The 44,037-nt window shown below is 70.3% G+C and carries 14 protein-coding genes; 1 reads left to right on the forward strand and 13 read right to left on the reverse strand.

Going from position 1 to position 44,037, the window contains the following annotated elements; translation table 11 throughout:
* The 13 genes from D7Y11_RS15815 to D7Y11_RS15870 form a co-directional block, all read right to left on the reverse strand.
* Positions 1 to 426 (reverse strand): hypothetical protein (locus D7Y11_RS15815; protein WP_148139210.1); only part of this gene is annotated, 426 nt, incomplete at its 3' end.
* Positions 423 to 29,648 (reverse strand): non-ribosomal peptide synthetase, encoded by a 29,226-nt coding sequence (locus D7Y11_RS15820; RefSeq protein ID WP_126934119.1) that lies wholly within the window; start codon positions 29,646 to 29,648, stop codon positions 423 to 425. The genes D7Y11_RS15815 and D7Y11_RS15820, both read right to left, overlap by 4 nt.
* Positions 29,649 to 29,965: 317 nt before the next feature.
* A complete protein-coding gene (locus D7Y11_RS15825) occupies positions 29,966 to 30,910 on the reverse strand; it encodes a 5'-nucleotidase (RefSeq protein WP_199753738.1) in 945 nt (314 codons plus the stop codon).
* Positions 30,911 to 30,976: 66 nt separating this feature from the next.
* Complete coding sequence (locus D7Y11_RS44970) at positions 30,977 to 31,111, reverse strand: hypothetical protein (protein WP_255424564.1); 135 nt, start codon at positions 31,109 to 31,111, stop codon at positions 30,977 to 30,979.
* Entirely contained in the window at positions 31,111 to 31,986 is an 876-nt protein-coding gene (locus D7Y11_RS15830) for a tetratricopeptide repeat protein (protein WP_120576043.1), read from the reverse strand. Before D7Y11_RS15830 ends, D7Y11_RS44970 begins: the two co-directional genes overlap by 1 nt.
* Positions 31,987 to 32,061: 75 nt before the next feature.
* Positions 32,062 to 33,315: a protein-glutamate O-methyltransferase CheR gene (locus D7Y11_RS15835; RefSeq protein ID WP_120576042.1), complete on the reverse strand. Its 1,254-nt coding sequence runs from the start codon at positions 33,313 to 33,315 to the stop codon at positions 32,062 to 32,064.
* An 11-nt stretch (positions 33,316 to 33,326) separates the two neighbouring features.
* Positions 33,327 to 34,385, reverse strand: coding sequence for a chemotaxis-specific protein-glutamate methyltransferase CheB (gene cheB / locus D7Y11_RS15840; protein WP_120576041.1), 1,059 nt, complete (start codon positions 34,383 to 34,385; stop codon positions 33,327 to 33,329).
* A gap of 110 nt (positions 34,386 to 34,495) precedes the next feature.
* Complete coding sequence (locus D7Y11_RS15845; protein ID WP_120576040.1) at positions 34,496 to 37,423, reverse strand: response regulator; 2,928 nt, start codon at positions 37,421 to 37,423, stop codon at positions 34,496 to 34,498.
* Positions 37,420 to 39,303 (reverse strand): methyl-accepting chemotaxis protein, encoded by a 1,884-nt coding sequence (locus tag D7Y11_RS15850; RefSeq protein WP_233596788.1) that lies wholly within the window; start codon positions 39,301 to 39,303, stop codon positions 37,420 to 37,422. The genes D7Y11_RS15845 and D7Y11_RS15850 overlap by 4 nt, the downstream gene beginning before the upstream one ends.
* Positions 39,233 to 41,077 carry a methyl-accepting chemotaxis protein gene (locus D7Y11_RS15855; RefSeq protein WP_120576038.1) on the reverse strand — a complete coding sequence of 615 codons (1,845 nt, stop codon included), beginning with the start codon at positions 41,075 to 41,077 and terminating at the stop codon, positions 39,233 to 39,235. The genes D7Y11_RS15850 and D7Y11_RS15855 overlap by 71 nt, the downstream gene beginning before the upstream one ends.
* The gene (locus D7Y11_RS15860) at positions 41,074 to 41,442 is read right to left on the reverse strand and encodes a protein CrdC (RefSeq protein WP_120576037.1); all 369 of its coding nucleotides are present in this window, start codon (positions 41,440 to 41,442) and stop codon (positions 41,074 to 41,076) included. The genes D7Y11_RS15855 and D7Y11_RS15860 overlap by 4 nt, the downstream gene beginning before the upstream one ends.
* Positions 41,443 to 41,446: 4 nt before the next feature.
* Entirely contained in the window at positions 41,447 to 41,881 is a 435-nt protein-coding gene (locus D7Y11_RS15865; RefSeq protein ID WP_120576036.1) for a chemotaxis protein CheW, read from the reverse strand.
* A 23-nt stretch (positions 41,882 to 41,904) separates the two neighbouring features.
* Positions 41,905 to 42,654, reverse strand: coding sequence for an OmpA family protein (locus D7Y11_RS15870; RefSeq protein ID WP_120576045.1), 750 nt, complete (start codon positions 42,652 to 42,654; stop codon positions 41,905 to 41,907).
* A 176-nt stretch (positions 42,655 to 42,830) separates the two neighbouring features.
* On the opposite strand from D7Y11_RS15870, the gene D7Y11_RS15875 reads away from it, so the two are divergent.
* Positions 42,831 to 44,037 (forward strand): sigma-54 dependent transcriptional regulator (locus tag D7Y11_RS15875; RefSeq protein WP_148139211.1); only part of this gene is annotated, 1,207 nt, incomplete at its 3' end.

Consider the following 44,037-nt stretch of genomic DNA (forward strand, 5'->3'; position numbering starts at 1 on the left):
GGCCTTCGCCTCGGGGGCGGCCCGCCACAGGCGCCTGGCGGTCAGGGCCATGAACACGCCCATGGTGCCGTTGAGGTACAGCCACGCGACGTGGAGGTGCTGCTTCGCGGTCCAGAACCACACCATCAGGGCCAGGTTGAGGACGTAGACAAGCGCCACCACGCCCAGCGCGGAGAGGATGCCCGCCCGCCGCTTGAAGATGAGCAGCGCGATGGTGAGCGGGTTGAGGACCGTGAACAGCTCGTTCACGACGACGAACGGCATGGGCAGCGGATCCGCCGGATCATTCGCGAAGAGGCCGTACTTCGCCACGACGAGGATGTGGATCAGTGAGCCCACGGAGAAGCACACGAACCAGATGGCCAGGATGATGCGGTTGGGCCACGGTGAGCCCCCGCTGGATGTCGCGGATGTTTCAGTGGTCATGACTTGTCCTCCAGGGCCTCGCGCAACAGCGTGGCCACGTGCCGCACGTACGGCTCCTGCATGAGTTGATGGTGTCCCCCAGGGACGTCCTTCACGTCCAGTCCCCCCCGGACGAAGGGCTCCCAGCCGCGGTGGCGGGGCACCTCGGGGGTGGGGGTCCCTTCCGTGGCGGCGAGCAACAGCGCCGGTCCGTCGTAGGGGCCAGGCACGTAGCGGTCCATGGCGCGCAGGTTGGCCTGGTAGACGCGGAACAAGGCGCGCAATTGCTCGCGGCCCGTCGCTTCCTCCAGGAGTCCGGCCTGGACGCCCACGGCGAGGAGCGTCCCCAGCATGGCTTCGTCATCCATGCGCTCCAGGGCCTCGTTGGACACCGGCAGGGTCAGGGAGAAGGCCTGGGCCACCGTCAGGGCGAAGGCGACGCGTGTGCTGGCGTCGGGGTCTTTCCTGGGAGCGTCGCCGGGAGGCGCCCCGACGCCGGGGACGTAGGCGTCCAGCAGCGCCAGCAGCCCCACGGTCTGGCCTTGAGCGCGCAGCTGGCGGGCCATCTCGAAGGCGATGACGCCGCCGAGCGACCAGCCCGCGAGGCGGTACGGCCCTTCCGGCTGCTCCGAGCGAATGGCGGCCACATACAGGGTGGCCATCTCCTCCACGGTCTCCACCACGGCATGGCCGGCCTGGAGGCCGCGAGCCTGGAGGCCGAAGACAGGCTGCTGGGGCCCCAGGAGCCGCGCCAGCTCCGGGTAGGCGAGCACGTTGCCGCCACCCGGGTGGACGAGGAACAGGGGCCGGAGGCCCGCGTCGCCCTTCTCCAGCGGGACGAGCGGCGACCACGTCTCCGTCTCGGCGCGAAGCAGGTTGGCCAGGTCCTCCACGGTGGGGTGCTGGAAGAGCGCGGCCAGGGGGACATCGCGGCCCAGTTGTTCGCGCAGCGCGGCCATCAGGCGGACCGCGAGCAGCGAGTGGCCTCCCAGCGCGAAGAAGCTGGTGCGCACCCCGATGGGCTTCACGCCCAGGACCTCTTCCCACACCGCCACGAGCTGGGACTCCAGCGCGTCACGGGGTGCGACGAAGTTCTCGGCCTGGGACGTGGTGACGTCCAGGTCCGGCAGGGCCTTGCGGTCCACCTTGCCGTTGGAGTTGAGCGGCAGTGCCTCCAGCACCACCACCGCTCCGGGCACCATGTACTCCGGCAGCCGTTGGCGCAGGCTTGCCTTCAGGGCCTCCGCTTCCAGTGTCGCGTTGGCCTTCGGCGCCACGTACGCCACGAGCCGCTTCTCCGCGCCCTCCCCCTTCGCCACCACCACCGCGTCCTTCACCGTCTCCTGCTGGCGCAGTGCGGACTCCACTTCGCCCAGCTCGATGCGGAAGCCTCGCACCTTCACCTGGAAGTCCACCCGGCCCAGGTACTCCAGCACTCCATTCGCGCGGTACCGCACGCGGTCCCCCGTGCGGTACATCCGGCTGCCTTCGGGGCCGTAGACTTCCGGCAGGAACTTCTCCGCCGTCAGATCCGGCCTCAGCAGGTAGCCGCGTGCCTGGCCTTCGCCTGCCAGGAACAACTCTCCCGCGACGCCCACCGGCACTGGCTGGAGGTACTTGTCCAGCACGTACGCACGCGTGTTGGTCAGCGGCCGGCCGATGTTCGGCACCTCATTCCGCCCCACCAGCGACCACGTCGAGTACGTCGTGTCTTCCGACGGGCCATACAGGTTGTACAGCTTGCGCACCGTGGGGATGCCGTAGACGCCCTTCGCCAGTGTCTCCGGCAAGGCTTCACCGGCGAGGTTGATGACCTGCACCGACGGCGGCACTGCGTTCAGCCGCGCCAACTGCGCCATCGCAGACGGCACCGTGTTGATGAGCGTGACGTCCACCTCCGGCTTCTCCTCCACCAGGTGCAGGGCATTGCGCACCACCACCACGCTGCCGCCCCTCACCAGCGGCGCGAAGAGTTCGAAGACGGAGAGGTCGAAGTTCAGGCTCGTTGCCGCGAGCACTGCCTTCGTCTCTTCTTCGGTGAACGTCTCCGTTGCCCACGACAGGAAGGCCACCGCGTTCCGGTGCGTCACCGCGACGCCCTTCGGACGGCCCGTGCTTCCCGACGTGTAGATGAGGTACGCCACGTTCTCCGGGCGCAGATCTGCTTCCGGTGCCTCCTTGGGCTCCGTGGCCAACGTCGCGTCCGTGTCCAGGCAGACCGCCTGCGCCCTGAAAGCGGGCAACGACTCCAGCAGGTGCGAGTGCGCCACCAGTGCCGGACCCTGCGCGTCCTCCAGCAGCCAGCCCAGGCGCTCCTTCGGATAGCTCGGGTCCAACGGTACGTACGCGCCGCCGGCCTTGAGGATGCCCAGCGTCCCCACCACCACGTCCGCCGTACGCTCCACGCACAGGCCCACTCGGGACTCGGGACCCACGCCCAGCTTGCGCAGCCGGTGCGCCAGCTGGTTCGCCTTCGCCTCCACCTCCCGGTACGTCAGCCGCTGCTTGCCGCTCACCACCGCCACGGCATCCGGCGTGCGCTTCGCTTGTGCCTCGAAGAGCTGGGGAATCGTCGCGGCGCGGTCGTACTCCGACTGCTGCTGGTTCCACGTCACCAGCACCTGCTGGCGCTCCGCCGGAGTGAGTAGGGGCAACTGGCCCACCGCTGTTTCCGGCTTCGCCACCACGCCTTCCAGCAGCATGTGCAGGTGCTCCACCATCCGGCGCACCGTCGCTGCTTCGAACAGATCGGTGCTGTATTCCAGCGTTCCGCTCAGGCCCTCCGCGGTCTCCACGAAGAAGACGCTCAGGTCGAACTTCGACGTTCCGCCCGCGATCTCCACAGGCCTGAGCGTCATGCCGGGCAGCCGGGCTTCACCCACGGGCACGTTCTGGAGCGCCAGCAGTGTCTGGAACAGCGGCGTGTGGCTGCGGCTGCGCTCGGGCTGGAGCGCCTCCACCAGCTTCTCGAACGGCACCTCCTGGTGTTCCTGCGCCTCCAGAACCGTCTCACGCACCTGCTGGAGCAGGCCCCGGAAGCTGGGGTCTCCGGACAGGTCCGTGCGCAGCACCAGCGTGTTGACGAAGAAGCCGATGAGGCCCTCCACCTCCGCGCGTGTGCGGCCCGCGATGGGCGAACCCACGCTGATGTCCTGCTGGCCGCTGTAGCGCGACAGCAGGACCTGCCAACCCGCCAGCAGCACCATGTACAGCGAGGCCCCTTCACGCTGCGCGAGGCCACGGAGGCCCTGGGCCAGCGATTGCGGCCAGAGGAAGTTCTGGGTCGCTCCCGCGGTTCCTCGCACCGCGGGACGCGGACGGTCCGTGGGCAACTCCAGCACTGGCGGCGCACCGGAGAGCTTCTGCTTCCAGTAGTCCACCTCCCGCTGGAGCGTCGCGCCCTGCAACCCGCCGCGCTGCCAGGCCGCGTAGTCCGCGTACTGCACGGGCAACTCCGGCAGCGGCGAGGGCTGGCCCTGCACGAACGCCGCGTAGAGCGCGCCGACCTCGCGGACCAACACGCCGAGCGACCATCCGTCCGACACGATGTGGTGCATCGTGACGACGAGCACGTGTTCGCGCGCGTCGAGCTTCAGCAGGAGCGCTCTGAGGAGCGGACCGTGTGCGAGCTCGAAGGGCCTCAGCACCTCTTGCTCCACACGCTTGCGAAGCGCGGCGGTGTTCGACGTCAGGCCATCCACCGCCAGCGTGAAGGCGCTATCGGACGTGGTCCGTTGCTCCGGCTCGGGGTTGCCCGCGACGAACGTTGTCCGCAGGGCCTCGTGACGGCGCACGACCTCACGCAGGGCCCGGTCCAGGACCTCCACGTTCAGGTCGCCTTCCAGCCGTACCGCGATGGGTACGTTGTAGAGCGCCGTGCCCGGCTCCAGCTGATCGATGAACCACAGGCGCTGCTGCGCGAACGACAGTGGCAGCGCTGCGTCTCGTGACACGGGCACGATGGCCGGTGCCTTCGCGCGTCCGGCCTTCTCCAGCCGCCGGGCGAGAGCTTCCACCGTGGGCGCTTCGAACAACGCGCGCAGCGGCAACTCCGATCCCGTCTCCGCGCGCACCCGCGACACCACCTGTGTCGCCAGCAGGGAGTGGCCACCCAGCGCGAAGAAGTCGTCCTTCACGCCGACCTGGGGGACTCGCAGCACCTCCGCCCAGATGGCAGCCAGCTTCGCTTCCACTTCCGTGCGGGGCGCTTCGTACGTGTTGCCGGACTTCTGGGCCTCTGGCTCCGGCAGGGCCTTGCGGTCCACCTTGCCGTTGGAGTTGAGCGGCAGTGCCTCCAGCACCACCACCGCTCCGGGCACCATGTACTCCGGCAACCGTTGGCGCAGACTTGCCTTCAGCGACTCCGCTTCCAACGTCGCGCCGGCCTTCGGCGCCACGTACGCCACGAGGCGCTTCTCCGCGCCCTCCCCCTTCGCCACCACCACCGCTTCCTTCACCGACTCCTGTTGACGCAGGGCTGCTTCGACTTCGCCCAGCTCGATACGGAAGCCTCGCACCTTCACCTGGAAGTCCACCCGGCCCAGGTACTCCAGCACTCCGTCCGCCCGGTACCGCACCCGGTCTCCCGTGCGGTACATCCGGCTGCCTTCCGGGCCGTAGACTTCCGGCAGGAACTTCTCCGCCGTCAGCTCCGGCCTCAGCAGGTAGCCGCGCGCCTGGCCTTCGCCCGCCAGGAACAGCTCGCCCGCGACGCCCACCGGCACCGGCTGCAGATACTTGTCCAGCACGTACGCCCGCGTGTTGGTCAGCGGCCGGCCGATGTTCGGCACCTCTGCGCGCCCCACCAGCGACCACGTCGAGTACGTCGTGTCTTCCGACGGCCCATACAGGTTGTAGAGCTTCCTCACCGTGGGGATGCCGTAGACCCCCTTCGCCAACGTCTCCGGCAACGCTTCACCGGCGAGGTTGATGACCTGCACTGACGGCGGCACTGCGTTCAGCCGCACCAACTGCGCCATCGCCGACGGCACCGTATTGATGAGCGTGACGTCCGCTTCTGGCTTCTCCTCCGCCAGGTGCAGGGCGTTGCGCACCACCACCACGCTGCCGCCTCGCACCAACGGCGCGAAGAGTTCGAAGACGGAGAGGTCGAAGTTCAGGCTCGTCGCCGCGAGCACCGCCTTCGTCTCCTCTTCCGTGAACGTCTCCGTTGCCCACGCGAGGAAGGCCGCCGCGTTCCGGTGCGTCACCGCCACGCCCTTCGGACGGCCCGTGCTTCCCGACGTGTAGATGAGGTACGCCACGTTCTCCGGGCGCAGTTCTGCTTCCGGTGCCTCCTTGGGCTCCGTCGCCAATGCCGCGTCCGTGTCCAGGCAGACCGCCTGCGCCCTGAAGGCGGGCAGCGACTCCAATAGGTGCGAGTGCGCGACCAACGCCGGGCCCTGCGCATCCTCCAGCAGCCAGCCCAGTCGCTCCTTCGGGTAGCTCGGATCCAACGGTACGTACGCGCCGCCGGCCTTGAGGATGCCCAGCGTGCCCACCACGACGTCCGCCGTACGCTCCACGCACAGGCCCACTCGGGACTCGGGGCCCACTCCCAGCTTGCGCAGCCGGTGCGCCAACTGGTTCGCCTTCGCCTCCACCTCCCGGTACGTCAGCCGCTGCTTGCCGCTCACCACCGCCACGGCATCCGGCGTGCGCTTCGCCTGCGCCTCGAAGAGCGCCGGAATCGTCGCGTCCCGGTCGTACTCCGCCTGCTGCTGGTTCCACGTCACCAGCACCTGCTGACGCTCCACGGGCGTGAGCAGGGACAGCCGTCCCACCGCTGCGTCCGGCTTTGACACCACGCCTTCCAGCAGCATGCGCAGGTGCTCCACCATCCGGCGCATCGTCGTCGCTTCGAACAGGTCGGTGCTGTACTCCACCGCTCCGGCCAGCCCGTCCGGCGTCTCCGTGAAGAAGAGGCTCAGGTCGAACTTCGACGTGCGGCCCTCGAGACTCATGGGCTTGAGCACCAGCCCTGGGAGATGAGACTCCTCGATGGGCACGTTCTGGAGCGACATCAACGTCTGGAACAGCGGCGTGTGGCTCAGGCTGCGCTCCGGATGCAGCGCTTCCACCAGCTTCTCGAACGGCACGTCCTGGTGCTCGTACGCCCCCAGCACCATCTCCCGCACCTGCGCGAGCAGCGCGCGGAAAGACACCTCTCCATCGACCTGGGTGCGCAGCACCAGCGTGTTGACGAAGAAGCCGATGAGGCCCTCCACCTCCGCGCGCGTTCGTCCCGCGATAGGGGAACCCACGCTGATGTCCGCCTGCCCCGAGTAGCGCGACAGCAGCACCTGCCACCCGGCCAGCAGCACCATGAACAGCGACGCGCCTTCACTTCGAGCCAGGGCGCCCAACCGCTGGGACAGCTCCAGCGGCAGCATGAAGCCCAGCGTCGAGCCGGCGTTCGTGCGCACCGCCGGACGCGGACGGTCCGTCGGCAACTCCAGCACCGGCGGTGCTCCCGTCAGCGACTGCTTCCAGTAGTCCACCTCGCGCGCCAGGGTTTCATCCCGCAGCCAGTCGCGCTGCCAGGCCGCGTAGTCCGCGTACTGCACCGGCAGCGGCGGCAGTGCCAACGCCAGGCCGTTCGCCCGCGCGGTGTACAGCGCCCCCAGCTCGCGGAGCAGAACGCCCACGGACCAGCCGTCCGACACGGCGTGGTGCATCGTGATCACGAGCAGGTGGTCGCGTGCATCCATCCGCACCATCAGCGCCCGCAGGAGCGGTCCACGCATCAGGTCGAAGGGCTTCGCCAACTCCTCCAGCACCCGCTGACGGGCCACGTCCTCCCGTTCAGGCCCGGAGCCCGTCAGGTCCATGATGTTCAACGGCACGTCCACGGACGCGTGGATGCGCTGAACGGGCTGGCCTGCCTCCTCTTCGAACGTCGTGCGCAGGGCTTCGTGCCGTTGCACGACCTCCCGCAGGGCCTGCTCCAGCGCAGCGGCGTCCAGGTCGCCCTCCAGCCGCACCACGGTGGGCACGTTGTAGAGCGGGCTGCCCGGCTCCAGCTGGTCGATGAACCACAACCGCTGCTGCGCGAAGGACAGCGGCAGCGACGCCGGACGCGCTCCGGCGCTCAGCGTGGGCACGCCGGAGCGTCCCAGTTGCTCGATCCGCTGCGCCAGCGCCTCCACCGTGGGCGCTTCGAACAGCAGGCGCAGCGGCATCTCCACGCCCAGCGACGTGCGGATGCGCGACACCACCTGCGTCGCCAGCAGCGAGTGTCCGCCCAGCGCGAAGAAGTTGTCCTTCACGCCCACGCGCTGCAGGCGCAGCACCTCCGCCCAGATGGACGCGAGCTTCGCCTCCGTCACGGTGCGCGGGGCCACGTAGGCGTCGCCCCCTCGGGCGGCCTCCGGCTCCGGTAGCGCCCTGCGGTCCACCTTGCCGTTCGCGTTGAGCGGCAGGGCGTCCAGCACCATCAGCGCCCCCGGTACCATGTACTCGGGCATCCCCTGGCGCAGGCCCGTGCGCAGCGTGTCCACGTCCAGCGCGTGGCCTTCCTTCGCCACGACGTAGCCCACCAGCCGCTTGTCGGCGCCGTCGCCCCGAACCAACACCACGGCCTCGCTCACGCCCGGCTGCCGCGCCAGCGCGGTTTCGACCTCGCCCAGTTCGATGCGGAAGCCGCGCACCTTCACCTGGGAGTCCAGGCGGCCGATGAAGTCCAGCTGTCCGTCCGCACGCCAGCGCACGACGTCGCCCGTCCGGTAGAGCCGGGCGCCCGCTTCACCCGAGAAGGCGTCCGGCACGAAGCGCTCGGCGGTGAGTCCCGGACGTCCCGCGTAGCCACGCGCCACGCCCACGCCGCCGATGTGCAACTCGCCGCGCACGCCCACGGGCACCGGCTGCCCGTGCGGGTCCAATACGTAGACGCGCACGTTCGCCAGCGGCATGCCGATGGACGGCACGTTTCCATCCGCCACCACCTCGCCCAGCGTGGCGATGACGGTGGCTTCCGTCGGGCCGTATGTATTGAGCAGGCGCCGACCCGGAGCCCACCGCGCAGCGACGTCCGCGGGCAGGGCCTCACCGCCGGAGATGACGGTGCGTACATTGGGGAGCCCCTCGGAGGAGGTGGCCGCCAACGCCGCGGGGGTGAGGCTGACGACGCTCAACTCCTGCTCACGCAGCAGCACGGGCAGCGGCGCGCCCGGCATCAACTTCTCCAGCGGGGCGAGCACCAGCGTGGCGCCGTTGCAGAGCGTGGTGAAGATCTCCTCCACCGACAGGTCGAAGCTGAGGCTGGCGAACTGAAGCACTCGGCTGCCAGGGCCGATGCCGTACGCCACCGCTTCGTGGGTGACCAGGTTGGCCACGCCGCGGTGCTCCACCGCCGTGCCCTTCGGCGTCCCCGTGCTGCCCGAGGTGTAGAGCAGGTACGCCATGTTCGCGGGCGTCACGCCCGTCACGGGCGCATTCGTCGGCTCCTCGGCCAGCGATTCGCGCTCGGTGTCCAAGCAGAGAGCGCGCGCATGCAGGGCCTCCGGGAAACGGGCCACCAGTGGCTGCTGGGTGACGAGCACCTGCGCCGCACTGTCCTCCAGCATGAACGCCAGGCGCTCCCGGGGCAGGAGCGGATCCACGGGCACCCAGGCGCCACCGGCCTTCAGGATGCCGAGCAGGCCCATGACGATGTCGAGGGAGCGCTCGACGCTGAGCGCGACGCGGACCTCCGGTCCCACGCCACGACGGCGCAGGGCATGGGCGAGCTGATTGGCGTGCGCGTCGAGCTGCGCGTACGTCAGTTGCGTTCCCTCGAAGACAGCAGCCACGGCATCTGGCGCGCGACGGACCTGCGCCTCGAAGAGCGCATGCAGGCTGGACTCGGGGAAGGGCGCGCGCGTGGCGTTCCACTCCACCAGCATTTCGCGGCGCTCGGCGCCGGTCAGCAGGGGCAGTCGGGCCACTCTCGTGTCCGGGCGCGCGACCGCGCCTTCGAGCAGCATGAGCAGGTGCGTGACCATCCGCTGGACGGTGCCCGCGTCGAACAGCTCCGTGCTGTACTCCATCGTGCCGGAGAGGCCCTGAGGCAGCTCCATGAACGACACGCTCAGGTCGAACTGCGCGATGGGGCTCTCCACGTTCACCGGCTGGAGCACCACGTCCGGCAGCCGCAGCTCGCCCATCGGCATGTTCTGGAGGGCGAGCATCGTCTGGAACAGCGGCGTGTGGCTGCGGCTGCGCTCGGGCTGGAGGACCTCCACCAGCTTCTCGAACGGGACCTCCTGGTGCTCGTACGCATCCAGCACCGTTTCACGCACCTGGGAGAGCAACTGCCGGAAGGACAGGGCGCCGTCCACGTTCGCGCGCAGCACGAGCGTGTTGACGAAGAAGCCGATGAGCCCCTCCAGCTCCGCGCGCATGCGGCCCGCGATGGGTGAACCCACGCTGATGTCCTGCTGGCCGCTGTAGCGAGCCATCAGCACCTGCCACCCCGACAGCAGCACCATGTACAGAGAGGCCCCTTCCCGCTGGGCCAGCGCCTTGAGCGCTCCCGTCAACGACCGGGACAGGGTGAAGGCGTACTTCGCGCCCGCGATGCCCCGCTCGGGCGGACGCGGGCGGTCCGTGGGCAGCTCCAGCACCGGCGGCGCGCCGGCGAGCTTCCGCTTCCAGTAGTCCACCTGCCGCGCGAGGACTTCTCCCTGGAGCCGGCCGCGTTGCCAGGACGCGTAGCGCGCGTACTGCACGGGCAGCTCGGGCAGAGGGGACGGCTGCCCCGAGGAGAAGGCCGCGTAGAGCGCGCCCACCTCGCGGATCAACACGCCCAGCGACCAGCCGTCCGACACGATGTGGTGCATCGTCACCACGAGGACGCTCTCGCGCTCCCCGAGCGTGAACAGCCGGGTGCGGATCAACGGCCCACGGCCCAGGTCGAAGGGGCGGAGCATCTCCTGCTCCACCTGCCGGTGGGCCTCCGTCTCGCGGCGGGCTTCGTCGATGGACCGCAGGTCCTCCCGGCCCAGCTCCAGTGACAGGGTGGGCTGGATGACCTGGATGGCCTGACCGCCGCGCTCCTCGAAGGTGGTCCGCAGGGCTTCGTGACGGCGCACGACCTCGTTCAGGGCCCGCTCCAGGGCCGCGACATCCAGCGCGCCCATCAGCCGCACCGCCACGGGCAGGTTGTAGAGCGCCGTACCCGGCTCCAACTGGTCGATGAACCACAGGCGCTGCTGCGCGAACGACAGCGGCGGCGTCGTGCCCATCAACGAGTCGCCCGGCATCGAGCTCTGGCCGCGGCCCGCCGTCCCCATCCGTTGGGCCAGGGCCTCGAGCGTGGGAGCCTCGAACAACGCGCGCAGCGGCAACTCCACGCCGGTCTCCGTGCGGATGCGCGACACCACCTGCGTCACCAGCAGCGAGTGGCCTCCGAGCGCGAAGAAGTCGTCCTTCACGCCCACCTGGGGGACTCGCAGCACTTCCGCCCAGATGGCCGCCAGCTTCGCTTCCGTCTCCGTGCGCGGGGCCACGTACGTGCGGGTGGAGGTCGGTGCCTCCGGCTCCGGCAGGGCCTTGCGGTCCACCTTGCCGTTGGAGTTGAGCGGCAGTGCCTCCAGCACCACCACCGCCCCAGGCACCATGTACTCCGGCAGCCGCTGACGCAGGCTTGCCTTCAGCGACTCCGCTTCCAACGTCGCGCCGGCCTTCGGCGCCACGTACGCCACGAGGCGCTTCTCCGCGCCCTCCCCCTTCGCCACCACCACTGCTTCCTTCACTGCCTCTTGCTGGCGCAGCGCAGACTCCACTTCGCCCAGCTCGATGCGGAAGCCTCGCACCTTCACCTGGAAGTCCACTCGGCCCAGGTACTCCAGCACTCCGTCCGCCCGGTACCGCACCCGGTCCCCCGTGCGGTACATCCGGCTGCCTTCCGGGCCGTAGACTTCCGGCAGGAACTTCTCCGCCGTCAGCTCCGGCCTCAGCAGGTAGCCGCGCGCCTGGCCTTCGCCCGCCAGGAACAGCTCGCCCGCGACGCCCACCGGCACCGGCTGCAGGTGCTTGTCCAGCACGTAGGCCCGCGTGTTGGTCAGCGGCCGGCCGATGTTCGGCACCTCTGCGCGCCCCACCAGCGACCACGTCGAGTACGTCGTGTCTTCCGACGGGCCGTACAGGTTGTAGAGCTTCCTCACCGTGGGGATGCCGTAGACCCCCTTCGCCAACGTCTCCGGCAACGCTTCACCGGCGAGATTGATGACCTGCACTGACGGCGGCACTGCGTTCAGCCGCACCAACTGCGCCATCGCAGACGGCACCGTGTTGATGAGGGTGACGTCCGCCTCCGGCTTCTCCTCCGCCAGGTGCAGGGCATTGCGCACCACCACCACGCTGCCGCCTCGCACCAGCGGCGCGAAGAGTTCGAACACCGAGAGGTCGAAGTTCAGGCTCGTCGCCGCGAGTACCGCCTTCGTCTCCTCCTCCGTGAACGTCTCCGTTGCCCACGCGAGGAAGGCCACCGCGTTCCGGTGCGTCACCGCCACGCCCTTCGGACGGCCCGTGCTTCCCGACGTGTAGATGAGGTACGCCACGTTCTCCGGGCGCAGTTCTGCTTCCGGTGCCTCCTTGGGCTCCGTCGCCAATGCCGCGTCCGTGTCCAGGCAGACCGCCTGCGCCCTGAAGGCGGGCAGCGACTCCAATAGGTGCGAGTGCGCGACCAACGCCGGGCCTTGCGCATCCTCCAGCAGCCAGCCCAGACGTTCCTTCGGGTAGCTCGGATCCAACGGCACGTACGCGCCGCCGGCCTTGAGGATGCCCAGCGTCCCCACCACCACGTCCGCCGTGCGCTCCACGCACAGGCCCACTCGCGACTCCGGACCCACGCCCAGCTTGCGCAGCCGGTGTGCCAGCTGGTTCGCCTTCGCCTCCACCTCCCGGTACGTCAGTTGCTGCTTGCCGCTCACCACGGCCACGGCATCCGGCGTGCGCTTCGCCTGCGCCTCGAAGAGCGCCGGAATCGTCGCGTTCCGGTCGTACTCCGCCTGCTGCTGGTTCCACGTCACCAACACCTGCTGGCGCTCCGCTTCAGTCAGCATGGGCAGCTGGCCCACCGCTGCGTCCGGCTTCGCCACCATGCCTTCCAGCAGCATGCGCAGGTGATCCACCATCCGGCGCACCGTCGCTGCTTCGAACAGGTCAGTGCTGTACTCCACCGCTCCGGCCAGCCCGTCCGGTGTCTCCGTGAAGAAGAGGCTCAGGTCGAACTTCGACGTGCGGCCTTCGTAGGGCACAGGCTTGAGAACCAGGCCGGGGAGTCTGGACTCCTCGATGGGCACGTTCTGGAGCGACATCGACGTCTGGAACAGCGGCGTGTGGCTCAGGCTGCGCTCGGGCTGCAGCGCCTCCACCAGCTTTTCGAAGGGCACGTCCTGGTGCTCGTACGCGCCCAGGACCGTTCCCCTCACCTGCTTCAGCAGCTCACGGAAGGACGCCTCTCCGTCGACCTGGGTGCGCAGCACCAGCGTGTTGACGAAGAAGCCGATGAGCCCTTCGACCTCCGCGCGCGTCCGGCCCGCGATGGGCGAACCCACGCTGATGTCCGTCTGCCCCGAGTAGCGCGACAGCAGCACCTGCCACCCGGCCAGCAGCGCCATGAACAGCGAGGCGCCCTCCTGCAGGGCCAGCGCGCTCAACCGCTGGGACAGATCCAGCGGCAGCATGAAGCCCAGCGTCGTGCCGACGTTGGTGCGCACCGCCGGACGCGGACGGTCCGTCGGCAGCTCCAGCACCGGCGGCGCCCCCATCAACGACTGCTTCCAGTAGTCCACCTCGCGCGCCAGGGCCTCGTCCCGCAGCCAGTCACGCTGCCAGGCCGCGTAGTCCCCGTACTGCACGGGCAGCTCTGGCAAGGGTGACGGCTGCCCCGAGGAGAAGGCCGCGTACAGCGCGCCCACTTCGCGGATCAACACGCCCAGCGACCAGCCGTCCGACACGATGTGGTGCATCGAGACGACCAGCGCGTGCTCCCGATTGCCCAACTTCAGCAGGAGCGCTCGAAGCAGCGGACCGCGCGACAGGTCGAACGGCTTCAACATCTCCTGTTCAATCCGCTGCCGTGCAGCTGACTCGGACACCTCCACCCGCTCCAGGTGCAGTGCCAGGTCCGAATGGATGACCTGGAGGGGCTGACCGTCCTGCACCTCGAAGGTCGTGCGCAGGGCCTCGTGACGGTTCACGACCTCACGCAGGGCGCGCTCCAGGACGCCCACGTCCAGGTCACCTTCCAGCCGCAGTGCCACGGGCATGTTGTAGAGCGCGGTGCCCGGCTCCATCTGGTCGATGAACCACAACCGCTGCTGCGCGAACGACAGCGGTCGGGCGGCGGCCCCCAGCCTGCGCTTCATCGCCGTCTTGCTCGAGGACGCGGCTTTCTCCAGCTGATGGGCGAGCGACTCCACCGTGCGCGATTCGAACAGCGCGCGCAGCGGCAGCTCCGCGCCCATCTCCGCGCGCACTCGCGACACCACCTGCGTCGCCAGCAGGGAGTGGCCACCCAGCGCGAAGAAATCGTCCTTCACGCCCACCTGAGGCACCCGCAGCACCTCCGCCCAGATGGCCGCGAGCCTTGCTTCCGCATCCGTGCGCGGAGCCTCGTAGGTACTTCCGGCCTTTTGAGCATCCGGCTCCGGCAGGGCCTTGCGGTCCACCTTGCCGTTGGAATTGAGCGGCAGTGCGTCCAGCACCACCACTGCTCCGGGCACCATGTACTCCGGCAAGCGCTGACGCAGGCTCGCCTTCAGCGACTCCGCTTCCAGCGTCGCGCCGGCCTTCGGGGCCACGTACGCCACGAGGCGCTTCTCCGCCCCCTCCCCCTTCGCCACCACCACTGCGTCCTTCACCGTCTCCTGCTGGCGCAGCGCGGACTCCACTTCGCCCAGCTCGATGCGGAAGCCTCGCACCTTCACCTGGAAGTCCACCCGGCCCAGGTACTCCAGCACTCCGTCCGCGCGGTACCGCACCCGGTCTCCCGTGCGGTACATGCGGCTGCCTTCCGGGCCGTACACCTCCGGCAGGAACTTCTCCGCCGTCAGCTCCGGCCTCAGCAGGTAGCCGCGCGCCTGGCCTTCTCCCGCCAGGAACAGCTCTCCCGCCACGCCCACCGGCACCGGCTGCAGGTACTTGTCCAGCACGTATGCCCGCGTGTTGGTGAGCGGCCGGCCGATGTTCGGCACTTCATTCCGCCCCACCAGCGACCACGTCGAGTACGTCGTGTCTTCCGACGGGCCGTACAGGTTGTACAGCTTCTGCACCGTGGGGATGCCGTAGACGCCCTTCGCCAGCGTCTCGGGCAGTGCCTCGCCAGCGAGATTCACTACGCGCACCGACGGCGGCACGGCGTTCAGCCGCACCAACTGCGCCATCGCCGACGGCACCGTGTTGATGAGCGTGACGTCCGCCTCCGGCTTCTCCTCCGCCAGGTGCAGAGCATTGCGCACCACCACCACGCTGCCGCCTCGCACCAGCGGCGTGAACAGCTCGAACACCGAGAGGTCGAAGTTCAGGCTCGTTGCCGCGAGCACCGCCTTCGTCTCCTCCTCCGTGAACGTCTCCGTTGCCCACGCGAGGAAAGCCACCGCGTTCCGGTGCGTCACCGCGACGCCCTTCGGACGGCCCGTGCTTCCCGACGTGTAGATGAGGTACGCCACATTCTCCGGGCGCACCTCCGGCGTCAGCGGGCAGCAGGACTCTTCCGCCCACTCCTCTTCACGGTCCAGGCACACCGCCTGAGCGCTGAAGGCAGGCAGTGACTCCAAGAGGTGCGAGTGCGCCACCAGCGCCGGGCCCTGCGCATCCTCCAGCAGCCAGCCCAAGCGCTCCTTCGGGTAGCTCGGATCCAACGGCACGTAGGCGCCGCCCGCCTTCAGGATGCCCAGCGTGCCCACCACCACGTCGGCTGTGCGCTCCACGCACAGGCCCACTCGCGACTCCGGGCCCACTCCCAGCCTGCGCAGCCGGTGCGCCAGCTGGTTCGCCTTCGCCTCCACCTCCCGGTACGTCAGCCGCTGCTTGCCGCTCACCACGGCCACCGCATCCGACGTGCGCTTCGCTTGTGCCTCGAAGAGCTGGGGAATCGTCGCGTCGCGCGCGTACTCCGCCTGCTGCTGGTTCCACGTCACCAGCACCTGCTGGCGCTCCGCTTCCATCAGCATGGGCAACTGGCCCACCGCTGCGTCCGGCTTCGCCACCATGCCTTCCAGCAGCACCCGCAGGTGCTCCACCATCCGGCGCACCGTCGCTGCTTCGAACAGGTCGGTGCTGTACTCCACCGCGCCCGTCAGCCCGTCTGGCGTCTCCATGAAGAAGAGGCTCAGGTCGAACTTCGACGTCCGGCCTTCGTAGGCCACGGGCTTGAGCGTCAAGCCCGGCAGTCGCGTTTCGCTCTCAGGCAGGTTCTGGAGCGCCAGGAACACCTGGAACAACGGCGTGTGACGCCGGTCGCGCTCGGGCTGGAGCGCCTCCACCAGCTTCTCGAAGGGCACGTCCTGGTGCTCGTACGCGCCCAGCACCGTCTCCCGCACCTGCGTGAGCAGCGCCCGGAAGGACTGGCCTCCATCCACCTGGGCGCGCAGCACCAGCGTGTTGACGAAGAAGCCGATGAGGCCCTCCACCTCCGCGCGCGTGCGGCCCGCGATGGGCGAACCCACGCTGATGTCGTCCTGCCCCGAGTACCTCGACAGCAGGACCTGCCAACCCGCAAGCAGCGCCATGTACAGCGACGCACCTTCCCGCTGGGCCAGCGCCTTGAGGTCCCCCGTCAGCGACCGGGACAAGGGGAAGGAGTACGTCGCTCCCGCGCTGCCACGCACCGGCGGACGGGGATGGTCCGTGGGCAACTCCAGCACCGGCGGCGCGCCAACGAGCTTCCGCTTCCAGTAGTCCACCTCCCGCTGGAGCGTCGCGCCCTGCAACCCGTCGCGCTGCCAGGCCGCGTAGTCCGCGTACTGCACAGGGAGCTCTGGCAGCGGCGACGGACGGCCTTCCGCGAAGGCCGCGTACAGCGCGCCCACCTCCCGGATCAGCACGCCCAGCGACCAGCCGTCCGACACGATGTGATGCATCGTGACGACCAACACGTGCTCCGCGCCTCCCAGCGTCAGCAGGAGTGCCCGGATCAGCGGACCGCGCGACAGGTCGAACGGCTTCAACATCTCCTGCTCAATCCGCTGCCGCGCATCCCCCGAGGACACCTCCACCCGCTCCAGATGCAGGGTCATGTCCGAGTGGATGACCTGGAGGGACTGACCATCCTTCTCCGCGAACGTCGTCCGCAGCGCTTCATGGCGCCGCACCACTTCGCGCAGCCCCCGTTCCAGGACGTCCTGGCGCAGCGCCCCCTCCAGCCGCACCGCGACGGGCACGTTGTAGAGCGCCGTCCCCGGCTCCAGCTGGTCGATGAACCACAACCGCTGCTGCGCGAACGACAGCGGCCGGGCGGCATCCCCCAGCCTGCGCTCCATCGTGTTCTTGCCAGAGAACGCGGTCTGCCCCAGCTGACGAGCGAGCGACTCCACCGTTCGCGCTTCGAACAGCGCACGCAGCGGCAGCTCCGCGCCCGTCTCCGCGCGAACTCGCGACACGACTTGTGTCGCGAGCAGCGAGTGTCCGCCCAGCGCGAAGAAGTCGTCCTTCACGCCCACCCGAGGGACGCGCAGCACTTCCGCCCAGATGGCCGCCAGCTTCGCTTCCGTCTCCGTGCGCGGGGCTGCGTAGGTGATGATGGCTGCCGGCGCCTCCGGATCCGGCAGGGCTTTGCGGTCCACCTTGCCGTTGGAGTTGAGCGGCAGTGCCTCCAACACCACCACCGCTCCGGGCACCATGTACTCCGGCAACCGTTGGCGCAGACTTGCCTTCAGCGACTCCGCTTCCAACGTCGCGCCGGCCTTCGGCGCCACGTACGCCACGAGCCGCTTCTCCGCGCCCTCCCCCTTCGCCACCACCACCGCTTCCTTCACGGACTCCTGTTGACGCAGGGCTGCTTCGACTTCGCCCAGCTCGATGCGGAAGCCTCGCACCTTCACCTGGAAGTCCACTCGGCCCAGGTACTCCAGCACTCCGTCCGCGCGGTACCGCACCCGGTCTCCCGTGCGGTACATGCGGCTGCCTTCGGGGCCGTACACCTCCGGCAGGAACTTCTCCGCCGTCAGCTCCGGCCTCAGCAGGTAGCCGCGCGCCTGGCCTTCGCCTGCCAGGAACAACTCTCCCGCTACGCCCGCCGGTACCGGCTGCAGGTACTTGTCCAGCACGTACGCCCGCGTGTTGGTGAGCGGCCGGCCGATGTTCGGCACCTCTGCGCGCCCCACCAGTGACCACGTCGAGTACGTCGTGTCTTCCGACGGGCCGTACAAGTTGTAGAGCTTCTGAACCGTTGGCACCGCGTACACGGCCCTTGCCAGCGTCTCGGGCAGCGCTTCGCCAGCGAGATTCACTACGCGCACCGACGGCGGCACCGCTTTCAGCCGCACCAACTGCGCCATCGCCGATGGCACCGTGTTGATGAGCGTGACGTCCGCCTCCGGCTTCTCCTCCGCCAGGTGCAGGGCATTGCGCACCACCACCACGCTGCCGCCTCGCACCAGCGGCGCGAAGAGTTCGAACACCGAGAGGTCGAAATTCAGGCTCGTCGCCGCGAGTACCGCCTTCGTCTCTTCTTCGGTGAACGTCTCCGTTGCCCACGACAGGAAGGCCACTGCGTTCCGGTGCGTTACCGCCACGCCCTTCGGACGGCCTGTGCTTCCCGACGTGTAGATGAGGTACGCCACGTTCTCCGGGCGCACCTCCGGCGTCGGCGGGCAGCAGGACTCTTCCGCCCACTCATCCTCACGGTCCAGGCACACCGCCTTCGCGCTGACGGCGGGCAGCGACTCCAAGAGGTGCGAGTGCGCCACCAAAGCCGGGCCCTGCGCGTCCTCCAGCAGCCAGCCCAGTCGCTCCTTCGGGTAGCTCGGATCCAGCGGCACGTAGGCGCCGCCCGCCTTGAGGATGCCCAGCGTTCCCACCACCACGTCGGCGGTACGCTCCACGCACAGGCCTACGCGGGACTCGGGGCCCACGCCCAGCTTGCGCAAACGGTGCGCCAACTGGTTCGCCTTCGCCTCCAGTTCCCGGTACGTCAGCCGCTGCTTGCCGCTCACCACGGCTACAGCATTCGGGGTGCGCTTCGCTTGCGCCTCGAAGAGCTGGGGAATCGTCGCGTCGCGCGCGTACTCCGCCTGCTGCTGATTCCACGTCACCAGCACCTGCTGGCGCTCCGCCTCCGTCAGCATGGGCAGCCGGCCCACTGCCTCCTCCGGCTTCGCCACCACGCCTTCCAGCAGCACCCGCAGGTGCTCCACCATCCGGCGCACCGTCGCTGCTTCGAACAGGTCGGTGCTGTATTCCACCGCTCCGCTCAAGCCCTGCGGCGTCTCCGTGAAGAAGATGCTCACATCGAACTTCGACGTACGAAGCTCCAGCTCCAAGGGATTCATCGTCAGCCCGGGCAGCCGTGCCTCTCCCTCGGGCGTGTTCTGCAACGCGAGCAGTGACTGAAACAGCGGAGTGTGACTCAGGCTGCGCTCGGGCTGCAGCGCTTCCACCAGCTTCTCGAACGGCACGTCCTGGTGCTCGTACGCCTCCAGCACCGTGCCTTTCACCTGCGTCAGCAACTCACGGAAGGACTTCTCACTGTCGACCTGCGCGCGCAGCACCAGCGTGTTGACGAAGAAGCCAATGAGCCCTTCCAGCTCCGCTCTCGTCCGGCCCGCGATGGGCGAACCCACGCTGATGTCCGTCTGTCCGCTGTAGCGCGACAGCAGCATCTGCCACGCCGCCAGCAGCACCATGTACAGCGATGCACCCTCGCGCTGCGCCAGCGCCTTCAGTCCCTGCTCCAGCGATGACGGCAGAACGAATGAATGGATCGCACCCGCGTTGCCTCGCACCGCGGGGCGCGGATGGTCCGTGGGCAATTCCAGGACGGGCGGCGTCCCGGCGAGCTTCCCCCTCCAGAAGTCCACCTCCTTCTGGAGCGTCTCGCCCTGCAGCCAGCCACGCTGCCACACCGCATAGCCCGCGTACTGCAACGACAGCTCCGGCAGCGGCGACGGACGCCCTTCCGTGAAGGCCGCGTACAACGCGCCCACTTCGCGGATCAGCACGCCGAGCGACCAGCCGTCCGACACGATGTGGTGCATCGTGATGAACAGCACGTGCTCGGTGGCTCCCAGCTTCAGCAGGCTCGCCCGGATGAGCGGCCCCCTGTACAGGTCGAAGGGCTCCGCCAGCTCTGCTCCGAGCCGGCGCCGGACTTCCGCCTCCCGCTGCTCGCCGTCCAACGCCCCCAGGTCAATCTGCACCATGGAGAGGCGGACTTCGTCGGCATGGATGCGCTGGACGGGCTGCCCCTCGTGCAGCTCGAACGTCGTGCGGAGGGATTCGTGGCGCCGGACGATTTCACGCAGGGCCCAGTCCAGGGCTCCCACGTCCAGCTCGCCTTCCAGGCGCACCGCGACGGGCACGTTGTAGAGCGCCGAGCCCGGCTCCAACTGGTCGATGAACCACAGGCGCTGCTGCGCGAACGACAGCGGCGACGGCCCAGCGTTCGCGATCGACTCCAGCGCCACGGGCAGCGGACGCTCGGCCGTCTCCAGCCGTCGGGCCAGGGCTTCAAACGTCGGAGCCTCGAACAGAGTCCGCAGTGGCAGCTCCGCGCCCAGCTCCTTCCGGATCCGCGACACCACCTGGGTCGCCAGCAGCGAGTGCCCGCCCAGCGCGAAGAAGTTGTCCCTCACCCCGACCCGCGGGACGCGCAGCACTTCCGCCCAGATGGCCGCCAGCTTCTGCTCCGACTCCGTGCGAGGCGCTTCGTACTCGTGCTGCGAAGCAGTCGCTTCGATTTCAGGTAGCGCCTTGCGGTCCACCTTGCCGTTGGCCGTGAGCGGCAGCGCTTCCAACACGCCCATCGCCGACGGCACCATGTACTCCGGCAACCGCTGCCGCAGGCCCGCGTCCACTGCCTTCGGATCGATGTTCTGTCCCGGCTTCGCCACGAGCCACGCGACGAGCCGCTTGTCTCCGCCGACGTCGCGCACCACCGCCGCGGCTTCCGCCACGTCCGGATGCTGGAGCAGGGCCGCTTCCACTTCGCCCAGCTCGATTCGGAAGCCTCGCACCTTCACCTGGAAGTCGGTGCGCCCCAGGAACTCCAGCGTCCCGTCTTCCTTCCAGCGCGCCTTGTCTCCCGTGCGGTACAGCCGCGCGCCGGGTTCCGTGCTGAACGCGTTCGGAACGAAGCGCTCCGCCGTCAGGTCCGTACGGTTCAGGTAGCCCCACGCCAGGCCTTCGCCGCCGACGTACAGCTCTCCCGGCACGCCCACTCCGGCCACGCCGCCGTACCCGTCCAGCACGTACGCCGTCGAGTTTCCAATCGGCTTGCCGATGGGCACTGAAGCGGTGACGGCCGAGTCACGCGTGAGCGCGTGCGTCGCGGAGAACGTCGTGTTCTCCGTCGGACCGTATCCGTTCACCAGCACCGCGCCTTCCGGCAAGTGCTTCAAGTGCTCGCGCACTCGCTGGGCTGGCAACACGTCGCCGCCCGCGAGGACCTGCGACACTTCCGCCAGCGCATCCACCTGATGCAGCGCCATCTGTTCGTACAGCGCGGCGGTCAGCCACAGCGTGCTGATGCGCTCCTTGCGCAGCAGCGCGCCCAGCTCCTCCAGCGTCTGCGCGTGCGGCGGCGCCAGCACCAGCTTCGCCCCGTGCAGCAGCGCGCCCCAGAGTTCCAGCGTCGACGCGTCAAAGGCCACCGGCGCCAGTTGCAGCCCGACCTCCCCCGGCCCGAAGCGCAGGAAGTCGTTGCCCACCACCAGCCGCGTGATGCCCCGGTGCGGCACGCTCACGCCCTTCGGCCGGCCGGTGCTTCCCGACGTGAACATCACGTACGCCAGGTCGTCCGCGCTCACTTCTTCCTGCGGCGCCGAGGTCGGCAGGTGCGCGATCTCGCTCCATGCAGTGTCCAGAAGCAGCGGCGTTCCCGCGCTCGCCGGCAGCTTCTCCACCAGCGACCGCTGCGTCAGCGTCACGCCCACGCCCGCATCCCCCAGCAGCAGCGCGATGCGCTCCGCCGGGTAGTTGCGGTCCACCGGGACGTATACGCCCCCGGCCTTCAGGATGGCCAGCAGCCCCGCCACCATCTCCAGCGAGCGCTCCACGTACACGCCCACCCGCGTGCCGCGCTTCACTCCCTGGCTCCGCAGGTGGTGCGCCAGCTGGTTCGCCTTCGCGTCCAGCTCGCCGTAAGTCAGCGTGCCGCCCCCTTCCGCGAGCTTCAGCGCCACCGCGTCCGGCGTCTGCTTCGCCTGTGCCTCGAAGCGGGCGTGCACCGACATGTCACGGGAGGACTGCGTGGCCGTCGGGTTCCACGTCAGCAGCACCTGCTGGCGCTCCGCCTCCGTCAGCATGGGCAGCCGGCCCACTGCCTCCTCCGGCTTCGCCACCACGCCTTCCAGCAGCACCCGCAGGTGCTCCACCATCCGGCGCACCGTCGCTGCTTCGAACAACTCGGTGCTGTACTCCACCGCTCCACTCAAGCCCTGCGGCGTCTCCGTGAAGAAGATGCTCACGTCGAACTTCGACGTGCGGATCTCCAGCTCCAGCGGCTTCATCGTCAGCCCGGGCAGGCGCGCCTCTCCCTCGGGCGTGTTCTGCAACGCGAGCAGTGACTGAAACAGCGGCGTGTGACTCAGGCTGCGCTCGGGCTGCAGCGCCTCCACCAGCTTCTCGAACGGCACGTCCTGGTGCTCGTAGGCCTCCAGCACCGTGCCCCGCACCTGCGTCAGCAGCTCACGGAACGACTTCTCACCGTCCACCTGCGCATGCAGCACCAGCGTGTTGACGAAGAAGCCGATGAGCCCTTCCAGCTCCGCTCTCGTCCGCCCTGCGATGGGCGAACCCACGCTGATGTCCGCCTGTCCGCTGTAGCGCGACAGCAGCGCCTGCCACGCCGCCAGCAGCACCATGTACAGCGATGCGCCCTCGCGCTGCGCCAGCGCCTTCAGTCCCTGCTCCAGCGACGACGGCAGCACGAAGGAATGAACCGCTCCCGCGTTGCCTCGCACCGCGGGACGCGGATGGTCCGTGGGCAACTCCAGGACTGGCGGCATCCCGGCGAGCTTCCCCCTCCAGAAGTCCACCTCCTTCTGGAGCGTCTCTCCCTGCAACCAACCGCGCTGCCACGCCGCGTAGCCCGCGTACTGCAACGACAGCTCTGGCAGGGGCGACGGACGCCCTTCCGTGAAGGCCGCGTACAACGCCCCCACTTCACGGATCAGCACTCCCAGCGACCAGCCATCCGACACGATGTGGTGCATCGTGATGAACAGCACGTGCTCGGTGACGCCCAGCTTCAGCAGGCTCGCCCGGATGAGCGGCCCCCTGTACAGGTCGAAGGGCTCCGCCAACTCCACTCCGAGCCGGCGCCGGACCTCCGCCTCCCGCTGCTCGCTGTCGATTCCCTCCAGGTCGACGTCCGCTACCGGCAGGCGCGCGTGGGGATGGATGCGCTGCACGGGCTGGCCCTCGTGCAGCTCGAACGTCGTGCGGAGGGACTCGTGGCGCCGGACGATTTCGTCCAGGGCTCGCACGAGCGCACCCCGCTTCAAGGTGCCCCGCAGCCGGACCGCGACGGGCACGTTGTAGATCGCGCTTCCCGGTTCCATCTGGTCGATGAACCACAGGCGCTGCTGCGCGAACGACAGCGGCGGCGCTTCATCACTCGCGGCGGACTTCAGCGCCGTGGACTGGTGACTCGCGGCCGTTCCCAGCCGCTCGGCCAGGACTTCGAGCACGGGGGCCTCGAAGAGGACGCGCAACGAGATCTCCACTCCGAACTCCGAGCGGATCCGTGACACCACCTGCGTCGCCAGCAGCGAGTGGCCACCGAGCGAGAAGAAGTTGTCCCTCAGCCCCACCCAGGGCACCCGCAGGACCTCCGCCCAGATGGCCGCCAGCTTCTTCTCCACCTCCGTGCGGGGCGCTTCGAAGGCGGTGCCTGCCTCCTGCGCTTCCAGCGCCATGAGCGCCTTGCGGTCCACCTTGCCGTTGGCCGTGAGCGGCAGCGCTTCCAACACGCCCATCGCCGACGGCACCATGTACTCCGGCAACCGCTGCCGCAGCTCCGCTTCCACTGCCTTCGGATCGATGTTCTGTCCCGGCTTCGCCACGAGCCACGCGACGAGCCGCTTGTCTCCGCCGACGTCGCGCACCACCGCCGCGGCTTCCGCCACGCCCGGATGCTGGAGGAGGGCCGCTTCCACCTCGCCCAACTCGATTCGGAAGCCTCGCACCTTCACCTGGAAGTCGGTGCGCCCCAGGAACTCCAGCGTCCCGTCTTCCTTCCAGCGCGCCTTGTCTCCCGTCCGGTACAGCCGCGCGCCGGGCTCCGTGCTGAACGCGTTCGGAACGAAGCGCTCCGCCGTCAGGTCTGTACGGTTCAGGTAGCCCCACGCCAGACCTTCGCCACCCACGAACAGCTCACCCGGTACGCCTACTCCGGCCACGTCACCGTGCGGATCCAGCACGTACGCCGTCGAGTTTCCAATCGGCTTGCCGATGGGCACCGAAGCGGTGAGTTCCGTGTCGCGTGTGAGAGCGTGCGTCGCGGAGAACGTCGTGTTCTCCGTCGGGCCGTACCCGTTCACCAGCATCGCGCCTTGTGGCAGGCGCTTCAGGTGCTCGCGCACTCGCTGGGCCGGCAGCACGTCGCCGCCCGCCAGCACTCGCGAGACCTCGGCCAGAGCGTCCACCTGGTGCAGCGCCATCTGCTCGTACAGCGCGGCGGTCAGCCACAACGTGCTGATGCGCTCCTTGCGCAGCAGCGCGCTCAACTCCTCCAGTGCCAACGCGTGTGGCGGCGCCAGCACCAACTTCGCCCCGTGCAGCAGCGCGCCCCAGAGTTCCAGCGTCGAGGCGTCGAAGGCCACCGGCGCCAGCTGCAGCCAGACCTCCTCCGGTCCGAAGCGCAGGAAGTCGTTGCCCACCACCAGCCGCGTGATGCCCCGGTGCGGCACGCTCACGCCCTTTGGGCGGCCCGTGCTTCCCGACGTGAACATCACGTACGCCAGGTCTTCGGCGCTGACCTCCACCCGCGGCGCCGTCTCCGGATGCCGGGCCGCTTCGGCCCATACCGTGTCCAGCAGCAGCGGCGTGCCCGCGCTCGCTGGCAGCTTCTCCACCAGCGACCGCTGCGTCAGCGTCACGCCCACGCCCGCATCCCCCAGCAGCAGCGCGATGCGCTCCGCCGGGTAGTTGCGGTCCACCGGCACGTACGCGCCTCCCGCCTTCAGGATGGCCAGCAGCCCCGCCACCATCTCCAGAGAGCGCTCCACGTACACGCCCACCCGCGTGCCACGCTTCACGCCCTGGCTCCGCAGGTGATGCGCCAGCTGGTTCGCCTTCGCGTCCAGCTCGGCGTACGTCAACGTCCGCCCGTCATGCACCTGGATCGCTACCGCGTCCGGCGTCTTCCGGGCCTGTTCGGAGAACAGCGCGTGCACCGGCGTGGTGCCCACGGCCTCCGCCGCCATGCGGTTGCCACCGTCGAGGATCCGCTGCCGCTCTTCCGCGTCCACCATCGGCAGCCGGGACACAGCGGCCTCCGGACGCGCCATCGCAGCATCCAGCAGCACCCTCAGGTGCTCCACCATCCGGCGCACCGTCGCGGCGTCGTACAGCTCGGTGCTGTATTCGACCGAGCCCCTCAGCCCTTCGCCCTCTTCCACGAAGAAGACGCTCAGGTCGAACTTCGACGTGTGGCTCTCCATCATCAGCGGCTTGAGCGCCATGCCCGGCAGCCCCAGGTCGCCCTGCGGCACGTTCTGGAGCGCCAGCAGCGTCTGGAACAGCGGCGTGTGGCTCAGGCTGCGCTCCGGATGCAGCGCTTCCACCAGCTTCTCGAAGGGCACGTCCTGGTGCTCGTAGGCCTCCAGCACCGTGCCTCGCACCTGCTTCAGCAACTCACGGAAGGACGTCTCCCCATCCACCCGCGCGCGCATCACCAGCGTGTTGACGAAGAAGCCGATGAGCCCTTCCAGCTCCGCTCTCGTCCGGCCCGCGATGGGCGAACCCACGCTGATGTCCGTCTGTCCGCTGTAGCGCGACAGCAGCACCTGCCAGCCCGCCAGCAGCACCATGTACAGCGATGCACTCTCGCGCTGCGCCAGCGCCCGCAGGCGCTGTGTCAGCGAAGGGGGCCACTGGAAGAAGTGCATCGTGCCCGCGTTGCCCCGCACCGCCGGACGCGGACGGTCCGTGGGCAACTCCAGCGCGGCGGGTGCTCCCGCGAGCCGGCCCTTCCAGAAGGACACCTCGCGTTCGAGCACGTCTCCCTGAAGCCAGCCGCGCTGCCACGCCGCGTAGTCCGCGTACTGGAGCGGCACCTCCGGCAGCGAGGAGGGCTGGCCCTGCACGAACGCCGCGTACAGCGCGCCAATCTCCCGCACGAGCACGCCCAACGACCAACCATCCGAGATGGCGTGATGCATCGTGAGCGCGAGCAGGTGGTCGCGCTCCTCCAGCCGCACCAACTGTGCTCGGACCAGCGGCCCCCGCGACAGGTCGAAGGACCGCAGCCCCTGCGCCATCACCCGGCGGCGGGCCTCCTGCTCCCGCTCGCCCGCTTCGACGCCGCGCAGGTCCTCCACCTCCAGCGGCATCGCCGAGGGCGGATGCACCACCTGAACCGGCGTGCCTTCGTGCGACGTGAACGTCGTGCGGAGCGCTTCGTGACGGAGCACCAGTGCATCCAGCGCGCTCTGGAGCACCGCGACGTCCAGCGCGCCCTCCAGTCGGACCGCCAGCGGAACGTTGTAGACCGGGCTGCCCGGCTCCAGCTGGTCGATGAACCACAGGCGCTGCTGCGCGAACGACAACGGCAGGGGCTGCTCGCGCGAGACAGGCACCAGCGGCGGAGCGACGGAGCGGGTAGCACGCTCCAGGCGGAGCGCCAGGGCCTCCAGGGTGGCGGACTCGAACAGCTCCCTCAGCGGCAGCTCCACGCCGAATCCGGCGCGGATCCGCGAGGCCACCTGCGTCGCCAGCAGCGAGTGACCGCCCAGCTCGAAGAAGTTGTCCGTTACGCCCACCTGGGGCACTCGCAACACCTGCGCCCAGATGGCCGCCAGCTTCGCTTCGGTCTCCGTGCGGGGCGCCTCGAAGACCTTCTCCGAGCGCGTGGCTTCCGGCTCCGGCAGCGCCTTGCGATCCACCTTGCCGTTCGCGCTGAGAGGCAGCGCGTCCAGCGACATCAGGGCCGTGGGCACCATGTATTCCGGCAGCCGCTGCCGCAGGTGCGCCTTGAGCTCCGCCGCGTCGAGCGTCCGCTCCGGCTTCGCGACCGCGTACCCCACCAACTGCTTGTCCGCGCCCTGCCCCCGCGCCACCACCGAGGCCTCCGCCACGTCCGGATGCTGGAGGAGCGCGGCTTCGATTTCACCCAGCTCGATGCGGAAGCCACGCACCTTCACCTGGAAGTCGGTGCGCCCCAGGAACTCCAGCGTGCCGTCCTCCCTCCACCGGGCCTTGTCGCCCGTGCGGTACAGGCGCGCGCCAGCCTCCGTGCTGAAGGGATGAGGGACGAAGCGTTCGGCCGTCAGGTCCGCGCGGTTGAGGTAGCCCCACGCGAGGCCTTCGCCGCCCACGTGCAGCTCACCCGGGACGCCCACGCCCGCCACGTCTCCGTGCGCGTCCAGCACGTACGTCGTCGAGTTTCCAATCGGCTTGCCGATGGACACCGCCCCATCGAGCACCGTCCGACCCGTCATCGTGTGCGTGGTGGAGAACGTGGTGTTCTCCGTGGGGCCGTACGCATTCACCAGCACCGCGCCTTCCGGCAGCCGCGCCAGGTGCTCCCTTGCGCGCGGGAGCGGCATCACGTCACCGCCCGTCAGCACCTGCGACACGCCCGCCAGCGCGTCGCCCTGGTGAAGCGCCATCTGCTCGTACAGCGCCGTCGTCAGCCACAGGACGCTGACGCGCTCCTGCGTCACCAGCGCGCCCAGCTCCTCCAACGTCAACGCGTGCGGCGGCGCCAGCACCAGCTTCGCCCCGTGCAGCAGCGCGCCCCACAGCTCCAGCGTCGACGCGTCGAAGGCCACCGGCCCCGTCTGCGACCAGATGGCATCCGGCCCGAAGCGCATGAAGTCGTTGCCCAGCACCAGGCGGGTGATGCCCCGGTGGGGAACGCATACGCCCTTCGGACGGCCCGTGCTGCCCGACGTGAAGATGATGTACGCGAGGTCCTCGCCGCCCATCTCCACGTCCGGTGCCATCTCCGGTTCACGGCGGATGGACTCCCACGCCGCGTCCACGCAGAGCGGCGTGCCCGCTCTGGCCGGCAGCTTCTCCACCAGCGCCTGCTGCGTCAGCGTCACTTCGACGCCCGCGTCCTCCAGTAGCAGCGCGATGCGGTCCGCCGGGTAGTTGCGGTCCACCGGCACGTACGCGCCGCCCGCCTTCAGGATGCCGAGCAGCCCGACCACCATCTCCCACGAGCGCTCCACGTACACGCCCACCCGCGTGCCACGCTTCACTCCGAGCCCGCGCAGGTGGTGCGCCAGCTGGTTCGCCTTCGCGTCCAGTTCGCCGTACGTCAGCGTCCGGCCATCCACGCCCTGCACCACCGCCACCCGGTCCGGCGACTTGCGCGCCTGCTCCGCGAAGAGCGCGTGCACCGGCCGCTCCCGCGGATAGGCCGCCTGCGTCCGGTTCCAGTCCACGGCCAGCACGTGACGCTCGGCGGCCTTCACCATGGGCAGCCGGGCCACGGGCATCGCCGGGTGGGCCACGGCGGACTCCAGCAGGCCGCGCAGGTGCTCCACCATCCGCGCGACGGTGGCGGCGTGGAAGAGGTCGGTGTCGTACTCCACGTAGCCGCTCAGGTTCCCTTCCGCCTCCGTGAGCTGGAGGAGCAGGTCGAACTTGGCGGTCTGGGTGTCCACCTCCATCGCGTTCAGCTTCAGGCCCTGCACGGCGACCGGGCCTCGCGGCGCGTTCTGCAGCGCGAACATCGCCTGGAAAAACGGCGTGCGCCCCGAGTCACGCTCCGGCTGCAGCGCCTCCACCAGCTTCTCGAAGGGCACGTCCTGGTGGTCCGTCGCGCCCACCATCGTCTCGCGCAGCTGGCGCACCAGCCCCTGGAACGACAGCTCTGGCGTGAGGCGCGCGCGCAGCACCAGCGTGTTGACGAACATGCCGATGAGGCCTTCGAGCTCCGAGCGGGTCCGGCCCGCCATGGGAGAGCCCACGCTCACGTCGTCCTGCCCGGAGTAGCGCGACAGCAGCGACTGCCACCCGGCCAGGAGCACCATGAACAGCGTCGCGCCCTCCCGCTGCGCCAGCGCCCGGAGCGAGTCCGTCAACTCACGCGGCCACTGGATGGGCGTGCGCGCGCCCCGGAAGCCACGCGTCGCGGGCCGTGGCTTGTCCGTCGTCAGCTCCAGCGCGGGCGGTGCGCCCGACAACTGCTCACGCCAGTACGCCAGCTGCCGCTCCAACGCCGCGCCCTGCAACGTCTCCCGCTGCCAGGCCGCGTAGTCCGCGTACTGCACGGCCAGCTCCGGCAACGGCGACGGCTGGCCCTGCAGGAACATGGCGTACAGCACCGCCACCTCGCGCACGAGCACGCCCAGCGACCACCCGTCCGACACGATGTGGTGCATCGCCACCAGCATCAGGTGGTCCGCGTCCCCCAGCTTCACCAGCAGCGCGCGCATCAGCGGCCCCGTGGCGAGGTCGAACGGGCGCAGCGCCCCTTCCCGCACCCGGCGCCAGGCTTCGGCCTCGCGCGCTTCCGCCGAGAACGCGCTCACGTCCGTGCGCTCCAGCTCCAGCACGGGCGCATCCGCGAAGTGCTGCACCGGCCCGCTGTCTCCGCCCTGGAAGGTCGTGCGCAGCGACTCGTGACGCCGCACCACCTCGAGCAGCGAGCGCTCCAGCACGGGCACGTCCACCGCGCCCTCCAGCCGCACCGCCACGGGCACGTTGTAGAGCGGGCTTCCCGGCGCCAGCTGGTCCATGAACCACAGCCGCTGCTGCGCGAAGGACAGCTCCGCCGGCCGCGAGCGGTCCCTCAGCGGGAACGCCGCCCGCGCCGGAGTCCCCGCCGCCTGCTTCTGCGCGGCCATCTTCTTCAGCAGCTCCGCGCGCTTCTCCGGCGACAGATTCGCGATCCGCTTCGACAAATCACCGCTGCTGCTCATCGAAATGACTCCGAACTCTGGACGCGACACGGCCCGGAGGGACGCCCGGAAATCTGGACGCGGGGCCCTCGGGTCAGTGCCGGCAAATGTCGATCACGCGCGGCCTGCCACTCGTCGTGCGAGCAGCGTGGGGGAGGCCAGAAACCTGTTGATCACATTATTCGGTCGAAGAGTGACCTGCCACGCGTTCCACGCCCCCGGGCCCGCCTGCTCTCCAGCAGGGCTGGAACGGGCGTGACACATCCCGCGACAGGGGATGAAACAGGTGTTTCCGCCCCCGTCCCAGGATGGACGGGGTTGGCCGCGAGCGAGGAAGCTCAGTGACCCGCGGAGCCGGGCGGCTCGACGCGCTCCACCTGCTTCTGCACGGCGGCATCCGACGCCACGTCCGCACCCAGCTGCAGGTATGTCAGCAAGTACGTGCGCCCCGTCGCCGGGCCCTGCGCCGCCGCCGTGCGGGCCAGGGCGTCACGACGTGCTTCGAAGGAGGTCAGCGTCTCCTGGAGCGAGCGGCGCGCGTCCTCGTTCTTCTCCGCCTTCAGGCGCTCCTGCACCCGCGCGATGTTCGCCTCCACCATGCGCTGGCTCTCCCGGGCGCGGTTCGCCTCGGACAGGTCCGCGAAGGGACCGGTGCCCTCCACGGACAGCTCCAGCTTCGCGACCTGGCGGCCCCGCTCTCCGGGCGGCACCAGCGTGGACACGCCCTGGCGCTGCGCCATGCCCACGCCCCGGCCGTCGTGCGACTGCACCACGAAGTCCACGCCCTCGGCGCCCTGGGCCAGCTTCACGGCCTCCACGTAGGGCACCGCCGCGAGCAACACCACCAGCGACACCTGCTCCTTCTGGCGCAGGCGCTTCACCTCGGCGGTCACCGCCGGGCCCACCGGCAGGCCCCGGACACCCTCGGGCAGGAAGGCCGTGCCCTCGGAGCCGCCGGCCGGAGCCTTGGGGTCCGCGGACGCCGGGGACACGCCGATGATGCCCACCTTCAGCCCGCCCACCGTCGTCACCACCGACGCGGGGAAGAGCGGCTGCCCCTTCGCATCCACGAGGTTCGCGGACACGAGCTTCAGCTTCGCGCCCTTCGTCTTCTTCTTCAGGAAGTCCACGCCCAGCACGAGGTCGCGCTGGCCCACGGCCATGGCCGCGTAGCCCTGCGCGTCCAACTGCTCCAGGAGCAGCTCCGCGCGAAGCTTCGCCTCCTGGCCATCCGCCAGGGTCTTGAAGAGCGCGTTGCCCGCGTCCAGTGCGAGCACCGGCACGCCCTTCGCGCGCTCCTCGTTCAGGACCGTCTTTCGTCTGGCCAGACCGCCAGACGGGTTGTGTCGTCAACCACAGGGGGCGATTTCGCCCCCGTTGTCTCCGGTGAAGAGCAGCACGAGCTTCTTCGGCGCGGCCCCCGCCACCAGCGGCAGGAACAACAGGAGCGCCAGGGCTGCGAGCCGGGGAGCGCGGGGGCTCATCACTTCTTAGCCTTCTTGGGCGCGGGGGCAGGCGCGGGCGCGGGCTTCTTGTCCAGCTCCGCCAGCTTCGTCTTCGCCGTCTTGGCCGCGTCCGACTTGGGGTAGCTCTTCACCAGCTCCTCCAGCGCCAGCTTCGACTCCTCCTTCATCTTCAGCTTCAGGAAGCAGTCGGAGGAGCGCAGGTACGCGTCCGGCGCGGACGGCGTCTTCGTGTGGTCCTGCACCACCTTGCCGTACTCGAAGAGGGCCTCGCGGCACTTGGACTCGGTGAAGTACGTCTCACCCAGGCCGAAGTGGGCCTCGCCCACGAGCGCGTCCTTGGGCCACTTCTTCACGAACTCGTTGTAGAGCTGGCGCGCGATCAACGTGTCGCCGGCCTTCGCCTTGTCCTGCGCGAGCGCGATGAAGTCCTTCGCGGTCGTGGGGCGCTGGAGCTCCTCGGCCTTCCTCTTGGCCTCGGCCTCCTTCACCGCCTCCGTGCCCTGGAGCGCCAGCAGCCGCTGGTTGGTCTCCTCCGTGCTCTTGCCGAGCGCGGCCTCCAGCTCACCAATCTTGTAGAGGTACGTCTCCACCTGGCCGCGCAGCTGCGCCAGGTCCTCCACCGTCTTCTGGAACTGCACGCCGATGTCCGCGTCCTTGCGGCGCGCGGCGGTGTCCAGGCTCTGCAGGGCCTGCGTCACCTGGGCGATCTTCTCGTCGAGCTTCGGCTGGGTGACGGCGAGCTGGTCGCGCGCCTCCTTCAGCTCCGTGGCCAGCTTGGCGTTGTCCGCGCCCAGCCGGTCCACCTTGGCTTCCAGGGCACGGCCGCGGTCGGCGGGGTAGAAACAGCCGGGAACGGCGGCGGTCAACAAGGCGAAGAGCACGAGCCTGCGCATGGGCCGCGCATCCTAGGTCCAAAGTGCCCCGCGCGCCGCTTCTGTTTCCATCGCGCCTGGCCGCCCCCCTGCCCTTCAGCGCGCCCCTTCCGCCTCCAGCCGCTCCACCGCCCGGGCGCAGGCCACCCGGAGCCGGGGCAGGTTGAGGAAGAAGGGCACCGGCCGCGCCCGCCCGGACTCCACCGCCCGCAGGGCCCGGCGGTAGGCCTCCAGGGCGGCGCCGGGCTGGCCGCACTGCTCCAGCAGGAGACCCAGCAGGTAGCGGGCGGCGACGTGGTCCGGATCCAGGTCCAGGCACCGGCGCAGGTCGCGCTCGGACTTCTCGTCCGGGACGCCCGTGGAGGCCCCGTCCAGCACGCACGAGAAGAGCCAGTCCGCCTGGGCCATCGCGGCTTCGTCCGGAACCGAGGGCGGAACCGGGGGCGGAACCGCCGGAGCTTCCGGCTTCGGCGCGGCGGGCCCGGTGGCGATGCTCGGGAACCGGCCGGATTCCCGCTTGGGCCGGACAGGCTCCGCGGGCGCGGCGTCCTCGCGCACGTAGAAGAACGCGTGCTCACTGGGCAACAGCCGCAACTCCGGGGGCACCTGGAGCAGCGGCTCCGCGGCGGACAGCACCAGCACTCCGCCGGGCGCGAGCCGCTCGCTCAGGCTCCGCACCGTGCGCTGGAAGGCCTCCGGGGTGAAGTAGATGAGGACGTTGCGGCAGAAGATGATGTCGAACCCGCCGCCCCCGGGGGCCTCCGGATACGGGGCTTCCATCAGGTTGTGGCGCCGGAACTCCGCCTGCGTGCGCAGCGACGCCACCAGCGAGTGGCGCCGGCCCTTCGGCTCGAAGTAGCGGGAGCGCGAGGCTTCCGGCACGCGCCGGAGCGCATCCGCGAGGAAGCTCAATTCGCGCGCCCGGGTCAGCACCTGTTCGGAGATGTCCGTGCCCAGCACGCGGCTGGAGGGATCCGCGCCCTCCTGCGCCATCAGGAGGAGCAGCGTGGCGACCTCCTCGCCCGCCGCGCAGCCCGCGCTCCACACGTGCAGCGGCGTCTTGGAGCGCTGCACCCGGGGCGACAGCACGTGCTCGCGGAAGGCGGACAGCTGCACCTCGTCCCGGAACACCTCCGACGTGTGCACCGCCACCGCGTCCACCAACCGCGCCAGGTCCGCCGCTCCCGTGGGCGTGCGCAGGTGCGCCACCAGCCGCGTCGCGCTCTGCCCGTGTCCCAGGGCGTCCAGCCGCGCGTCCAGCCGCCGCTGCTGGGCCCCGCTCAGCGCCATGCCCGTGTGGGCCTGGAGCCAGGCGTGGACGGGAGTCCAGCGCTCGGGAGAGGACGTCATGGCGCGCGAGGTCAGCGGCTTGCGGCCAGCGACTCTCCGCGCGCCAGGCGCGCCAGGGTGGCCGCGACGTCATCGCCGTGGATGAGGTGGTCCACCGCCTTGCGCTCCACCGCCGCGCCCGGCATGCCGAACACCACGCAGGACTCCTCGTTCTGCGCCAGCGCCAGCCCACCGCCCTGCTTGATGGCCAGGAGCCCGTCCGCCCCGTCCGCGCCCATGCCGGTGAGCACCACGCCCACCGCGCGCCGGGCGTAGACCTTGGCCACGCTCTCCAGCAGCACGGTGCCGCTGGGCATGTGCCCGTCGCGCTCCACGCCGGGCTTGAGCGCCACGCGGCCTCGCACGGGCACCACCATGTGCTGATCCGGCGGCGCCACCAGCACCAGCCCCGGCTGCAGCGTGTCCCCGTCCACCGCCAGCCGGACCTTGAGCTTGCTCGCGTTGGCGAGCCAGCTGGCCAGCGACTCCGAGAAGGCGGCGTTGATGTGCTGGACGATGACGATGGGCGCCGGGAAGTCCGCCGGCAGCTCCGACAGCATCCGGTAGAGCACCTGCGGGCCGCCCGTGCTGGCGGCCACCGCGACGATGCCCATGGAGGCCGCGGGCAGCACCGCGACCGGGGTGTGGGGCGTCCCCGGCGGGCCGCGCTTCTGGCCGCGCACATGGCGGATGACGCGCACGGAGGAGATGAGCTTCACCTCCTTGGTGAGGTTCCACGCCTCCGGCCCCGCGTCGATGGAGGGCTTGATCTGCAGCGCCAGCGCGCCCAGCTCCAGCGCGCGGTACGTCAGCGCGGGGGCCTGCGAGCGCGGATCGCCCGTCAGCACCAGGATGGGCGTGGGGCACTCGGCCATGATGTGCTCCACGGCCGTGAGCCCGTCCATGACGGGCATGTCCACGTCCATGGTGATGACGTGGGGGCGCAGCTCCTTCGTGAGGGCAACGGCCTCCTGGCCGTTCGCGGCGGTGCCGACGACCAGGATGTCCGGGTCGTCGCTCAACGCCGCGCTGATGAGCTGACGGCAGATGACCGAGTCATCCACCACCAGCACCGTCACTTTCTTGCCCATGTCCGTTCAATACCCCGTACGCGCCGCGGGAGTATAGCAATGCGATGGGCCCCCAGGCGTCTCCCGGCGGCTCTCCGGCGGCGCCGAGCCTCTCGGAGCCTTCGGGGACTTCAGGCCAGGAGCCGCCCCACGACGTCCACCAGGTCCTGGCGGACGAGGTCGCCCTTGGTGATGTAGCCGTCCGCCCCGGCCGCCAACCCACGCGCCCGGTCCGCCTCCCCTCCCCGGGTGGTGAGGATGACGACGGGCAGCCCGCGCCGGGCCGGGTCCGCCTTCAGGCGCCGGGTGAGCTCCACGCCGTCCATCTCCGGCATCTCCAGGTCGGTGACGACCAGCTCCACCGGAGGCCCCTCCTGCCCCAGCTGCTCCAGCGCCGAGGGCCCGTCCGCTGCCCGGAGGGTGTCGTACCCCACCGCCTCCAGCAGGTTGGCCACCAGTTCCCGGGTGAGGGGCGAGTCGTCCACCACCAGGATGCGGCGGCGGCGAGGCGCGGGCGCGCGCACCGGGGGCCGGGCGAGCTTCAGGGGCGCGGTGCCATGCACGGCCGCCGCCAGCGCGGCCGCGGACAGCACCATGGCCAGCCGCCCGTCCGCGAGCGACGTGGCCCCGGTGAGGTGCGGGTAGCGCGCGAGGATGCCCTTCAAGGGGAGGATGGCCTGGACGCGCTCCTCCAGCACCCGGTCCACCGCCAGTGCGGCCTCCATGCCCTGGCCCTTCACCACCAGCACCAGCTCTCCCTCCCGGGCCGGGCGCTCGGTGGCCAGCCCCAGGAGCGACGCCAGCGAGGCGAAGGGCAGCACGCGTCCCTCCATCCGGAGGATGGGCCGGCCGGCGACCTCTCCCACCTCGGAGGCGTCCACCTTGAGGGCGCGGGAGACGTGGACGGCGCTCAGGGCGAGCGTCTCGTCGAAGACCTGGACGAAGAGCAGGGGCGCCACGGTGAGGGACACCGGGACGCGCAGGGTGAAGATGGTGCCCCAGCCGGGCGCGGACTCCACGCCCACGTCGCCGCCCAGGGCCTGGAGGGACGTACGCACGGCATCCAGCCCCACGCCCCGACCTGACAGGTCGGTGACCACCTCGCGCGAGGTGAAGCCGGGCAGGAAGACGAGCTCGCGCGCGGCGGCGTCGGAGAGGGCGTTGGCGGCGGGCTCGTCCAGCACGCCCCGGCGCACGGCCACGCGCCGCAGGAGCGCTGGATCCATGCCCGCGCCGTCGTCCTCCACGCGCAGGATGATGCGGCTGCCCTCGCGGGCGGCGCGCAGGGTGAGGCAGCCCCGGGGGTGCTTGCCGGAGGCGACGCGGTCCACGCGCGTCTCCAGGCCGTGGTCCAGCGCGTTGCGGACCAGGTGCATGAGCGGTTCGCGCAGGGCCTCCACGACGGAGCGGTCCGCGCGGGTGTCCTCGCCGTCCACGACGAGCTCCACCTCCTTGCCCAGCTCCCGCGCCAGGTCGCGGACCATGCGGGGATAGGGTTCGAAGAGGACGGAGAGGGGCAGCATGCGCAGGCCCTGGATCTCCTCCGACACCTGATCCAGGTCGCGCAGCTCCGCGTTGGCGAGCAGCTTGGCCTCGCGATGCAGGGTGGCGGCCAGCTCCTTGGCGCGGCCCAGGCGTTCCGCGAGCGCGATGCCCGCGGGACCCAGGTCCTCCGCGGACCGGGCCAGCTCGCTCAATTCGCGCACAAGCTCCAGGCGGCGAGCGGTGGCCAGTTCGCGGCGGCGGGCCACCTGGCCCAGGTTGGTGACCGCGCTGGTGAGCATGTCCAGGCTGGCCACGCCGATGCGCACGGCCGTGTCCATGCGGACGTCGCCGGTGCGCACCGTGGCGGTTCCGTGCTTCGACGCGGCGGGCGGGCGCGAGCGGGCGGTGTCGACCATCCGCGTGCCGGGCGACACGGCTGGATTCGAGGACGTGCCCGTCGCGGGGCCGACGAGGTGCGCGCTCCCTGAACCGCCGGCGGCGCCACCCAGGTGCGCCCCCGTGCTTCCAAGAGCGGGCGACACGAGGTGTGCGCTCCCCGGGCTTCCCGTCACTGGGGCCACGAGGAGTGCGCTCCCCGGGCTTCCCGTCACCGGAGCCACGAGGTGTGCGCTCCCCGGGCTTCCCGTCACCGGAGCCACGAGGTGTGCGCTCCCCGGGCTTGCCGTCACCGGGGCCACGAGGTGTGCGCTCCCCGGGCTTCCCGTCACCGGAGCCACGAGGTGTGCGCTCCCCGGGCTTCCCGTCACCGGAGCCACGAGGTGCGAATGGCCCGAGCCTCCCGGATGGAGACCGTGCGAGCCCGGTGCGGCGCCCGCGCTCTGGCCAGGTCCTGGACTTCCGTGCGCAGCGCCCGGTGCCGCTCCGTGACCTGGATGGACGAGGTGCGAGCCTGGGGATGCGCCAGCAGCAGCGCTCCCGAGCGCGGTGCCCGGTGCGCCCCCTGCGGCGGACGACGCCCCGTGCGTACCCGCCGGACTCCCGGAGGCTTCTGTCCGGAGGGCCGTGGCGAGGAACTGCGATGCGGCGGCGCCCACCGGTGCGTCCGGGCGTGACGCGGGCGTTCCCCAGTGCGAGGGCACGACCACGGCCCCGGACGGCTCCCGGCGGTCCGCCACGATGAGGTGCGACGCGCCCTCTGACTTCGAAGCCCGGCCACCCTCTGCCGGACGCGCGGACTCCACGATGACCCGCTGCTGCAGCGTCGCCACCAGCGTCTCCACCGCCAGCAGCGGCTCTCCCGCCTGGAGCGCCCCCGACAGCGCGAGCACCGTGTCCGCCGTGGCGAGCAGCGCGTCGGTGGACTCCGACGACAGCCGGTAGCGCTGCGGCTCCGCGCACCGGACCAACTCCTCCATCTCATGCGCGAGCGTGTTGATTTCGCCGAAGCCCATCATCCGGGCCTCGCCCTTGAGCCCGTGCAGTTCGCGCAGCACCCGCTGCCCGGCCTCCAGGTTGCCCCCGGACTCCAGCTCCATCAGGGAGCGGTTGATGCGCTCCAGGCGGACCGTGACCAGGTCGCGGAACTGCTTGAGGAGCCGTTCGCTGGGGTTCACCCGCCGCCCCCCTTGCGCAGGGTCGCCTGGTGGATCTGGAAGCGCTCCACCACGCCGCGCAGGTCCTGCGCCAGCCCCAGGAGGTCCCCGTTCGCCGCGCCCACCTGCTTCGTCGCGTTGAGGCTCTGCTGCGTGATGCGCAGGATGTCCGCCATCGTCTCCGCGAGCTGATCCGTGCCCGCCTGCTGCTGCTGCGTGGACCGGGAGATGATCCGCACCGAGTCCGACGTCCGCCCCGCCAGGTCGACAATCTGCCGAAGCGACTCGGACACCTGCTCCGCCAGCCCCGTCCCCGTCTCCACCGCGCGCACGCCGCCGCCCGTGACCGTCACCGCGGCGGCGGAGGCCTCGCGAACCTCCTCGATGAGTCCTTCAATCTCCTTCGTGGACTCCAGCACGTTCTCCGCCAGCCGGCGCATCTCCGCCGCCACCAGCGAGAAGCCCCGCCCCACCTCGCCCGCCTTGGTGCCCTCCAGCTCCGCGTTGAGCGCCAGCAGGTCCGACTTGTCCGCGACGCCGTTGATGAACTCGACGATCTTCCCGATCTGCTGCACGCGCTTGTCCAGCCGCCCCACCGCCGAGCCGATGGCGTGGTTGTCCTGGCGCATGCGCGACATGGCCCCCAGGAAGGACTCCGCGCTGCGCTGCCCGCCCTGGGCCGCCGCCAGCGTGCGCTGGGCGATCTCCGCCACCGAGCTCGCGTTGTCCGCGATCTGCTTCGCCGAGCGCGCCAGTTCCTCCGTGGTGGCGCTCGTCTCGTCCAGGCTGCTGGCCTGCTCCGCGGCGCCGGCCTCGTAGCGCCCGGAGGTGCTGAGAATCTCCTCCGTGGTGGCCGAAATCTGCGAGCCCGCGCGCTGAAGCTCCGCGAGCACGTCCGCCAGGTGCGTGCGCATCGTGGTGAAGGCCGCGGACACCGCCCACACCTCGTCCTCCGCGGGCACCAGCCGGGGACTGGCCAGGTCGCCCGCGGCGATGCGGCGCGCCTCGCCGGACAGCTCCCGCATGGGCCGCCCCAGCAGCGTTCCGCCCAGGTACGCCGTGGCCAGCGCCAGGCCGAACACCACCGCGCACAGGAGCGCGCTGGACGTGAACGCGTCCACCAGCACGCCCTGCGCGGCCGGGCTGCCCCCGTCCACCAGCCGGTTGAAGAGCCGGTCCGTCAGCGCCGTGACGACCTGCGCGCACATCACCGCGGGCGTCACCACGCAGATGGCGGTGAAGGCCACCAGCCGCGCGCGGATGCGCGAGCGCCGGGGCAGCGCGGCGATGACCTGCGCGTGCGTCAGCCCCTGCTCCGCCACCCACAGCACACCGCGCCGCGCCCTCAACGTGACGAGCCCATACACGAGCAGCGACGAGAGCGGGCCGAACAGCGCACCCAGCCCCGCGACCCGCAGGGTCACGTGCCCAGGCAGGTCCATGGCCGACCAGAGCGCCATCGCCACAACGCCGTTGGTCAGCGCCCACAACCCCAGCGAGCGGAAGAACGCCTCGCCCGGCGCGCGCGCCACCTCGCCCACCGCCGTCGCCAGGTGCTCCGGCGTGGGCGGCAGCACTCCGCGCTCCAGGGCCCGCAGCCGGGGGAAGCGGCGCAGGGACACGCCCACGCCCAGGAGCATGTGCAGCGCGCTCACGCCCACCACCAGGACGACGAGCGACCCCAGCTTCTGGGACAGCGGACTGCCCACCACGAGCGACGCGAAGTGCAGCCCCAGCGTGGAGCCGACCAGGTTCGCCAGCGGCACGGGGAACATCAGCTGCTGACTGAAGGCGGCCCGCCGGGAGTCCGAGCGCGAGGAGTGGTCCATGTCACCCACCTCCCGTCGCGACAGGAGCCCCGCCGGAAGCTCCGGTGGATTCGCCGCCAGTCGGCTCGACATGGAAGCGCCGCACCACGTGCTGGAGGTCCGCCGCCAGGGCGGACAGGTCCGCGTTGGCCGCAACCATCTGCTTGGTGGCCGCGGCGTTCTGCTCGGTGACGCGGAGGATGTCCCCCATGGCCGCCGCGAGCTGATCCGTGCCCGTCTGCTGCTGCAGCGTCGCCAGCGAGATGCTGCGCACCGCGTGCGACGTCTGCCGCGCCAGCTCCAGGATGAGGCTCAGGCTGTCGTCCACCTGCGCCGCCAGCAGCGTGCCCAGCTCCGTCGTCTTCAGCCCCGCCTCCGTGGCCATCACCGCGCCGTTCGTCGCGTCGCGGATCTCCCCGATGAGGCCTTCAATCTCCTTCGTGGAGCGGATGACGTTCTCCGCCAGCCGGCGCATCTCCGCCGCCACCAGCGAGAAGCCCCGCCCCACCTCGCCCGCCTTGGTGCCCTCCAGCTCCGCGTTGAGCGCCAGCAGGTCCGACTTGTCGGCGATCTCGTTGATGAACTCCACCACCTTGCCAATCTGCTGCACGCGCTTGTTGAGGCGAACGACCGCCTCCGCGATGGCCTCGTTGTCCTCCTTCATGCGCTGCATGGCGCCCAGGAAGGCGGTGGCGCCGCGCTGGCCGGACTGCGCCGCGCCGAAGGTCGTCTCCGCGATGGTGGACACGGACTCCGCGTTGTCGGCGATCTGCTGCGCGGACCGGGCCAGCTCCTCCGTGGTGGCGCTGGTGGCGTTGAGCGCCCCGGCCTGCTCGTCCGCGCCCACCTCCTGCTCCGTGCTGGTGGCCACCAGTTGCTCGGTGGTGGAGGAGATTTGAATGCCCGCCCGCTTGAGCTGCGACAGGGCCTGCACCAGCTGCACCTGCATCTGGGTGAAGGCCGCGGAGGTGGCCCACACCTCGTCCTCCGCGTGGATGACGCGCGGGGGCCGCACCTCGCCGCGCGCGATGCGCGTCGCGTCCTCGGTGATGGCGCGCAGGGGCTCCGACAGCGCCGTGCCCGCGAGCGCCGCGGTGCCCAGGATGAGCAGCGTGACGATCCCCGCGATGAGCCCCAGGGGCGGCCCGCCTCCTTCGCGCGCCCGCGCCATCACCTCCATGCGCGCCTCCGGCGTGGTGGCCTGGGTCCACGCGTCCACCACCGTCACCGTGCGCGTGAAGGCCACGTCCAGGATGAAGAGCGACGGGCTCAGGACCGCGATGGCGGTGAAGACCACCAGCCTGCGGCGGATGTGCATGCGCCGGGGCGGCAGCGCGGCCAGCACCTCCAGCGGCGCCAGCCCCAGCGACACCAGCCGGTCCAACGTGGCCCGCGCGCGGCGCACCACCATCAGGTAGGTGAGCATGGCGCTCAGGGGCCCGATGGACAGCCCCAGCACCATCACCCGCACGCCCTCCGTCCACGGCACGTCCGCCAGGGTGGGGAAGGCCAGGGCCACCGTCAGCGTGCCGCCCAGCCAGCCCTGCATCACGAACCAGAAGCTGCGGCCGGGGATGGCCGCCACCTCCTGGACCGCCACCAGCAGGTGCTCGGACGTGGCGGGCAGCCGGCCCTCGCCCAGCGCGAAGAGCGTGCGCAGGGCCCGCGTGTCGCGCGCGTACCCCACGCTGATGAAGAGCACGAGCGCGCCCAACATCAGCCACGTCAGCGGCGTGCGCCCGGTCTCCGGCAGCGTGTGCGACAGGTGGATGTGGAGGAACGCGATGGCCACGCCCAGGCAGCTGCCCGGGATGCGGGGCCGCGTCGTCCAGCGGCCCAGGGCGCGCACTTCCAGCGGCGCCATCATGCGCCCTCCCCGTCCAGCCCGCGCAGGTAGCGTTGGAAGGCGTCCAGGCTCAACAGCGGCCAGAGCACCCCGCGCGTGATGACGAAGCCGCGCAGGCTGCCTCCGGAGGCCCCCGCCACCACCGGCGAGGGCGGCAGCACGGACAGCACCTCCGAGTCGATCTCCAGCCCGTCCACGCCCACCGTCCCTCCGGTGGCCGTCACCAGCACGCGCTGGGCGCCCCCGGCCCCCAGGAAGGCCCGGTGGGCGGACACGGTGCCCGCGTCCGGCGCGGCGATGGAGGCCACCTCGCCCGCCTCGAAGGCGATGCGGTGCGGCCCCACGTGGCACAGGAGCGTCCCCTCGACCCGGCCCGCGGGAAGCATGAGGCTAGCTGCCCTGGCTGAGATGGTCGAAGAGGCCTTCCGGGTCGATGACGGCCACGTCGCGCGAGCCGCTCTTCACGGGGCCGCGCAGGTGGACGTGCACGCCCGAGGGGCCCAGGGGCTCCAGCGGTCCCATCAGCGCGGACACGCCGGCGACGCTGCTGGCCGTGAGGGCGAGGGTGCCTCGGGACAGCCGCACCAGGACGGCGCGGCGGGACCCGGCGGTAACCCCGCCCACCAGCAGGCTCATGTCCACGACGGGGATGACTTCACCCCGATGCGCGAACACACCCAGAAGGTGGGGCGGGGAACCCGGTACCCGCGTCAGCTCGGGGAAGGTAACGACCTCCGCCGCGGCTTCCGCGGGCACCGCGTACCAACTGCTTCCACACGCGAAGACAAGGTAGGACTGACGCGCTTCAGACTCTAGGGCGGCCATGCGCGCCAGAGCCTACCCCAGAACTAGCGCTGGAACTCCACGCGGCGGTTCTCCGCCCAGCCTTCCTCGGTGGCCGCGCTGGACACCGGGCGGGTCTCACCATAGCCCACCGTGGAAAGCCGGTTGGACGGCACGCCCAGGTCGACCAGGTAGCGCTTCACGGCCGCGGCGCGGCGGTTGGACAGCTGGAGGTTGTACTCCTCCGTGCCGCGCTCGTCCGCGTGGCCGCCCAGGGTGATCTTGCCCTGGCTGGCCTTGATGCAGGCCGCCAGGTCGCCCAGGCGGGACTGCGCGCTGGAGTCCAGGGTGGACTCGTTGAAGCCGAAGCGCACCGCCGAGTAGTCGCAGCGCGAGGAGGCGTCCGCCGTCACGCACTTGCCGGACTGGCACTCCTGGCCCTCACCGCAGTCGGTGCTGGCGGTGCAGGTGTCGCGGGGCGCCTGGCAGCGGCCGGCCTGGCACTTGCCACCGTTGCACGCGGAGTCGTCCTTGCACTGGGCCTCGGCGCACTTGCCGGCCTCACAGATGCGGCCGGTGCCACAGGCCGCGTCCGTGGTGCACTCGGGCGGCTTGGGCGCGCACTTGTTGGCCTGGCAGGTGAAGCCTTCGCGGCAGTTCGCGTCCGTCGCGCACTCCTGGCACTGGCCCTGGACGCAGACCTCGCCCTTCTCCTGGCACTGCTCGTCGTTGTTGCACTTGGGGTAGGTGGGCGGGCACCCGGTCAGCACGGCCACGGCGAGGGCCAACCCGGCCCAAAGCGAAATCCGACGCATCATTCCTCCGACAGCAACCACGGGAAAAGAGAGGCCCACAGGGAGCGGGCCGATGCTGTCGCGTCTAGTCGCACCCACCGGGGAGAGTCAAAAGATTTGTCTTTTCCTTGCCCCTCCGGGCAACACGAGACCCTTGATGCCCCGATTATTTCCGTGAGAGTGTGAACGGTTTGCCCATGCCCGCTGCGGTCCTCATCGTTGACGACGAAAAGAACATCCTCCTCACCCTGAGCCAGTCGTTGCAGCTGGCCGGCTACCGCACGGAGCTGGCCAGCAGCGGGCAGGTGGCGCTGGACGTGGTGAGCGCGCGGCCGGTGGACGCCGTGTTGATGGACGTGAAGATGCCGGACATGGACGGCCTCACGGTGCTGGCGAAGCTCACGGCGCTCAAGCCGGACCTGCCCGTCATCATGATGTCCGGCCACGGCACCATCGACACGGCGGTGAAGGCGACGCAGCTGGGGGCGCGCGACTTCCTGGAGAAGCCGCTGGCGCGCGACAAGCTGCTGGTGGCGCTGCGCAACGCGCTCAAGCACCAGGCGGCGATGGAGGAGCTGGAGGAGCTGCGCGCGCAGCTGGGCCGCTTCGACATGGTGGGCGGCGGGCCCGCCATGCAGCGCATCTTCTCCCTCATCCAGCGCACGGCGCCCAGCGAGGGGCGCGTGCTGATCACCGGGGAGAACGGCACCGGCAAGGAGCTCATCGCGCGAGCGCTGCACCAGAACTCCCGGCGCAAGGGCGGGCCGTTCGTGAAGCTCAACTGCGCCGCGGTGCCGCACGACCTCATCGAGAGCGAGCTGTTCGGCCATGAGAAGGGCGCCTTCACCGGCGCGGTGAGCGTGCGGCGCGGCAAGTTCGAGCTGGCGCACGAGGGCACCCTCTTCCTGGACGAGATTGGCGACATGCCGGCCGCGATGCAGTCGAAGCTGCTGCGCGTGCTCCAGGAGGGAGAACTGGAGCGCGTGGGCGGCGCGGAGACGCTCAAGGTGGACGTGCGCGTCATCGCCGCGACGAACAAGAATCTGGAGAAGGAGATCGCCGCGGGGCGCTTCCGCGAGGACCTCTACTACCGGATCAACGTCGTGCAGATTCACTCGCCGCCGCTGCGTGAGCGCCGCGAGGACCTGCCGGACCTCATCGACACGTTCCTGCGCGAGGCTTGCGCGAAGAACGGGCGGCGGCCCCTGGCGCTGTCGCCGGACGCGCTCGCGGTGATGAGCGCGTATGACTACCCGGGCAACGTGCGCGAGCTGCGCAACCTGGTGGAGCGGCTGGCCATCCTCTGCGAGGGGCCGGTCGTCTCGCGCACGGACGCGCTGGAGCTCTTGCCCCGGGGCCGTCCCCTGCCCCCCATGCCCGAGCCCACCGTGGGCGGTGATGCGC

It is taken from the genome of Corallococcus sp. AB018 (genome assembly GCF_003986945.1).
Classification (GTDB): Bacteria; Myxococcota; Myxococcia; order Myxococcales; family Myxococcaceae; genus Corallococcus; species Corallococcus exiguus.

Coding starts and splice junctions, on each gene's coding strand:
- D7Y11_RS15850 (WP_233596788.1), bottom strand. CDS start 39,303: ATGTCGAGCCGACTGGCGGCGAATCCACCGGAGCTTCCGGCGGGGCTC.
- D7Y11_RS15860 (WP_120576037.1), bottom strand. CDS start 41,442: ATGCTTCCCGCGGGCCGGGTCGAGGGGACGCTCCTGTGCCACGTGGGG.
- D7Y11_RS15820 (WP_126934119.1), bottom strand. CDS start 29,648: ATGAGCAGCAGCGGTGATTTGTCGAAGCGGATCGCGAATCTGTCGCCG.
- D7Y11_RS15870 (WP_120576045.1), bottom strand. CDS start 42,654: ATGCGTCGGATTTCGCTTTGGGCCGGGTTGGCCCTCGCCGTGGCCGTG.
- D7Y11_RS15855 (WP_120576038.1), bottom strand. CDS start 41,077: ATGATGGCGCCGCTGGAAGTGCGCGCCCTGGGCCGCTGGACGACGCGG.
- D7Y11_RS15830 (WP_120576043.1), bottom strand. CDS start 31,986: ATGCGCAGGCTCGTGCTCTTCGCCTTGTTGACCGCCGCCGTTCCCGGC.
- cheB (WP_120576041.1), bottom strand. CDS start 34,385: ATGGGCAAGAAAGTGACGGTGCTGGTGGTGGATGACTCGGTCATCTGC.
- D7Y11_RS44970 (WP_255424564.1), bottom strand. CDS start 31,111: ATGAGCCCCCGCGCTCCCCGGCTCGCAGCCCTGGCGCTCCTGTTGTTC.
- D7Y11_RS15835 (WP_120576042.1), bottom strand. CDS start 33,315: ATGACGTCCTCTCCCGAGCGCTGGACTCCCGTCCACGCCTGGCTCCAG.
- D7Y11_RS15865 (WP_120576036.1), bottom strand. CDS start 41,881: ATGGCCGCCCTAGAGTCTGAAGCGCGTCAGTCCTACCTTGTCTTCGCG.